Source organism: Diplocloster agilis, from assembly GCF_019042275.1.
Classification (GTDB): domain Bacteria; phylum Bacillota; class Clostridia; order Lachnospirales; family Lachnospiraceae; genus Diplocloster; species Diplocloster agilis.
In genome coordinates this window covers 1-48,195 of the sequence record NZ_JAHQCW010000043.1, presented here as the reverse complement: position 1 = coordinate 48,195, position 48,195 = coordinate 1, and the positions used below count along the sequence as shown (strand labels likewise).

Here is a 48,195-nt window from a genome sequence, read left to right as displayed (position 1 = left end):
TATTGCGTTCTTGCTGCATTCCTTTTGCCCTTCCTTTCAATTTTCCTCATGATCCGGATCATCTGGCGTGAAAAAACACCTGCCTCCCAAACTCTCCGGCATCGATCTGCTGCGTCCAGATCCCTGGACACTGGACAAAGCCCAGAACCCTGCCGTCGTTGATTACTACGGCCTTGCCAAGCTGGTCATACATCCTGTTACAATCATCAATAGTTACTTGCTGAAAATTCATACCACCCGCCTCCTGACCCGCGTTCGTTTCAGCCGGAACGCTTTGTATTTTGGAAGATCGATCCGCCAGTGTCCGCCAGGAGTCTGGGTGGCAAATGTCTGGCCCTCACTTCGGCAGTCACACATTAATTCCCAACGTCCGTATCCCATGGCAATCAGCTCTGATGGGCGGAAGATTGTTTTCTCCATATGATCACGCTCCCTTCTTACATCTTTACGCTACGCCCAAATGCATTTGGGCATTGGCCGCCTCAATCAACTCCACCAAATATGTCGGTGCCTCATAACAATCAATCAACTCATGGGCATCTGCGATATACTTCCGTTTCAAGGCTTTGTATGACTTTGGCCGCCCGCTGTCATCATAGATTCCAAACTCCCTTTTGATCTGGTCGTATATATCCCGGTAAACTTTTGCCCGGATTTCGGTGTCCCTATAAGCTTCGGATTGCTTGCCGCCAAGGACCGAAACGCCCTTCCGCTTTACGTGGCTTGACAGTTCGTCAGCCTCCGATCCATACATTGGGATATCGTATTCCAACTTATCCATCCGGGTATCGATCTGCTTGATCTCCCTATCATGGCGGTTAAGTACCTCAACAGATTGTTGGAGGATTTCAAGTTGCGTAAGCGGCTTCTTTGCTTCAAAATAATTGTCAACCAGGTGGTCATACACCTCCCAGGCCTTATCGGTGTTCAAGGATTTTGCGTGCAGAAAAGCTCCCTTTTCTGTCCAGAGATAAATTGCTTTTGCCTTCCAAAAGGAAGAAAAATCATTTTGATTTTTGTTAATAAAGTCTGCTTTTTCTTCCCCGATCAATGCAATAAAGTGTTTTCCTTCTTGGTATCTCTCCTTATTGCGGTTAAAGTTATTCGTTATGATCTGTGCATCAGCCTCATAGGCTTCTGCTAATTGCTGGGTGGTTAGTACCCGGATGTTTCGGTATTCTAATACTTTTATTTCGTCCATGGTTCCTCCTTATATTTACTTTTTATCTGTTATCTCCTATACTTTACTTACAGGCGGTGACGCGCCGAGTACGAAAGAAAGGAGATGTATTTAATGTCTAAAACCAGCAAAGAACTTGCTACTGAAATAGTTATTGCGCAGATTCAGGCCCAATCAGTACTTAAAATGAACCAATTACAAACAGGATCAGCAATCAAATCAGATTCTGTATGTAACCTTCTGGAAAAGTATTACAATACGCTCGAATCCTTGGGTTCCAAAACAGAATAGATATCCAACATACTGTTTGTAATTCCAGCAAGACAATCAGCTTCACAGGTATTAGATTTCTCCGCTAACAGCTCCATCTGCTGGCGGAGAATCTCTTTTTCCGTCATCTTACTAATTTTCTTTTTCATATGCTCACGCTCCTTTCTCCTGTTCCTTGCTGTCTTCTAAAAGTTCTGCTACAGAAATAGATAAGTCCGTTTTATAGGACACATCTTACGCCACCCCGTACTTGATTGCTAATTCTTTTACGATGGCCGTATACCCCTCAATGAGTTTCTTGTCATCTGCAATCACATCGAGGTAATTCAGCTTGTCCCTTTTGGATTTACAGATGCCTTCATCAGCCATCCTTCTACGCTTATTGGTCAATCTCTGCTTCACATTCACTCCCATGCGTTTTTCCAATAACTGGTAAGACTCTGACCTTACATCCTGATAGGACTTATTGTCTCCGCATTCCATTCCTATTTTCCTCAGGATTCTTCCGGTATCATCACGCCATGATGTTGTATCGATAGCTACGACCTCACGGATGCTTTCGATCCGGTTTTCCACATGCTCCAGTTTTTCTGCCTGCCGCCTCTGCTCAATCTCTAGGTTGATCATTACCTGCAACTGCGGGGATAGTTCCTGTGTGGCTAGAGAGGCGGTCTTATATTTCTTTTCCACCTGGATAAAATATCTGCGCACCTGTTTGCCTTTTTCATTGCGCTCAAGCATTGCCATTTCTTTGGCTGTGTCGAGTTTGATGATGTGCTCAGTTTTTGACTGTCCCGAAGGCGCTAAAATTTTAGCGGCTTCAAAATCCTCATTTTCTATAGCTTCGCAGTCTGATATCCGGTTTCTTATCCAATCCCTATATTGGCTTTTTACTCCCAGAACATCATGCAGTTCTGATCCGTATACAACTTTTTCTCCTGTGCTTGTCTCGTATACTGGGACAAGTTCGTTTTCAATTACTTTTAATTCGTTCATGCATCCTCCTTTCTTGAAACGCGTTTTTGTGAATTTAATTCACTATCAGGGGCAAAAAAAATTTTGTCTCTTTCAATTCTGCTAAGACCTAATACCCTCGATAATGCACAAATTTCTGAACCCTTAAAATCACCAGTTTTCATACGATTATAAAATGTTTCTCGTAGAATTCCAGCTTTTTCAGCAACAAAAGTCACTGAAAGTCCAGAGTCTTCTATGCATTTCTTTAAAGCAATTACATCGGTCATTTCGCACCTCCTTTGTTGATTTACATTCACTATAGCACTGCCGTGAATAATTGTCAACTGTTTTTAACAAAATTGTTGATTTTTTTTCACTTCTATGATATTATCACTTTATCGGAAGGTGGTGTCTGCATGCTTGAATTATATAAAAATATTAAACGGTTGCGAGAAGAAAAAGGAATGTCACAAGATGCGCTAGCTAAACTCACGGGATATACTGATCGTTCCTCTATTACCAAGATAGAAAAGGGCCAAGTTGATTTGCAGCAATCAAAAATAGAATTGTTCGCAAAAGCACTAGGTACTAATCCAGGTGATTTAATGGGATGGACGGAAGAAACCCATTCTATACCCCATAAATCATATACGGACAGTATTTACACTTATGATAATCTCTACCCTATCGAATTGAAGAAATTCCCTCTTTTAGGCGAAATAGCATGTGGAGAACCTATCTTTGCTAGTGAGGACAGGGAGTCATACATATTAGCTGGAACAAACATTAAGGCTGACTTCTGCTTAAAGGCTAAGGGTGATAGCATGATTAACGCTCGAATCTTTGATGGCGATATTGTTTTTATTAGAGAACAGCCTTCCGTCAATGATGGAGAAATCGCCGCTGTCATTATAGAAGATGAGGCAACGTTAAAGAGAACATATTTTAATCGAGAAAATAATACATTGCAGCTTGTAGCGGAAAATCCCGCCTACAGACCATTAATATACACTGGAGAAACTTTAAACACTATTCGGATTTTAGGGAAAGCTGTTGCCTTCCAGAGCGATGTCCGATAATAAAGGAGACAATGCAAATGTTCCAAATCATATATTCCAAAAAGGCAGAAAAGTTTTTAAAGAAACAAGATACGCCCACAAGAAGAAGATTAGTAATAGCCATTGGAAAACTTCCGTTTGAGGGCGATATAAAAAAATTGCAGGGGACAAACGGATACCGACTCCGTGTTGGAAATTTTAGAGTATTATTTGATGTAAACGGAATTATTATAGATATTATAGAAATCGGAAACCGTGGACAAATTTATAAAGGAGTGTGATCACATGTCTAATGTAAAAGAAAGAATTTTAGGTGCCGTCACTGTCATGAGCGAAGAAGACGCAAAAAAGGTTTGGGAACTGATCTGTGCTACCTTCATTCTTAATAATGCAGAAGAGGAAATTCCCGATCCCGAGGAGTTGGAGGCTATGAATGCATACAAGGCCGGAAATCCTGATTATCAACCTTCTATATCTCAATCTGAACTGATAAAAAAACTCGGCTTATAAGTAACACCAATGATGTATTAATTCGTCACTGGCGGTTTGATAAAATTATACCTAAGTAATAAAAGATATCTTACCAAGAGGGCAGGCATATAAACGATTATAGGAGGTATTGATATGAGTAAAGAAATGTTACACGGACTAATTGATATGATTCCAGAATCTGACGCTGAAACAATTTATCATGTACTGCTCAAATTTATTCCTACAGACATTCCGGAAAATGATGAGTTAAAGGCAATTGCATTTGCCGACAGATGCATCCAATCTGAAGGCACTGTATCCATGGATTCCATCAATTGGGACTAGATGGGACACAATTAAATACAAAAATTTTCGCGGAGGCGACGTAATATGTTATTCCCATTAATCAAAATTAAAGACCTAGCGGTTTTGAAAAATCGGCCAGAGCGTGTCGTAGGCACGAATACACATGATTCATTATACATTGACAAGGAGTCCGGGGGGATACAGTATTTAAATCTCCAATGTTGTGAAGGCACGAAAAAATATGGAAATTCTCCGGTCAGTTACCAATTCTCTGGTGAAAACAATGAGTACTCTCCTTATTGTGAAATAACATTTGTTACTTTTGAGCAATTATGTGAGGTATATCTGGAGGAAACCCGTAAAGGCTGTGAAGCAGAAAAAGCTATCCGTAATCTTATTAAGGAAACCATTGCCAAGCATGAACAAATCATAGAAGAATATAATTTTGATGATGACGATAGGTTTAATCACACAGCCGGAATACTTTTATAAAAGAAATCCATATATGTAGTATTATTTTCTTGACAATCGAATATAATATGGGTACAATGAATACGAAAACAAAGCCGTTTACCGGCCGTATAAAAGACAATGTTTTCAGTCAACTGAAAACCGTATTCATTAAGACCCTGCAGAAATGTGGGGTCTTTTACGTTACACAACAAAACCAAGAATATGTTGACAAGACTCGTACATGCCATTATAATGTGGTTAATTAGCGAATGACTGCTGTGCGGTCACAAAAGGGTCTTGGGATTGTGTTCCAGGGCTCTTTTTGTATATTGGTAACCATTTTGCCGAGGTCGGTAATATGGTAAACATAGGTTGTGGGGCAGAAAAAACTTAATGAAAAGAAACAGGAAAAAAGCTTAAATAATAAAAACGGCCTCTGCACCAGCAGAGACCGTTCCCGCAACTCGGACTTTCGCTATTTCGCGATAACCTACTTTACGGATTTTAGCTCGTCCGGTGTTACCAGCACCGAACGGCTTAACATAGATACTACTGCCGGACGCATCCGGGATGTAATATCGCTCCAATCAAGCATATTATACCATCCGACGGGTGCGCCTGGCAAGGGCGTATTTTTTGCGCCCAATTTTAAGGAGGATATTAGTATGCCAAAAAACAAATACAAGCAGCGCCCGGACGGTCGCTATGAAGCAAAAGTGCAGGTAGGGTATAAACCAGATGGCCGGCCAGATCGGATCACAGTATATGCCGATACCAGCGCTGAGCTGGAAAAGAAAGTTCGAAACATGAAATACGAGATCGAACATGGTACATATATTAGTCGGAAAGAAACCACCATGGCGGACTACTCCCGGAAATGGTATCGAACCTACAAAGCCGTAAAAGGCCTAAATACGCGAAAAATGTACGAGAACATAATAGATAAGCATATCGTCCCTGACGTCGGTTATCTCAAGGTATACGAGGTGCAGAAGAGCGATATACAGGGTATGATCAATGATCGGGCAGATCACCGGCGCACATGTGAGCAAATAGTGATGACGGTGAAGCAGATCCTTGACTCGGCAGTCGAGGACCAGCTTATCCTCTCCAACCCATGTGCCAAAATACAGCTGCCAGAACAACAAAAATCGCAGAAACGGGCACTTACTGAAGCTGAAAAGGAAGCCTTGAAAAAAGCAGATTTTACCGATCAGGAACGGGCCTATGTGATGATCGCATACGGGTGCGGACTCCGGAGGGAAGAGATCATTGCCTTGTCTCGCGCGGATATCAATCTGCGGACACGGCTCATAGATATCAACAATGTCGTGGTATTTGATGGGAATAATCCACAATTGGAAAACAGGGCGAAGTCAAAAAGTGGAATCAGATCTGTGGATATACCCACCCTGCTGATACCAACTTTAAAAAATTATCTTAAGACCTGCGGTTTCCAGCTATTTACGAAACGCGATGGCCAGCTCATGACAAAATCCAGCTACGATAAAATGTGGGCATCCATTGTTAAAAAAATGAATGCTGCCGCCGGCGGTGATAATAATCATCAGGTTATATTCGGGCTGACATCACACACATTCCGGCATAACTATTGCACGATGCTATACTATTCTGGTATCAGCATCAAAAAAGCAGTGCAACTCATGGGCCACGCGGACGAAAAGATGATCATGCGGATATACGCTCACCTGGATGAGGAAAAAGAGCGAACAAAAGAAAAAATTGACATGGGTATAGCGCTCTGAAAGGGGCGCTTTTTTGACGACATTTTGACGACAATGGAGGCTCTGACGACAATTTGACGACAATGATTTTATCGAATATATGTTCTATTTGTATGGTATTAAAAAAGCTGTGAACCCGCATACTTACTGTGTTCACAGCCATTTTTCATAAGTGAGGCATCGGGGATTCGAACCCCGGACAACTTGATTAAAAGTCAAGTGCTCTACCAACTGAGCTAATACCCCATATCAATTATCAAATTCAGACAGGCTTACCAGCGAAGGCACAGACCACACACAACTTACAATCTGTAAGCGGCAACCCTGCAAACTGGGCTAGCTGGATTCGAACCAGCGAATGCAGGAGTCAAAGTCCTGTGCCTTACCGCTTGGCGATAGCCCATTAAGGTGGATACAGGGATTCGAACCCTGGGCCTCCAGAGCCACAATCTGGCGCGCTAACCAACTGCGCTATACCCACCACATAGTATATACCATTTGCCAAGTTTGATACTTAACAAAAACGTGCCTGAAGGGATTCGAACCCCCGACCCACGGCTTAGAAGGCCGTTGCTCTATCCAACTGAGCTACAGACACTTATGCAATTTTCGGAAATCTCTTTCCGCGCTGACGAGTCAGCGAAGCAGGTGATGGGAATCGAACCCACGTATCTAGCTTGGAAGGCTAGTGTTCTACCATTGAACTACACCTGCATGTCCTGTTATCGGGGTGACAGGATTCGAACCTGCGACCTCCTGGTCCCAAACCAGGCGCTCTAGCCAAGCTGAGCCACACCCCGCAATGATCATACCTGCGCCCGACCGTGACGCAAGATATATTATATTATATGGTTTTTTATCTGTCAACCATATTTTACAAATTTTTTATTTTAAATAATTTATGGTAAAATGTGCTTCCCCATGGGCATCCAGATCCATGATGACGTAACTGGGACGCCTGCCTTCCTGCCTGGGATAAGACAGGCTTCCGGGATTGACCGCTATGATATCTTTGTCGATATCCACCAACGGCCGGTGGGTATGTCCGAACATCACAATATCCATCCCCCGTCCCCTGGCTTCCTTTTTAATTCCTTCCGCGTCCACCGACACATAATAATAGTGTCCGTGAGTCAGAAGGACCTTATACCGGCCGATCTCGATCTCTTTTTCTTTTTCCAGGTCTGAGAAGAAATCATTGTTCCCGGCGATAATCTCCACCGGGCACCCGGCCTGTTCCGTGATATACTCTTCGCTTCCTTCCGCATCCCCCAGATGGATCAGCAGGTCGATGGGACTCACCTTTTTAATTACCTCCAGTAAATTTCCATTCTGTCTGTGCGTATCGCTTACGATCAGGATCTTTTTCACGCACGATTCCCCCTTATTTTAACAGATCTTTTAATTTTTCTTTCATTTGACGCAATGCTTTTCCCCGGTGACTGCACTCATTCTTCTGTTCCATCGTAAGCTCGCTGCTGGTACAGCCATATTCCGGCAGATAGAAAATAGGATCGTAGCCAAATCCATTGGCCCCCTTTTCCTCATAGCCGATTCTTCCCTCCATGGCCGCCCGGGTGGTAAGGATTGTCCCATCCGGGAACGCCGCCGCAATGACGCAGACAAAACGCGCGGTGCGCTTTTCATCCGGGACGCCGTTCAGACGATCCACGATCATCCTGTTTTTTATATGGTAGGAGGTGTGTTCCCCGGCGTATCTGGCCGAGTAGACCCCGGGCTCTTTGTTCAGATAATCTACTTCCAGGCCGGAATCGTCCGCCAGCACCAGCTGGCCGGTCAGCTGCATAATCGTCCTGGCCTTGATCACCGCGTTTTCCTCGAACGTATCTCCGTCCTCCACGATATCCACATGAATTCCTGCGTCTTTCATGGAAAGAACCGGAATGTTCAGATCTTTCAGTATCTCCCGTATCTCTTTCATTTTTCCTTCATTACCGGTAGCAAAAATAATTTTCTCCATCTTACAGCCCTCGTGCTTTCTTATTCCATGTTGTCCGTATATGCTTTTAAACAAAAATTACATTGATAATTCTCTTCCAGTGAATCCCAGGTACTTCCATATAAACTAATATAGCCTTCTCCGTCCGTCAAGTCAACGTCCATTGTCACATCATCCGCCGGATATTCGATGGCTATGGGGTGAACGGAGTTGGGCGTCTTGATCTTGACCACAACAGCAAACCGTTCGCCGGGGACCAGATCCGCGGGGGCGTCTAACGGAATCGTATAAAATCCCGCGTTGCTGATATACCCGGACTGGATGTATTCCCTTTGGTTCAGGGAATCCGGCCCCTGAAAATCCCGCACTACGGAAATCTCATATTCCGTATCCTTCCCGGTCGCGTAAAATCCCACCGCCTGCAGCCGTTCCGCTCCCTCCGCCTGATAGACATTGGCGAAATAAGCCGTATCGGACCCGTAACCTACCTGTCCGACCCAGCCGCACAGATCGGACTGGTACAGATGGTCATAATTATCCGGCTCTTCCACGGACGTATAGACCACATTGTGCATCCCGATATTAGTATCATAATACGAGACATAAAACACACCGTCGTCTCCAAATTCCTCTCCCCAGCTGTTCTGGCAGATAAACGCGCCGTCGCCTTCCAGCTCGGTGTTAAAATTCTCCTTCGGATAATTGTCGTCCCACCCGATAATCACGATATCGTGGTTCGGTTTCTCTGTCCCTATATAACAGTAAGCGTATTTCTTCTGATTATAATACATGGAACGGCTGGCGGACCCTGTCAGCGAGGTGTAGAGGGACGACTGGACCCCTCCGTATTTGTAGACCGCTTCCTTGATCCGCTGAAAATCCTTTCCCTCTATGATCTGGATCTCCTGTACGTGCTTCACCGCCTTAAGCCCATCCGGCGAGTAGCCGTCCCCATAGGGGTCATCCTCTTCCAATACCGGCCCCTGCCAGGAGCTTAAATAAGCCATCGCCATCGTGTATTCCCCGCCGGAATTCTGATCTGTACAGAAGCTGTTCTTCAGGCTCATATGATCCGGCGAAAACTGCAGATTCTCTTCCGGCAGAATAGAGGAAGCCAGCGCCGTCAGGGACGCAAACGCCCAACAGGTCCCGTATTTTCCCTGATCGATCACCGCGGGCTTGCGCCCTTTATCGCGATAGTCGTAAGTATATGGAATCGAAGGCTCATCCGGCTTCTGATTCACCAGCAGAGCCTGATTGTCCTCTATATCCCACTGATAAGAATAATTCAGTCCGTCGGCCACCTGTTGAAGCGGAACATAATAACTGCCGTTTTGCTCCACCATGGAAGTGGTGACCGGAACCTCGTTCTGATTCCGGTACATGATATCCCCGTTCAGCAAAAACTCCAGCTCTACCGCGTTCTTTTCCACCACCAGCCTATTCCGGTCATAGAGATTCACGGCACAATTAAAGCTGTTGGTAATGGCAGTAACCGGCAGCATCAGATTCTTATCCTGATCCATATACAGTTGTTCATCCCGCAGTTTCATTTCCTTGCTGTCCACGATCAGCGCGATCGGCCTGCTATTGACGCTTCCGGCGATCAGGGGATTCCAGGTTTTCTCGTCCAGATCCGCCTGCCGGTTCGGTTCCACCGCTTCCACGCCCGTAGAAGGTACTGTCTGTACATAGAGCAGCAGCGCGATTATGATCATGAAAAACAGATACGCTTTTTTATGTCTCAATTGATCCCCGCTTCTCTCCTTGGGGGCTTAGGCCCCAGAAACTGGTAATAATATGTTTTTAACATTCCATTATAAATCTTCCGGTTCTTGTCAGCCTTCCTGCCCATATATTTCTCAATGTCTTCGTAGCTGGTGATAATATAGGCAGACCAGGAGTCCAGCCGCTTATATGCCTCTCCGATCTGGGAGTACAGAGCGGGGAGATTCTCTCTGTCTTCAAGTCTTTCCCCATAGGGAGGATTGGTAATCAGAAAACCGTATTTTTTTGGATGGTTCAAAGCGCCGACAGGCCGTTCCTGAAAATGGATCAGATGATCCACTCCGGCTTCCCTGGCGTTCTCCCTGGCTGATTTTACCACCGCCCCGTCGATATCGTAGCCCTGGATATCCACATCGATATCATCTTCGATCAGATCGTTGGCCTCATTTACCGCCTCATACCAGGACTTCTTCGGAATCAGGTTCGTCCAGGCCTCCGCCGTAAAGTTCCGGTTCATCCCGGGAGCGATATTCGCCGCCATCATAGCCGCTTCGATGGGAAATGTCCCGCTTCCACAGAATGGATCCACCAGTATCCTGCTCTTATTCCACGGGGTTAGCATGATCAGCGCGGCAGCCAGGGTTTCTGTCAGAGGCGCCTTACTGGTCAGCTGCCGGTATCCCCGCTTGTGCAGGGAGGTTCCCGAGGTGTCGATTCCCACGCATACCTCATCCTTATATAAAAATACCCGCACCGGATACTCCGCCTGATCTTCCGGGAACCATTCCACATGGTAGGACTGCTTCATCCGCTCTACCATCGCCTTTTTCATGATTGACTGGATATCCGAAGGACTGAACAGCTTACTTTTGATCGAAGACGCCTTCGTAACCCAGAACTTTCCATCCTTGGGAATATAGTTTTCCCATGGGATATTTTTGGTTCCCTGGAACAGCTCTTCAAAGGTTGTAGCCCGAAAGCTGCCGACTTTTAACAGGATCCGCTCCGCTGTTCTGAGAAAGATATTCGCCCTGGGTATAGCGGCCATATCCCCGTAAAATGTAATCCGTCCGTCTTCCACGCAGCTGATCTCATAACCCAGATCCTGCAGTTCCCGTTTTAAAACTGCCTCCAGGCCAAAATGGCAGGGGGCAATCAATTCTATTTTTTCCATATATTCCTCCAAAGGTTCTTCTTTTATACCGCCTTTATCCCATCACACCTTAAGACTCTTTACAATCTCTCCCCCGAACCCTCTGACCGTAAACAAACCGTCTTCCAAAATGCCATAGGTTTGGATATTGCCCTCTTTCGGCAAAGATACGGAGCCGGGGTTTAACAGAACATAATGTTCTCTTTTCTTGGCTTTCCAAACATGCGTATGGCCATGAATAAAGATATCGCCTTCCTTAAGCGGCGGAAGATTGTCCTTATTAAAAATATGTCCATGGCTTGCGTAGATCGTACGGTTTCCCTCCAATATAATACAGTAATCGGCCATAATCGGGAATTCCAGTACCATCTGGTCTACTTCCGCGTCACAGTTTCCTCTGACCGCGCATATGTCGACTTTTACTTCGTTCAGCAGGGAAATGACCTGCTTTGGCGCATAATCCTTCGGCAAATCATTTCTCGGCCCATGATAAAGCAGGTCGCCCAACAGGATCAGGCGATCTGCCTCTTCTTTTTGATAGGCTTCCAGCATCTTTTCGCAAAAATATGCCGAGCCGTGAATATCGGATGCGAACATCAATTTCATCTGTATTTCCTCCAAACTGCTTATCTCTATATTAAAGGTACTTCAAAAACATGTCAATGTTTTCATGCAGTTTCCAGATACCTGCCCCGGTAGGCCAGAATGCCTCCGACCACCGTTTTCACATGATATCCTTCATCCCCCAGATGTTTGGCAGCCATCAGGCTGATCCCGCCTCTTTCGCAGTACAGAATCAGCGTATGGCTGCCGAAGGACCCCTTGTAACGATCCAGTTCTTCATATGGTATGTTATAGGCGCCCCGAATATGCTGACTTCGGAACTCTTCCCTCTCTCGTAAATCTATAATGAAAACTCCGGGCTGGCCGACATAGCGGTCGATATCCTTAGCCGGAATTGTTTCAAAGCCCATACAATCACCTTTCTTCCTTATTATAACATATCATATTCATGGGGACGAACAGCAGTGAATGTTTCTAAATGAGAAAAAGACCTGCCGCAGTATGCTGACCTCTGCGGCAGATCTTTTATCTTTTTTCCTTGTAAGCCTTACAAAAAGCCGCTAATCAATATTAGCAGTTATTGGACTTATCCTGATAGTTGTTTTTGTTCTGGTTCTTATTCTGGTTTTTGTTTTTCTGATTATTTTTGTTCGCATTGGAGCTGCTGTTGTTATAATCATCAGAAACGTTATTGTAGTTGTTGGAGTTGCTGTAGTTGGAGCTGTTGTTGGAGTTGCTGTAGTTGGAGCTGTTGTTGTTGGAGTTGCTGTAGTTAGAGCTGTTGTTGTTGGAATTGCTGTAGTTGGAGCTGTTGTTTGAGTTGTTGTTGGAGTTGTTGGAGCTGGTGTTGTTGTAGTTATTGCTGTTGCTGTTAGAGTAGTTTGAGCTGTTCTTGGAATTGTTCTGATTATTATTTCTTTCCATGATATCTGCCTCCTAAGGGATTAATATATTTACAAACTCTATTATCCCACGGATAAACAGAATTATACGAATTGAACAGAGCTTCCAGAATACGGTATAACCGGATAATTTCGGGAATTTTCGATTTTTTATTGCAAATTGAAAAAGAATATATTATAATCGAATAGTAAAAAAATTTACCCTTCAAAGATTTTTTTACATTTATAACCCCTTATTTAATTATTTATACTCCCCTCATCGAACGGCCTGGTGGCTCCCCCACCAGGCCGTTCACTTTTTCGGATTTCTTCCGTTCTTTCTTACCCCATTCCGGTTTTCAAAGTTTCAGCAGCCGTTCCGCTACGTTAAAATAGATGACCAGAGAACAAGCGTCCACAATGGTGGTAATCAGCGGAGCCGCCATAATGGCGGGATCTGCTTTGACCGACTTCGCTATAATCGGGAGAATGCCGCCGATCGTCTTGGCTACGACAACGGTGGCCAGCAGCGCAAACGCGACGGTTAACGCGATCAGTTCATTACCCGGATACATGATAACCAGCCTTATAAAATTGACCACACTTAAGGCCACCCCCACGATGAAGCTCACCCGCAGCTCTTTCCAGAGCACCTTCAAAAAGTCCGCGGGACGAATCTCTCCGACTGCCATACCACGGATCACCAGCGTACTGCTCTGGCTGCCTGCATTGCCGCCGGTGTCCGTCAGCATGGGAATGAATGTCACCAGAAGGGGCAGGGCGGCAAAAGACGCCTCGTATTTACCCAGAATACCGCCGGTAATCATCCCGGAGACCATCAGAACCAGCAGCCAGACGATCCGGTTCTTCGCCAGTTCAAACACATTGGTCTTCAGGTAAGGCCGCTCCGAAGGCGCCATGGCCGCCATTTTTTCAAAGTCCTCCGTGGCCTCCTCTTCCATAACATCCATGACATCATCCACGGTGACGATACCCACCAGACGGTTTTCATGATCGACCACAGGCATAGATATAAAGTCATAGCGCATCATACGCTGCACGGCCTCTTCCTGATCCTCCGTAGTCCGGGCCGTGATCACATCCCTTTCCATCAGATCGCCAATCACCGTCTCATCCGGGGACAGCAGCAGTTCTTTGACCGTCACCACCCCTTCCAGGCAGCGTCTGCTGTCCGTGACATAGCAGGTATAGATGGATTCCCGGTCCTCTCCGATCCTGCGTATACGGTTGATGGCGTCGCTGACCGTCATGGTTTTCTTCAGATCGATAAACTCGGCTGTCATTATGCTGCCGACGGAATTTTCCGGATAATTCAGAAACTGATTGATCAGGTTCCTGGTCTCCGGCTGGGCGTTTTTCAGCACCCGTTTGACTACATTGGCCGGAAGCTCTTCTAACATATCCACAGCGTCATCCACAAACAGATCTTCCACAATGGCTCCCAGCTCTTCATCCGTGATCGATCTGATGATGATCTGCTGCGTTTCCGGCGGAAGATTGGAGAACACCTCGGCCGCCAGCTCCTTGGGCAGCGTCCGGAAAACGACTGTCGCCTTATCCTGGGGCAGGTTTTCCATAAAGTCGGCGATATCCACTTCGTTCTCTTTTGCCAGCGCCTCTTTTAAGCTCCGGTAATCCCTCATTTCCAGATACCGGTTCAGCAGTTCAAAATCATATTCTTTTTCCATTGGTTCATCCTCCTGTCTTAAGTTTACAGCGAGGAAGCATCCAAACAGACAAAAACCGTATGAAAATACTGCCGCAAAGCAACACTTTCATACGGTGACATTCCTTGCAGGGCAAACTTTCAGCCCGGTTTGGGAAATTCTCTATGCACGCAGAAAAATAAGCGGCATAACGGTATTTCTCTTATCCCACAAGTGTATGTCACTGTCCATTTCGCAACTTCGTCCGCATATGTCCACTTATTTTTCCTCCCTTTTTTATTTTACTAGACTTTTATAGTATGCCAGAATACCGGAGTTGTCAACTCCCTTTCCGCAATTTACCCGATCGGGCGCGGCATCTTTGGCACTCCTTCTCACAGCAGCTCCGGGGTGATTTCGAGTATGTCCGTTACGATTTTATCAGCCGCACGGACATCCTGGCCGAACCTTGCGTCGGCCTTACCTATTACATGCATCCCCGCTCTCTTAGCGGCTGTGATGCCATTGTGGGAATCCTCAATTACGGTGCATTCGCCGGGTGAAACATGAAGTGCTTCGGCGGCTTTCAGAAAGATCTCCGGATCGGGCTTTCCATTTACCACTTCATCCCCGCAGACCAGCGCATAAAAATAAGAAAGGATCTTACATTCGCGAAGCACCTGCACAACAATCTCCCTCCTGGTGGAGGAAGCCAGACCGATCTGATAACCGGACGTCTTCAGATACTCCAGCAGCTCCGGTATTCCTTTGTTCAGGATTTCTTTGTAAGAAAAGGTTACCTTATTTCTGTACAATTGATAAGCCGCCATTAATTCATCCGGTGAAGTCCCGGGATTGAGTTCGGACACTTTGGCCCACATATTTTTCATTGATCCGCCAACGAAGGTCTTCCGGACCTGCGCCGGTACATACAGGCCCTGTTCCTCAAAAAAACCGCCCTCCAGTTCCGCGTAAATCGGTTCGCTGTCTATGATTACTCCGTCCATATCAAATATAACCGCTTTCATATACCGCATTCTCCTTTGCTCTCTTCGAAAAATAGAATAAAAACCAGCCGCCGTAGTCTCGAACTGGTTTTTATTATACTATGCTTATGCAGGCAATAGCCATATTTTTTCATGTTTTTGTTTATCTTTTGTTATGGTACCCACCGTGCTGACACATTCCGTACGGCTGATCCGCTCATGGAGCAGAAGCCTTGGCCTTTCCCGGTAACCGGTGCAGATTTCGAAGATATAACCGCAGACCCAGATAACCGGCAGAGGAATCAGAACGAAATAGAGCAGGCCGTAGCGCAGCGCATATTGATACAGGGCGGGCTTTCTTTCATTTTTTCCGGTAATCCGGATCCGGCAGATCCATTTGCCGGGGGTATAACCGTCCGTTGCCCACGGAATCAGAATAAAGTAACCGGCAATCACGAGCGCATAGATGATACCGGGAACGACAATCAGGGCCGGGAGCAGGAACGGAACCGCGATCATGCACATAATCAGGAGAATCCCGATCAGCAGCCAGTCCAGAAGAAATGCCGCGAATCTCCGGCAGAAGGTTACGGCCCTGCCCTTGAGGTAAGCTCTCTGATCCAATTGCTCCCTGGACGGCAGTAATTTCGCCAGCAGGGGAGCCGCCGCGTAGCCAAGCATACCGCCCCATGTGTTCAGCATCAGATCATCCACATCAAAGAGCCGGTACCCGCGGGGATATATTCCGTACAGCCCACTGAGCTGGGTAAATTCAAAAAACAGGCTCACCAGAAAGCTGATCACTGCCGTTTTTCCCCATCCGCACCGGAAATAATACCGCAGATACATCCCAAGCGGAAGGAACATAACCATATTGCAGATCACCTGCAAAAAACAGTTCTGTGTAAGGGCAGGCAGGTACGTCTTCGGATTCATAACGTCAAGTTTCGTCTCTCTTATAAAATCTCTGACAAACTGAAACGGCAGAAGCTGGACCGTCGGACCGGTCTGTCCGGCAACCGCCTCTATAGACGGCAGGGGCAGGATTACCAGGAAATACATACAGAGCAGATATAACAGGAAAGAATATAAAATAACTGTCCTTAAGAAAGGAATCGCACCATATCTGCGGTATTGATATATCATATAGGGAAATGTCAGGAAAGCGGCCAGCAGCGGGAACACCGCCAGAGCCGTCCGAATCGGAATCCAATAAGCATCCATCAATCACACCACCTTTTCTTGATACCAGAATCATATCAAAAAGGAGAAATGCAATGCCATAATTATGGCTTACATTTCTCCCGTTAAGCTTACACTTTTGTAAGCTGATATCTCATATTCACCGGCCGCCGCTGCCGCGGATAATCCGATAAATAATATAGATAATCAGCAGCGGAACCAGAATCGGAAACAAGAAAGAGATCAGGCCGGTGATCATGGAAATCACCAGAAAAACGGCCAGGATGATGACCACCGCGATCAAGGCTTTTTCAAACCACGGCCGCTTCGGCTTATCATAACGCATATTAAAGCCGTTCCCGTTGAACTCTGCCCGGAACCCTCTGCTGCTATCATCGCCGGTACCGCCGCCGGCTCCCGCAGATTCTTCCTCGTAATAGCCGCTCTGCCGGCCGGCCTGCTGGTAGGAACTCTGTCCTCCCCCGGATGTGTCGATAATCGTGCGGGCAATCAATCTGGGATCTCCCAGTTCTCCCATCACATCCTCTTCGCTTCTGCCTTTTTGTATCTCACCCGAAATATATCCCTCATAATAATTCAAGTTATCTCGTATCACCGCCGGTGATACTTCACCGCTCAACGCGGTCCGCAATCCGTCTAAAAATTCCTGTCTGCCCATGTATTTCCTCCGTGAATTTACATTCGTCTGTTCCTTCACATGCACGGTTTTCTTTTGTAACAAATTCCCTCATACACCCAAATCTCGTGCATCCGTAAAAGGTTTGCATTTCAGGAACATTCTAACATATTATCTGCCGCTTCGTAAATAAAAATCCGCAACCCGGCGCATTTTTCCAATCCAGCGCATTTTTCCAACCCGGCGGATTTTTCTTCCGCGAAGAAAATTTTTACTTGGTAGATAAAACTACTCTTGGCCGTTCCGCCTCTTCCTGATCCCAGGGCAGCACGTCGCCGTCCTCCCTCAAATACTCCAGAATCTGCCAGATTCCCTCGCCGGTATACGCGCTGACCCGGAACACCTCTTCACATCCGGACAGCCTAAGCCAGCTCTCCGCCCGATCCGGATTCGCGTCAGGATGGTCAATCTGCGTAACGATACCGATCACCGGCCTGGCGGAAGAAGCAGTCACGCAGGGCGGAAATAAGGAATACGGTTCCTGTGCCCCGATCAGCAGGCCCACCACATCCGCTTCATACGAATACAGAGCCAGAGCCCTGCCCAGCCGGTTGGTCTCCGCATATTCACCCGGCGTATCGATCACTACATCATAATGATTAATATACTGTGTTTTATGGTAATGAATTTTATCCCCTTTTAAAGCCTGACGCAGCGTTGTCTTTCCACACTCGCTGCGCCCCATAAGAATTATTTTTTTCATATCAAATCATCATTCCTCATTCTTTACGATCACCCTTCGCATACCATCCCCAAACATCAGGTACGCGTAACTTCACAGATAGTAAATCCCAAAGTCTCTTTCAAATAATCAGTAATCGCATGAATCGCCGTCTCTACCTCAGCCACCCTGCCGGTAAAAATAAGCGTTCCGCTGAACCGGTCAATAAACCCCAGATCGATATTCGCCTTTTTCACGGCCAGATCCCCTGCTATCACCGAAATCTCCGCCGGGCTCATGCTCAGAATACCGATAGCGGCTTTCCCATAATCTATACTGGGATCCAGCCCCAGTTTTTTATACACGATCGGATCCGGACTGGCAATCACATGGGCCAGTGTAACCTGTTTTCCCGGAACCAGTTCCTGGACAATCCTTAATTTTTCTTCCCCTGCTATCCGATTCATAAAATCCATACGATCACCTCAAAATTAGATACCTTTATAATACAACATAACCCAACAAAATACAATAAGAATCCAACATTTTTTTGTAAGTTTTAGACGTCTTTTCCATACCGCTTAATTGGCGAACTGGCTCTCATAAAGCTGTGCGTAGAACCCTTTCCTGGCAATCAATTCTTCATGGGTTCCGGTCTCCAGGATGCGGCCGTCTTTCATGACCAGGATGACATCGGCTTCCCGGATCGTAGACAGCCGGTGGGCCACAATAAAGCTGGTGCGGCCTTCCATCATTTGAGCAAAGGCCTGCTGGATTTTAATCTCAGTCCGGGTGTCGATGGATGAGGTTGCTTCGTCCAGGATCAACATGGGCGGCAGGCACAGCATGACTCTGGCGATGCACAGAAGCTGTTTCTGGCCCTGGGACAGGTTGCCGCCGTCCTCTGTGATGACCGTGTCGTAGCCTTCCGGCATGCGCTTGATAAAACTATGCGCATGGGCGGATCTGGCAGCCCGGATGACTTCTTCCCTGGACGCCTGGGGACGCCCGTAGGCGATATTGTCGTGTACGGTGCCGGTTTTCAGCCAGGTCTCCTGCAGGACCATTCCGAAACTTCTTCTCAGGCTGTCACGGGTAATCTGCCGGGCCGGATGTCCGCTTATGAGGATTTCCCCCCGGTCCACATCATAGAAGCGCATGAGAAGATTAATCATGGTGGTTTTACCGCAGCCGGTGGGCCCCACGATAGCGATCCGCTGTCCGGGTTTTACCGACAGATTCAGATTCTCTATGAGCTTCACCTCAGGATTGTAGGAGAAGGATACGTCTCTTAGCTCCACACCGCCGTCCACCTGCCGCAGGGTGAGCGCGCCGGGCGCGTCCGGCTCCTGCGGCGTCTCGTCGATCAGATCGAACACCCTCCGGGCGGAGGCGAACGCATTCTGCAGCTCCGTTACCACGGAGGAGATCTCGTTAAAGGGTTTCGTATATTGATTGGCGTAGCTTAAGAAGCAGGACAGCTGCCCCACCGAGATAAGGCCCCGCATGGCGGTAAACGCGCCAATGATTCCCACTCCCGCATAAACCAGTCCGTTTACAAACCTTGTAGCCGGATTGGTAATGGAGGAGAAAAAGGTGGCCTTTGTACTGCATTCGCGCAGTCTTTCGTTGATTCCGTCAAATGTTTCTCTGGCCCTGTCTTCATATCCGAAGGCCTGAACCACCTTCTGATTGCCAACCATCTCTTCTACCAAAGAAGTGATTTCCCCTCTTGTTTCCGACTGGGCTTTGAACATGCGGTAGGTCCGTTTGGCGATAAAGCTGGCCACAAACAGGGATACCGGCGTGATCAGGACAACCGCCAGGGTAATGGTAATATTGATGGACAGCATGAATCCCAGCGTCCCCAGTATTGTTATCACGCCTGTGAACAGCTGATTAAAGCCCATAAGCAGGCCGTCGGACAGCTGGTCCACATCCGTAATAACACGGCTGATGGTGTCGCCGTAGGGGTGGGAATCCAGATATTTTAGCGGCAGGATCTCCAGCTGATGGAAGGCTCTGGTCCGGATATCTTTTGCCACATAATAGGTCAGCTTATTATTACACAGGTTCATCAGCCATTGGGCGGCGGATGTCAGCAGGACCACGGCCAGAATCTGAATAAGAATGGGCATGATACCGGCAAACCGCACCTGCCCCGGGCCTGCGATCAGGTCCACCACATTTCCGATCAGAATCGGCGCATACAGGGTCAGGGCCACGCTGATCACGGCAAATACGAGGGAGAGAACCAATTGAAACCGATAAGGTCTGATGTGCTGTAAAATCCGCCGGATCGTGTCTTTGCTGTTTGACCGGCTGTTTTTTATTATGCTGTTTTTTATCTTGCTGTTCTTTGCCTTGTTTTTATTTGTCATGCCCCTGCCACCTCCTCTTTCGATAGCTGTGACAGGCAGATTTCCTTATAAACCGGACAGTTGTCCAACAATTCCGCGTGTGTTCCCGCGCCGACCAGTCTGCCGTCGTCCAGGACCAGTATTTGATCCGCCTGGCGCACGGTTGCCACCCGCTGGGATACCAGGAAAACCGTGATTCCGCTGGTCTTTGTGCGGATAGCCTTGCGAAGCTTTGCGTCCGTGGCGTAGTCCAGCGCAGACGCGCTGTCGTCCAGTATTAATATCTCCGGTTTCTTAGCCAGGGCCCGGGCGATGGTCAGGCGCTGCCTCTGCCCGCCGGAGAGGTTCTTTCCTCCCTGGGAGATCCTGGTGTCAAGTCCTTCCGGTTTTGCATCCACGAATTCTCTGGCTTGGGCGATATCCAGCGCCTCGCAGATCTCCTCGTCGGTGGCATCCTCCCTGCCCCAGCGTATATTTTCCCGTATCGTCCCCTTAAAAAGGACAGCCTGCTGAGGTACGATTCCGACCTTGCCGCGCAGGGCGGAGTAGGTATACTCTCTGACATCAATACCGTCTACCAGCACGGTTCCGGCAGCCGCGTCATAGAACCGCGGAATCAGGTTCACCAGCGTGCTCTTACCGGAACCTGTGCCGCCGATAATGCCGATAGTCTCCCCGGCCTTTGCGGAAAAACTGACGCCGCTTAAGGCTTCTTCCTTTGCCCCCTGATAAACTGCCGATACGTTCCGAAACGTTACCTTTCTGTCATCCTTTCTCTCAAATGCCGGATGCACGCTCTCTTCTTTGGTTCCCTCCTGCATAGAAGAGGTCACCGCGAACACCTCGTTTATCCGGATAGCGGATGCGCTGGCCTTCGTCGCCGAGATGATCAGATTCGCCAGAGCCACCAGGGCCAGCAGAATCTGCGTCATATAATTTACAAGCGCGATCACCTCTCCCTGCGTAATCATCCCTTCCTCTACCTGTTTACCGCCAAACCAGAGGATCGCGATAATGGCTAAGTTTACAATCGTATAGGTAAGCGGGTTTTCAAACGCGGAGATCTTACCGGCCAGAAGTTGTATTTTTTGCAGCTGCCGGGTGGTCTCATCAAAATCTTCTATCTCGTCATCTTGCCTTGCAAAGGCGCGCACTACCCTGGCCCCTGTAAGATTTTCTCTGGTCATACGCAGTACCCGGTCCAATTTGTTCTGAACCCGCCGGTATACCGGAATCCCGGCTGCCATCACCGCGTAGATCACGAGCGCCAGCAACGGTACCGCAACGAGGAAAATAACGGTTAAACGCACACTGATGGTAAACGCCATGATTACCGCTCCCACCACAATAAACGGGGAACGCAGAAACAGCCGGAGCAGCAGGTTCACCCCCGCCTGGGCCTGATTGATATCACTGGTTATTCTGGTCACCAGAGTGGAGGTCCCGATCTTATCCAGTTCCGTGTAGGAGAGCCCGTTAATATGGTCGAACATATCCCGGCGCAGTTCGGTGCCAAATCCCATCGCCGCTTTGGCCGCAAAATACTGGGCCGTCAGGGAACAGGTAAGCCCCAGCACACCGAAAAACACAAGCAGACCCCCCATTTTCCAGATATACGGGACGTCTGCGTTCTTAATTCCGATGTCGATCATGCTGGCCATCACTAACGGCACGATCAATTCAAAACAAGCCTCCAACAATTTGAACAGAGGACCGATGATACTCTCCTTTTTATAATTTCTTAAATAGCCTGCAAGTTTAAACATAGCTGTTCATTCCATTTCTTTTCATTTGCAGACGGTCCGTATCACAATCCCACGATCTCGTAACCGTCCCTGCCTCTTTCTTTTACCACATATAATGCGTTATCCGCCGCTTTGTATACTCTGTCGTAATGCATGCCGGAGGATACACACGCGGCGCCGATGCTGACGCTGATCTTTTCATTATGTTCCCGTTCTGTGTACTCCTTAACCTTTTTACACAGAAGGCGGCACTTTTTCTCCACGATTTTCCGGTCCCGCACCCCGGTCAGGAATACCAGGAATTCATCTCCTCCCAGACGGCCTATAATATCGTCTTTTCGGAATATCTGCTGCAGGATTTGGGTGATTCCCATGAGGACCTGGTCGCCGGCAAGATGGCCGAGCCGGTCATTGACGCCCTTAAAATGATCGATATCTATAATCAAAAATGCCCCTTTATTTCCTCTGCCATCCAAATAGTTCTGAATAAAATCACGGCTGGCGGTGGGATGGTACAGCCCGGTCAGTCCGTCTTTTCTGGCTTTGTCCGCCCAACGTTCCTTCTCCTCCATCAGCTGCTGGATATCCGTAATTTTTCCAACCACATAGACCGGCCGGTTCTTTTCATCGACCACCAGCTTCTTCGTAATCTGATACCAGCGGGTTTCGCCCCTTAAAAGCCTGGCCCTCAGTTCCTGGCTGTCTTCTTTGACCTCGGTCAGATACCGGATCATCCCCGTCTCCGGCGTCTTATCCCATTCCGCCTGTTCCAATAAGGACGACGCGTGGTCGATCCTGGGTTCATATCCAAGCTTTTGCGCGCCATACCCGGAAAAACAGATCCGGTCCTTTTTTATGTCATATTGAAAAAAACATTCATTACTCAGTTCACAAAGCTGGATACAGCGTTCATGCTCCAGCGCAGCCGCTCTCTTCTGCCATTTTCCCACGCAGGCGCACCAGGCCAGAAAAGCCACTGCAAAAATAAGCACTATTATGATCCCCAGCAGGATACCCTGATCCGGATTCTCCCTCAGGAATTCCGCCAAAGAACCTCCCTGCATCGTGGCCACCGCTTTTGTAACATCCATATACTCACCTGTCTTTATCCTCATCGTCTTGTGTCTTGTGTTATTTTTTTCACTATTTCAGCATGAATGTATTCTACCATATTTTATAATAGAAATACACCCGTTTTTCTCCGGCCTTCGGAACCGGCTTATGCCGTCCTCTCCTGTTCCTCCACCTGAGCGTTTAATTCCCGGAAAAATGGAACCAGAAAGAAAAAGCAGGCGGCAAACGTTAACAGATCCGCCAATGGCTGTGTCAACTGGACTCCGTATAACCCGATCAACGGAGGCAGCAGCAGAATCAGCGGGAGGAAGAAGATTCCCTGTCTGGCGGCGGAAAGCAGCGTGGCCCATAGGGATTTTCCGATCACCTGGAATGTCATATTGCTGATGACCCCCAGCGGGAACAGGGGCAGTACCAGACACTGCGCCCGGACTGCAAATGTGCCGATGGCTATCACCTGCGCGTCTTCCTTCCGAAAAAGCGCCATCAGCGACGGCGCGGTGAACCATCCCGCCACTGCCAGAATCGTCATCAGCAAAATCCCTGTTTTCAATGAAAAGAAAAACGCCTCCTTCACTCTCCGGTAATTCTTCGCCCCGTAATTAAAACCGGCCACCGGCTGGAAGCCCTGGCCAAATCCGATCATAGCCGCCAACACCAGCATAAAGATCCTTCCCACGATGGACATCGCCGCCACCGCCGGATCTCCATAGGCCGCCGCCTGGACATTCAGGACCGCTGTGGCGATACTGGCCAGCCCCTGCCGGCAAAAGGACGCAAAGCCGGTCGTCACGATATCCAGATAAGTAGCTCCCTTGCGGGATATATTCCGGATATGCAGCCGCACCGTGCTTTTCTTCGTAAGAAAGCACGCCAGCAGGATGCAAAAGCTCACGCACTGGCTTAAAACCGTGGCAATAGCCGCTCCGGAGATCCCAAGCCCCATGCCGAAGATAAAGATGGGATCCAGAATGATATTCAGGATTCCGCCCAGTGAGATCCCTACCATGGACAGCGTAGCTTTTCCCTCCGAGCGCAGAACATTATTTAATACGAAGGAACCTCCCATCACCGGCGCTCCCAGTAAAATATATCTGGCATAATCACTGGCGTAAGGCAGAATGGTCGGTGTAGATCCTAAAAGCTTCATGAGCGGTTTTAGAAATATCAGGCCAAGGGCCGTCACCGCCAGGCCAAACACCAGCGCCATAAAGAAACCGGTGGAGCCTACCTGATCCGCCTCTTCCTTTCTCTTTTGTCCCAGCAGTCTGGATATCAGGCTTCCCGAACCGATCCCAAGCATAAAACCCACTGCCTGGATCAATGCCATAAGGGAAAAAACGATGCCTACCGCTCCCGCCGCGCTGGTGCCCAGTTGGGATACAAAAAACGTATCCGCCATATTATAAATGGCGGTTACCATCATACTGATAATCGTAGGAACAGCCAATGTAGTAATCAGCTTATGAATGGGCGTCTGCGTCATCCTTGTGTACTGTTTTTGTTCCTCCGTCTCTTCCTCGTAATCCATTGATATGTCTCCCAATTCCCCTCATCCTTTCCCTCGTTCTTGCCGCAATTTTTATTCAAGGGCCCGCTAAAAGGACCGCATATAGTTATCATAACCGATTCGGCCGCTGCTTACAATCCGGTTGTAGATCTTTTTAAAATGTGTATAATAAGTCTCAGGAGGTGTACCGCTATGTCATCCGAACTGACCAAACGTATTTACCAAATTGTACAGGATATCCCTTACGGTAAGGTGGCCACCTATGGGCAGATCGCCCGTCTGGCCGGAAATCCCCGCGCTGCCCGGGCCGTCGGCTTTGCTATGCGCCGTGCTCCCGACAGCCTGTGCCTCCCCTGTCACCGGGTCATCTTCCAGGATGGTTCCCTGTGCACCGGCTTTGCCTTTGGGGACCCCCAGATTCAGCGTCAAATGCTGAAAAAGGAGGGCGTCACTTTCGACGACCAGGATCGCGTAAGGCTCGACCGGCACCGCTATATCCCGGAGCCAGGCGGTATGCCGGACGGAAATCCCAGCTTATAAAAAGCACATTCCGACAGACGAAAAACTGCGCCCGTGATCGGCGCAGTTTACTATTTTTTGTCTTTTAAATAATCAAGAGTATCACAGATTAGTTCCTTTTCCGCCATACTATATAATTTCATTATCCTTAACAGCCGACGATCGTAAAAATCCAGATCTTTCAGCTCTTCTCTTCCATAATTTAATTCGTCTCCCATAATTTGACCGATCGAAACACCAAAAAAGTTCTTGATATCTACCAATATCTTCAAACTTGGATATCGTCTACCTGTTTCAATGGTGCTCATATAGGTAGGGCTAATCCCAATCGCTTCAGCCAGTTTCTCCTGGGTCAAACCACGTTCCAAACGTATTCTCTGGATATTCGCGCCCACAGTTTTACTGGTCATTTGACCATCTTTTGCACCCACAGTACTGTCCGTCTGACCATCTTCCGCGCTCATAGAATCAGCTCCTTTCTTTTTCATATTGTATATTCAATTTTTTTACTTTATAATTAAATATAGAAGTAGTTTAAACTACGTCTATATTTAAAGTTCACTGTTGGGATTCCGGTTTTTCCGTTTATCAGTTCCTTGTAGTTACTTTAAATGATCGGAAGGATGTGGAGGTAAAAAATTGAACAATAGCTACGATACGAATCCATCACTGCCGGGAATATCAGAGGATTACATCAACTTTGTGATACAGCGCGAAAATAAAATCCGGCAGGTAATGGGGAACCATTGGATGCTGGACTATGAAATGCTTACCTTTTATTTTGGTGAACACAAGGGAGATCCCTGGCGGCAGGCCGATATTTTGGATTTGATATACGACAAGATAGATAAAGCGCTGAACGAAAGCGCTTCCGATGAGGAACAGAGATTTCTGAAGACCCTGTATTGCTTTGATTTTTAATATGAAAAACGGAGATTTTGATTTACAAACCAAAATCTCCGTTTGTATGATCCTTTACCAACAGATACTGCTGCGCCTCCTGAACGCTGGTAAATGACAAGGTCCGTCTGGTTATATAGCTTACCGCTTCCGTCCATTGCTGTACACCGAACCGATCCTCCGCAATCCTGCTGACGGGGGCCGATAATTGTCCCTTCAGATATAAGGAATGCAGATCTGACAGATAGTCACAGTGCGCCTCTTTCGCTATAAGATCCAGCAGACTCTCGCTGCGCTTAGTAGCAGAACCCGATCCTTCGGGCTGCACATCCCTGGTCTTTTTCATTTGTATCCTCCTGCTTTCTTTTAAGAATGCTGAACGGCACACTGACATAAAGTACACCATTTGTCAGTTACGCGTTTGAATATGTTTCTGAATCAGAAGTTTAGATTATAAACGAAATTTTACATATATTTTAGCATTTCACAATAGAATTGTCTATACTAACACTCATCCATTCTGTAAAATATACACTGACATAAAGTGTACTTTATGTCTGATCGCAAATTCCCCCCGCTTCTGTAATCTTTATCTTTCTGTAGAATGTCCGTTCGCAGATTCCCAGCAGATCCGCCGCCTGTTTTGAAGTCAGTTCTTTTTCCCGCCACCGTTCTGCAATGATTTCAAAATTCATCGTGAGCTCCTTCGGCGGCCTCCCGAACCGTACTCCTCTTTTTCTGGCTACTTCAATCCCCTCTGCCTGACGCTGCTTAATATTTTCCCGCTCGCTCTGCGCTACGAAGGACAGGAGCTGAAGGACAATATCACTAATCAGCGTTCCGATCAGATCTTTGCCCTGTCTGGTATCCAGAAGGGGCATATCCATAACAACAATATCTACCTGCTTCTCTCTCGTCAAAACCCTCCACTGCTCGATGATTTCCTGATAGTCTCTTCCCAACCGGTCGATACTTTTCACCACCAGCACATCCTTGGCCTGAAGCTTTTTTAATAGCCTCTGGTATGCGGGCCTGTTAAAATCTTTTCCGCTCTGTTTGTCCACCAGGATTGCCGACCTGGGAATTCCGTAATGGATCAGAGCCTCCAGCTGCCGGTCCGCATGCTGATCCTTTGCGGAAACCCGGGCATAACCATAAGTTTTTTCCGTCATAAATACCTCCTTGTGTGTCAATATCCCTTATGTTGTCGTTACCATATCATTATGCACAATTTTCCTGCCTTCTTTCAAAGGTTTCCTGAAATTTATGTAACGGATTCGAATTATTTATCTGGTAAAGCGTCGAAAACGGCAGAAAAAGGATGCGTCTTCCCATTTCTTTTGTTATAATTGAATGCAGACGTCACGATTTGTAATACAAGGGGGACTTATGAAAAAACAAGGACGGATTTCTTTGTATAATATAATCTTTCCTATATGGATGCTGTGGCTTTTCCCATTGACCTGGCTGTTTATATTGCCTGCCAATTTTATCATTGATTCCGTGGTAGTACTGCTGGCGCTTAAATTCCTGAAGGTTGGGGAATGGAAACAGATATATAAAAGAAGTGTCGTTAAAATTTGGATCTTCGGATTTCTCGCCGATATTGCCGGCGCTGTTATGATGCTGACCGTTATCCTCACGGACTCACTGCTTGCATCTGAAAGTCCAATGGGACAATGGTGGCATCAGCATCTGACAAATACCGTAACTTCAAATCCGTTTTCGAATATTTACTCTTTTCTATGGACCACTATTTGCGTGGCCGTGTCGGTATTTTTGATTTACTTGTTCAATGTGAAAATCAGTTTTCGCAAGCTGCCGCTTAAGCAGGCTTTGAAGCGGAAATTAGCTCTTGTGTTAGCTATATTTACCGCTCCTTATCTTTTTTACCTGCCTACTCTTTGGTTATATTAGTTCACCTATGAAAGATGTATTGCCGACTGCACCGGCTCTTATCTCTCTGCTTAGATTTTCACCACCGGAAATAAAATTCCTGTTTCCAGCTCCTCCGGCGTCCGTGCCATTCGTTCATCCTTCAGATATCTCTCAATGGTGGGACCCGCCATATGATATTCCGGATGTTCCTGAAGCCAGCGGCAAATGGCGCCGTAAGCATCCTGTACCTCTTCCAGCGGTCCGGTATGAATCGCTGCCGCGCAGGTACAGCCCGGTATGTTTTTCACATCCGGATGCTCCTCATTTACCTGCATCTGGATCTCCACCGCAGTGTTCTCATGGCTGAATTCTTCATCCAAATAGACCATCTGCAGCGGGCCCGCTTGCTTGAGTCCTCTTTTTTCCGCTTCTTTTTTCATATCCTGAATAAGCCCGTGAATTTCCTGTCCATTCATTGAAATATTTCTTCTAAGACCGAACACCTTCTGTGCCGGATTTTCCATAACGATGACATCATATTCTCTCTGCATTTGTGTTCCCTCCATGAACCGTATTTCGTTTTCCATACGGCGAAGGTTCCTTTGTAAATCCCGTATCTGATCGTCCAGTCTGCTTCTCTGTACCTGAAGCCACCGCAGCTGTTCTTCCGGCACCAGCCTGCACAGATCGCTGATCTGCGCCAGGGTAAAACCATAGCCTTTCCAGGTCTCAATCTGCTTCAAGGTATTCAGCTGTGAAGCCTCGTAATAACGGTACCCGTTCTCTTCGCCCACATTGGCGGGGTTTAGCAGCCCGATGCGGTCATAGTGCCGCAGCATTCTGGCAGATACCCGGCTTAACTTGGAAAATTCACCGATGGTAAACATAGTTTTCAGTCTCCTTTTAAATCATTTTGAACCGGTTCTGATATCATCTTACACCTTTGCATTGTGGCAAGGTCAAGAGATTATTTGATATCTTTTGATATCTTCAATAATCAAATTGACTTTATCTACAGGACGTATTAAACTGAAAAAACTAACACATTCCGACTATCTATACCGAAATTTAGATTGCCGCATACCGCGGCTGGAGGGGGATTTCTATGGATATCACACTTAAAATCAACGGTTTTCCGGTAACGGCTGCTTTTCCCGATTCGGACATCCGTCTCATCTGGCTTCCGCTGCTTAAGACTCTCAGTCAGCTTTATCATACTAGGAAGAGGCGTATTGCAGTATTTCTGGCAGGCCCTCCCGCGGCCGGCAAATCCACGGCCGCCAGTTTTCTGGAATACCTGTCCTTGAATACTCCGGACCTGGAACCTGTTCAGGCGCTTTGCATGGATGGTTTTCATTTTCCGCAGAAATATTTATTATCCCATACGCTGCTTCGGGATAACCGGACCGTATCCATGGCAAGTGTAAAAGGCTGCCCCCAGACCTATGACACCGATGAGTTCAAAAGGTATCTGTGTATGCTGAAAGAAACCAAATGCCGCTGGCCGGATTACGACCGCACGCTTCACGACGTCATCGCGGACCGCCTGGAGGTGGAACAAAATATCGTTCTGATAGACGGTAACTGGCTGCTTCTGCCGTTTGAACCATGGCGTTCCATTGCAGATGAGTTCTGTGATTATTCTATCTTCTTTTCTACAGACGAACAGCTTTTAAGAGACCGCCTCATAAAGCGGAAAATTTCCGGCGGCCTGACTCCACAGGAAGCCGCGGACTTTTATCGGGACAGCGATGAACCGAATGTAAAGCTCGCTCTGGCCGGACACCGGAAGGCGGATCTGGAATTGCTCTGGGATCCGGCGGATAACAGCGCAAAAAGGCTTACATAAAATCGGAGGGCTTTTTTATTCCGTAGGAGCACTTTTCCTATGGAATAAAAAAAGAACCCTAGCGGACACTAGGGCTTTCCAATGGAGACAACGGGGCTCGAACCCGTGACCTCTCGCGTGTGAGGCGAACGCTCTCCCGGCTGAGCTATATCTCCAAAGTTCATGTTACTATTGTATCACGTTTTTCTGAAGATACAAGCATAAAATTATAAAAAAGTCACCGTTTCATTCATATAATTCAAAAGGTAAATCATCCCTGTTCCTCTTCCCATTTATGTATTCCAAATTTTACATAATTTCTTGTAATACAGCCAAAACTGATTCTATATGTAAAGCCCATAACACACTTCGCCAATAAAATTTTTTTCACTAATCTTGACAATAGAAGAAAATAAGTTTATGCTTATATCGTAATTACCACACCCCCGGTGGGGTGTATATAAATAAAATAGAACGCGCATATCTTTCATCACTATTTGTGCCGCCGGCCAACGGCGGCGGAATGGAGACTGCTATGAAACAAAAATTTGATGTCACCGGGATGACCTGTTCGGCCTGCCAGGCCCACGTGGAGAAGGCGGCCGCCAAGGTCCCCGGCGTAAAGCAGGCCACGGTTAACCTGCTGCAAAACAATATGACGGTAGAATATGACGATGCTTCGGTCACGCCTCAGAGCATCATTCAGGCCGTGGAGGATGCCGGATATGGGGCTGTCCTTCACGCGAAAGACACGGGAAAGGTTCAGGCCGAACCTGTGAATCCCGCCCAGGAAGAATTAAAGAATATGAAGCATCGGCTGATCCTGTCTATTATCTTCTTCCTGCCCCTTTTCTATCTGTCCATGGGGCATATGATCGGGCTTCCGCTTCCGGGCTTTTTAGCCGGCCTGGAAAATGGGATCGCCTACGCCATGACCCAGTTCCTGCTGACCCTGCCGATTATGTATGTGAACCGAAAATATTACCGGGTTGGTTTTAAGACCCTGTTCCACGGAGCGCCAAATATGGATTCCCTCATTGCGATCGGTTCCACCGCTGCGGTGATTTACGGGATCGTGGCCATCTATCAGATGGGCTGGGGCCTTGCCTATCAGGACTTTGAGCTGGTCGGGCGTTATCATATGGATCTGTATTTTGAATCTGCCGGAACGATCCTGACGCTGATCACTCTCGGAAAATATCTGGAAACCCGTTCCAAAGGCAAGACCAGCGCCGCGATCGAAAAACTGATTAATTTGGCGCCGAAAACGGCCACCGTCATCCGAGACGGCCAGGAGGAGGAGATTCTTACCTCGGATGTCAAAATCGGCGATATTGTGGCGGTACGGCCAGGAGGCAGCATACCGGTAGACGGCGTAATCACAAAGGGCGCTTCTTCGGTGGATCAGTCCGCCCTGACAGGAGAGAGTATTCCGGTTGAAAAAAAGGAAGGCGACTCCGTCATCGCCGCCACAATCAATAAATCCGGTTATTTTGAATTTGAAGCCAGAAAGGTGGGGGACGATACCACTTTGGCGCAGATCATACAGCTGGTTGAAGAAGCCGCCGGTTCCAAAGCGCCGATCGCCAAACTGGCGGATAAGATCAGCGGTGTATTCGTACCCGTCGTCATCCTAATAGCAGTTCTGGCCGCCGGAATCTGGCTTCTTTCCGGACAGAGCATCGAGTTCGCCTTATCCGTGGGAATCGGAGTGCTGGTTATCTCCTGCCCCTGCGCGCTGGGACTGGCGACGCCGGTGGCGATCATGGTGGGAACCGGGAAAGGGGCGGAGAACGGCATCCTGTTCAAGTCCGCGGAAGCCCTGGAAACTGCCCATCTGGTCAAAACTGTTGTACTGGACAAGACAGGTACCATAACAGAAGGAAAACCTAAGGTTACGGACCTGCTTGCGGCTCCCGGCGCCGGCAAGGACCGCCTGGCCCTGCTGGCCGCATCCCTGGAAGCTCCCAGTGAGCATCCTCTGTCCGAGGCAGTCGTGGGCTACGCCGCGGAACAAGGCTTTGAACTTCTGCCTGTGGAAAAATTCCAGGCCCTCTCGGGGCTTGGTATCAAAGGAGAGATCGGCCACACCTCCTGCCTGGCCGGCAACCTGAAACTCATGGAGCAGAACGGAATCGATTTTTCATCCCTCAAAAAAGACGGCGAGCGTTTCTCCGAAGACGGAAAAACCCCTTTGTATTTTGCGCAAAATCAAAAGCCGCTGGGAATTATAGCCGTGGCGGACACGGTGAAGCCCACCAGCCGGCAGGCCATTGAAGAGTTCAAGAAGATGGGCATCGATGTGGTAATGCTGACCGGAGACAATCGCAGAACCGCCGAGGCCATCCGCCGCCAGCTGGGAATCGACCGGGTCGTGGCCGAAGTCATGCCCCAGGATAAGGAGCGCGAAGTGCGCGCCCTGCAGGAAAAGGGCCAGAAAGTCGCTATGATCGGCGATGGAATCAACGATGCCCCGGCGCTGGCCCGGGCCGACGTCGGAGTAGCCATTGGGGCCGGAACCGATGTGGCCATAGAATCCGCGGACGTAGTCCTGATGAAAAGCGACCTGTTGGACGCAGCCGCCGCGGTTCAGCTATCCCGATCCGTCATCCGCAACATTAAAATGAATCTGTTCTGGGCATTCCTGTACAACACTATTGGAATCCCCCTAGCCGCCGGCTTGTTTTACCTGCCTTTCGGCCTAAAGCTCAACCCCATGTTCGGAGCCGCCGCCATGAGCTTAAGCTCCTTCTGTGTAGTAACCAACGCCCTGCGGCTGCGCTTCTTCAAACCCAGCTTTACACGGCCCGAGCCCGTTTTACAAGACAACCTGCAAGCCGCGCCCGACACCTGTCCACTCAATATGGAAAATGAAAATAAAACGCAAAAAGGAGACGATGAAATGAAAAAAGTATTAACGGTAAACGGAATGATGTGTGCCCACTGCAAGGCAAACGTAGAAAAAGCCCTGAACGCCCTGGAGGGTGTAGCATCCGCCGAGGTGAATCTGGAGGAAAAAACCGCAACGGTCGAGTTAACCTCCGAACTCTCCAATGAGACTTTGAGCCAGGCCGTTACCGACGCGGGCTATGAAGTGGTATCGGTTCTATGAAAGCCGACAAAGCAACCGTTACCCGTCTGTTAAAAACTGCCCGGGGACAGCTGGACGGTCTTTTAAAAATGGTGGAGGAAGACCGCTACTGTATCGACATTTCCACCCAGCTGTTAGCCACACAGGCCATTCTGCGCCGGGTAAACCGGGAGATTCTCAAAGAACACATGAAAGGCTGTGTCAAAGAAGCTTTCGCCTCCGGCGACGCGGATGAAAAGATCGACGAAATCCTCTCCCTGCTGGATAAGATGGAAAAATAAGCTCCTGCCGGGGAATCGCATGAAAAGTAAAGCGGCATAACAAAAATCAATACGAACGAAAACAGATACCCGCTGGCTGAGTCCGCCAAAACTCAGTTTGCGGATATCTGTTTTTCTATCTGTTTTAATATCTGTTTTTCTTTACATTTATCTTTATATTTTAACTTATACCGGTTCGCCGGCCGGCGATGCAGCGTCAAGAGAGGCGATCCATGTTTCGATTGCTTGTGCCAAAATAAGCTGCTGTTGTAAAACGGCCATTCCTGTCCTGGGAATCTCCGGTATATTTTCCTTTTCCCTTATGTTTTCTTCCAAATAGGCTTTTAACGTTTTTACATTTTCCTCAATACTTTTCAGGCAAGATTTTTGTTCTTCCGCAGAGAGGCTGTCCAGATTTACGATGACCGCGTTAAAATCCAGGAAAAACCGGATAGGCTGGGCGGCAATCTTTGTCATCAGGTTTTCAAATTCTTTTTCCCCTGAATCCGTTAAGGAATAGACTGCTTTCTCCGGCATCTTTCCCTCTTTTACCGTATTACTTTTGATATATCCCTTTTCTTCAAGCTGAATCACTTTTTTATAGATCGAAGGCGTGCTGATTTTCACCCACCTGGATATGTTGCGATATTCTACTAATTTTTGGATATCGTAGGCACTCAGCGCTTCTTTTTTTAACATGCCCAATACGATTAAATCTATCGTTGCCATATTTCCTCCTTTTCCGTTGACAAATACTATAATTTATAGTAGTATAAACACCATGTCGTTTTTACTATATTTTATAGTACTATACTTTACATTTCATGTCAAGAGAAAGGAGCGTTACATACATATGAACACAGGCAGCAAGAAAATTGAACTACTGGGGAGCGCCGCAGTGCCAAAGGCGCTGTTGGCTTTGGGATTACCGACTATGATCGGTATGATGATCAACGCGCTATATAATCTGGCGGATGCCTATTTTGTGGGGGGGCTGGGTACCAGCCAAATGGGCGCAATCACGGTGGCCTTCCCCCTCGGGCAGGTGGTCGTGGGCATCGGCTTATTATTCGGAAATGGAGCAGCCTCCTATCTTTCCAGACTATTGGGGCGCGGGAATACAGAAACCGCAGACAAAGCCGCCAGTACCGCGATTTACAGCAGCCTTTTGGCGGGAGCGGCAGTCGTACTCTTCTCCGTTATTTTTCTGAGACCAATTCTGCACCGGTTAGGCGCATCAGAGACTGTAATGCCCTATGCCCTTACATATACCCGCATCTACGTGACATTCTCCATCTTCAACGTCTTCAATGTCACAATGAATAACATCGTATCCAGCGAGGGCGCGGCTAAGACAACTATGTGCGTATTAATGACAGGCGCGGTGCTAAATGTTATTTTAGACCCGCTCTTCATCTACCGCCTGAATCTTGGGGTAGCCGGCGCCGCGGCTGCCACAGCCGTCTCGCAGTGTGTATCTTCCCTGATGTATCTTGGCTACATCCTGAGTAAAAAAAGTTTATTCCGTTTTCGTATTCGCGATTACTGTTTATCGAAAGAGATCCTGTCTGAAATATTAAAAATCGGTATTCCCACACTGGCGTTTCAGCTGCTGACCAGCCTTTCCATAACCATGATCATCGACGGGGTTAAGCCATATGGGGATTCCGCGCTGGCTGCCATGGGGGCGGTAACGAAAATAATGTCTCTGGGAACTCTGATGGTATTTGGATTTTTAAAAGGGCTGCAGCCTGTTGCCGGCTATAGCTACGGCGCAAAAAAATATGACCGCTTACATGAGGCGGTCAAAACTTCTATCATCTGGTCAACAATATTTTGTGCGATCTTTGGTCTGGTCACCGCAGCCTTTTCCACTGCCATTATCTCAGGATTTACGAAAAATGATGCGGAAATGATACGTGTCGGCGGAACCGCTTTAAGGGCAAATGCTTTATCCTTCCTGCTTTTTGGCTTTTACACCGTATATTCCTCCCTTTTCCTCGCGATGGGAAAAGCAAAAGAAGGCTGTTTCCTGGGGGCCTTAAGACAGGGGATTTGCTTTGTTCCCGCTATCCTGATTTTGCCCCGGTTCTGGGGCTTAAAGGGGATTCTGTATTCACAGCCGGCTGCGGATGTTCTCTCCGCCTTTATAACAATATTTATGGCCGTGCGGCTTCACAAAGAGTTAGCTTCTGAAAGAAAGCAGTTTGTTCCGACCCTAAAGTAGCCTCATAAAAGGACGGGCCTTCCTGCACCGGCAGGGAGGTCCGTCCGATCCGTCTTTTAAATCCGACGGTATTCTATTCTTTATTTCAGCATAGAGACTACTTCGTCCGAAATACCAAAAGCCCGGGCCGCCATCTGGATTCCGTCCTCAATTTCTTCCCTCGAGTAATCGTGCTCCTCCAGATATGCGTCATCCAGCTGGTTCAGCCGGGTATAAAAATCCATAGCCATCTCAAAGTAACTCAGATCATCCGTGTGCATCCCCTCAAACAGCATATTTTCCGCCTCATTAATCCGGCCCGCCTCCAGAAGCTGCAAAATCCGTTTATACAGAAAATCTCCTTCCGTAAACTCCGCTTCATCCGGGAACTCATACATTACCGTATCCTTTCCCAGCAATAGTTTTGCCAGCATCCGCACCAGATCATGGATCATGCGCATAATATAATCCTGTTCAAACATACGCTTCTCATCTCCTTTACTATTATGGCAAATGTCCGGCAGGCATATAGTCCCGTCACCCGGCATCTGCAAAAACATTCCCTAAAAAGATTTCCTAAAATTCCCAAAAGGCGGCTGTAACCCCGCTGAATGATAAGCTATAATATACCACTTTGCACCGCAAATTTCCAGCCCCAGGACCTTAGAAATAAGAGTTTCGCTTGCGAAACTCTCCGCCTACGGCGGGCCGCGTAAGCGGCATCTTCCTTCCCGCCGCAGTGCGATCCCCCGGAGGGCTTTTTATTCCATAGGCGCATTTTTCTGTGGAATAAAAAAAGCCTGCCAAAAGAACGTCAAAAAGGAACGACAAAGTTAAAAGAAAACCTGTAAAATTTTTTCTGGACAGTTTCCCCTATGTCGTGTACAATAATAAATGCAAACTGTAACTTATAATTTTACATTATACATAAGGAGGTTTCTATGTCCGCTCAATGGAAGAAACGTCTGCCAGGCCTGTGCATGCTGGCCGTCGGTATCGCATTTATCTGCCTGGGAATCCTGCGCGAAGAGAATCTGGTCGTGTTTAAGAAGGCGGCCGCAATCTGCCTGGAATGCATCGGCATAGGATAGGAGGGCGCACGATTGATACAGTCCATAAAAAAACACCTGCGCCTGTGGATTCAGCTGGGTTTTACCGCTCTGTCCAACGGGTATATCGCAGGATTTATCAAAGGAAAAATTTATACCGGGCCTTCCAAGCAGCTCTGCCTTCCGGGGCTTAACTGTTATTCCTGCCCCGGCGCGCTTGGTGCCTGTCCGATCGGTTCCCTTCAGGCGGTCCTGGGAAGCCGTGATTATAAAATGTCTTACTACGTGGTCGGTTTTCTCATCGCCGTAGGCGCCCTGGTAGGGCGTCTGGTCTGCGGATTCCTGTGTCCCTTCGGGCTGGTGCAGGACCTGTTACATAAGATCCCTTTTCCGGTCAAGAGAAAGAATCTGCCGGGAGATAAGGTGCTCCGCTATCTGAAATACGTCATTCTGGTGGTATTCGTCATCTGGCTGCCGCTGTTCGTGGTCAATGTGGTAGGCCAGGGTTCCCCCTGGTTCTGTAAATGGATCTGTCCCTCAGGGACTCTCCTGGGTGGAATCCCGCTGGTATCGGCCAACCCGGGCCTGCAGGAAAGCATCGGCTTTTTGTTCAGCTGGAAAATGTTTCTGCTGTTTATGATCCTGCTGCTATCGGTCATCAGCTACCGGCCGTTCTGCAAGTATATCTGCCCGCTGGGCGCCATATACGGCCTGTGTAATCCATGGTCCCTCTATCATTACGAGGTGGACGCGTCCAAATGTACCGGGTGCAATGTATGTAAGCACACCTGCCAGATGGATATCGCCATCTATCAAAAGCCCAACAGTCCCGAATGCATCCGGTGCGGGGAATGCAAGAAAGCCTGCCCCCATCACGCGATCCGCAGTGGCTTTGCCGTCCGTAAGCAACAGGAAAAAACAGCCGCACAGGATCAGACCTTCTGAACCCCGGAAGGACTTTAAGTTCAGCTGTGGGTTGATTATTTTTACAAAGTAGCATACAATGAACAAATAGTATCGCTGAACAGCCATGCTGTCTATTTATCCAATAGATCATATCAACACAAGAGGAGAATGTTATGCATTATAAATTATTTTCAATCGGTCCCATCACGATTTACAGCTACGGTTTCATGATTGCCCTTGGCTTCCTGGCGGCGATTCTGCTGGCCATGTACCGTTCCAAAAAATATGAAGTGGACGGCAATACGGTGATCGATCTGGCCCTCTGCTGTATCGTCGGCGGGCTTCTGGGCGCCAAACTGCTCTATCTGATTACCGATCTGCCCAATCTGATCCACTCCAAAAACGTGCTGTCTGATATCACTAACGGCTTCGTGGTATACGGTGGTATTCTGGGCGGTGTGCTGGCCTGCTTTATCTACACCCGGCGTAAAAAAGTCAATTTTCTGAAATGTCTGGATCTGATCGCGCCTTCCGTGGCCATTGGCCAGTGCCTGGGCCGCATCGGCTGCCTGATGGCCGGCTGCTGTTATGGCCGGGAGACCACCTGTTCCATCGGCATCGTTTTTCAGAATTCCCCAATGGCTCCCAACGGAATCCGGCTTCTGCCCACCCAGATCTTCTCCAGTGTCGGGGATCTGCTGCTGGCCATTGTCCTGATTCTGTATGCACGCCGCAAGCCTACGGACGGCAGAGTGATCAATCTGTATCTGATCCTGTATGGGGTCGGACGCTTTATTATCGAGATCTTCCGGAACGATCCCCGCGGGAATGTCGGATTCCTGTCGACTTCGCAGTTTATCTCCATCTTCATCGTAATCTTCGGAATGATACAGTTATTCTGCCTCAACAAACGGGACAAGCTTAATAAAGAGACACAAAAAACCGAGGAATCATAAATCATCTTCGGAGGAAGCGCTCCTATTTTAGCGCTTCCACAAGCCCAATTAGCTTTGTCTTTCCTGACAGTAGAAAATTCACCCCCGCTGAGACCAGTAAGGTCCCCGCGGCCGACAAAAGCATCGACGCTTTGGACACATAGGGGATCATGTCCTGCGACTCTGATATACTGCCGCACAGCGCGGCCAGTAATCCATATCCCAGGGGGATCCCCAGCAATATTCCGGCTGCGGTAATCCAAAGATTCTGTTTCTGCAATATGCCGCGGATTCTTCGGGTTCGAAATCCCAGAACCTTCAGTGTGGCGATTTCTCTGGTCTTCTCTATAAAAGACAGCGCTCCCAGGTTGTATAAGACCACGGTTCCCAGGATTATGGCCGCCAGAATCAGGATTCCCACCATCAGGTACATCATTTCCATCGTCTCATTCATGGAGTTTTTCATATCGTCCAGGCTTTGAATCCCCTGAATTCCCTCCTGATCTCCCAGGCCGGCTTCCGGGATCTGATTCGTCAAAACCGCTGTGGGACGAAAGGAAAGATCTAATTTTTCATAAGTCTTACGCGTCATAGCGATCCCCTGTCCGGTAGGCACCCGGTAAATTTGCGAAATCCTGGATCTATGCCAGGTGCTGTCGCCGATGGGATGCCAATTTACAAATTCCCCTTCCTCCACGTCCAGGGCTTGTGCCATCTTATAGGAGAGGGCGATTCCCCCTTCCGTAAGCTGCACCTCCTGCTGTTTCGGATTCTGGAAATGATAATAGCTACCGTCATCCACCGCGGTCAGCTGACCGGTCTTCGTAACGCCGTCCGATTCAAACTCCGCAGCTTTCTCCACAATCATCTGGCCGTCATACTGGTCAGCCAGCTCCTGTCCCAGGTGAACCCCTCCCTGTTCATCCAGTAATATCTTCGTACGGTTGGTCATCAGTTCCTCAAAGGACCAGTCCGCCAGTGACCGGAATGAGTCATAACATCCAAAGGCACAGATTAAAAGCATGGTACAGCCGGCCACCCCGATGACTCCCATAAGCGACCGGATCTTATTTCTGAGAATATCCCGAAGATTCCACTGTGAAGAAAAATTCATCCGCAGCCACAATTTACTTTTTTCCAGCACCGTATGTCTGATATGCTTAGGAGCCGGAGGTTTCAGCGTGTCCGCCGGAGATTCTCTTAACTGCCTTTGGCAGGCCAGGAAACTGACCAGGGCGGATATCACCGCCACAAGCACGAGGCCGGCCGCGGACAGTGCGGAGAGCGAACGATCCCAGGACGGTAGAAGATACATTTGTGAGAAATTGGAGAAGATCAGTTCCGGTATCAGCCAGTATCCCAGGACAGATCCCAACACCGCCCCCAGCACACTGATCAGTATCCCGTAGGATACATAATGCCGTGTTATTTTCTTTCTTGTAAATCCCAATGCCTTCAGCGTACCGATCTGCATTCTCTGGTTTGCAGTCATCCGGGTCATAGTCGTTATAATCCCCAGAACCGCTATAAACAGAAAAACGGAGGGGAATAATAAGCCCATCATTTTGTGCTGTTCTATTTCCGAATCCAGCGTCTGATAACTGCTCTGCTGATTCCGCCCGGTAATCACCAGATTTTCCGAGGCAAAAGACTGTACCAGCGCCTTTTTAACCGCAGAGATACCGGCTTCCTCCTGAATGTCGACCAATATCGTATCATAACCCGGAAAATCCCCCGGGAATTCCTCCGGGTCCAGGAAGCCATACCCATAATTTCCGTAATCCGGCATCATCTCTGCCTGGTCCCCGGTATAATATACATATTCCGGGTTCTTTATTATCCCTCTGACCGGTTCCTGAAAATCCACAGACTCGTAACGCAGTGTCAGTATATCCCCTATCTCCACTCCCTGCCGGAGCGCGAACATGTCATCAACCCATATTCCAGCGGTCCCAGGCTGCCAGGGCGTTCCTTCCAGCAGCAGCATCCCCGACACTTCCTGATCCGAGATAAAATTCAACTTCATCGATGGTTCGCCCGACGGCATCTGTGCTTTTGCATCAACCGTTAGTCTCAGAGACGCCCGCTTCACATTCCTGGTCCGAAGGGCTCTGTCCTGGTCCCTGTCTGTAAAGAGACTCCCCTGCAGCCACAGATCTGCCAGATTCGTCTGCTCATAATAGGTGTCCGAAGATTTCCGAAGACCGGTAGCCTCTGCGTCCAGACCGACAAACACCAGCATTCCCAGCAGAGACATCAGGAAAATCGATAAAAACTGTGTGCGGTTTTTCAGAAAATCTCTCCAAAGCTTACGTTTCAGCATTACCAGCTTACCTCATCCGCCGATTTAGGCTCAGCATTGACGATTATTTCCTGTATCTGTCCATTTCTCACCCGGATCACTTTATCCGCGATCCCTGCGAATGAACTGTTATGGGTCACCATCACGACTGTGCGTTTCTTCACGCGGCTCATCCATATCAGCAGTTTCAGGACTTCCCTCCCAGTCTCAGTATCCAACGCCCCGGTCGGCTCGTCGCATAACAAAAGCTTCGGTTTCTTCGCCAGAGCACGGGCAATCGAGGTGCGCTGCTGTTCTCCGCCGGACATCTGCGAGGGAAACTGATGGATATGCTCCGATAGTCCTACAGCCCCCAGCGCTTCCAGCGGGTCCATGGTATCCTCTTCCAGCTCCCGCATAAGGGCTACATTTTCATAAGCGGTCAGTGTGGGAATCAGATTATAAAACTGGAATACAACCCCCACATTCCTGGCCCGGTAATCCGTCAGCGCGTCATCCGTATACCCTGTGATATCCTCACCCTCGAACAGAATAGACCCGGAGGTAACCGTATCCATTCCCCCCAGCAGATTCAGCAGGGTGCTTTTACCAGCTCCGCTGGGCCCCAGTATCACCACCAGCTCTCCTTCACATATGTTTAGATTCGCATCCTTCAGTGCATAGAAACTGCGTTCCCCGCTTTGATACTCCTTCGTGACATGTTCGAATTCAATCAGCGTTTTGTCCATAGGCCCGGTCTCCTTCCTGACTGGCTTTCACAGGGTCTGTTATCACCTGCTCTCCTGCCTCAAGGCCTTCCAAGATCTGCACGTACTCCTCACCTGTAAGGCCTGTCACCAGATTCCGCCGTTTAATCCGGCCCTCCGATACCACATAACAATAAGAGCCGTCGTCCGTGTACAAAGCCTCGGCCGGTATCCGAAGGGTATCCTTATCCTCATCGATCAGAATACTGACGTCCGCCTCCAGCCCAATGTATACCTTATCATCCGGCTGGTCCATATGGATATCCACACAGATCTGCGGTTTATCCGCATCTTTTTCCGCGGTACGGCTGATCCGCTCCACGCTGCCCCCGTACTCCCTGTCCGCCAGATAAACCGTTGCCTTCTGGCCGGCCGCCAGCTTTCCAACCACATACTTTGAGACATCCAGCTGCACTTTACAGTCGGAAGGATCCTGCAGGGTAAACAGCCGTGTCCCCTTCATGACCATCGCGCCTTCCTCCACTGCGATATCCGTCAGTATCCCGTTAAATTCCGCGATGACACCGTATGTTCCCTTCTGAAGATCTTCCTCGGCCAATTGAAGCTGAAGCTTGGCCGCGCCGCTGGCCGCCTGCAGTTGATCCTTACCGCCGCTGTTCAGCCTGTTCGCATCCGCGGCAGAATGTTCTGACTGATACTGGGTCCAGGAAGCCATATAAAGGGACAGCTGAGTCTGGTGACTGCTCATCTGCGCACTGGTTCCCGGGACATCCAGACTGTCATAGCCGCTCTGAAGTCCCGCTAACTTTTCATTAAGCGCCGCCCTCGTCTGGTCATCCGCTGCCATGCTCAGAGCCGACTGCACGCTGCTGATCTCGGCAGCTTTTTCTTCCGCCTGTGCCAGCGTTTCCTGCAGACCTGCGATAAAATTCTTTTCATCCTGGATCTGCTGCTCCAGCACATCCAGGGATGTCTCAGAATTTTTCACAATTACAGAACTTCTGGAATCAGACTGCACAGCATTTTTATATGCCCCCTCATTCGCCTCCACTGCCAGTGCCGCCTGCCCCGCCGCATTGGCCAGATCAGAAATATCATATGTGACCAGTTTCTCTCCCTCCTGGACAGAAGCTCCTTCCACTCCCGTAAACTCCTGAACGGCTGCGGATACCTGCGCATAATATGCCTTCGTCCGGCCGCTCTTGATGGTTCCTGTGCCTTCCACCATTTCCCGGACCTCTCCGCTGCCCGCCGTTTCCGTATGTACCGTTACAGCAGAAAATCGATATCCCACCGTACCCACCGCTGCACTGATCACAACCGCCGCGCAGATCCACATTCCTGCCTTCCGCTTTTTCGTCATTTCTCCCACCTCCCTAGAAATATGAAATTCATTTCACATTTATAATATATTTCTTTCGGGTCACTGTCAACAAAAACATGAAATTAATTTCATATTTTGTCAATTCTTCTTTCCCTCATTAAAAACCCGCTGGGCGTCTGTCACCTTACCTCATAAAAGTATAACCGGATTTGACAACCATCCGCGAATTGTCTAAACTACAACTAAGCCTCATTGGAAAGGGGGCATATCCAATTATGATCATAAGCCCAAAATCCAACTGCCAAAAACAGCCATAAACAATCTCATAGATACCTAGAAAGGAGCCGTATGGAAAAGCAAAAAATTCGGGAGCCAAGACAGCAGCGTTCCATTGAAAAAAAGCAGAAAATCGCAGAAGCCGGCCTGGAATTAATCTGCCGGAAAGGCTATTATCACACCAACACCGCTGAAATCGCCAAGCTGGCAGGAGTATCCACCGGCATCGTCTACAGCTACTTCCGCGACAAAAAAGACATCCTTCTGGCCGCGCTCCAGCTATACTCAGATCAGATCACCGGTCCGATGTTTCAAAGCCTCAAAGAAATCAAGACAATCGAAAACCTGCCCGAGCTTCTTAGCCGGATCATAGATTCCTTTGCCGACAGCCATCGGGAAACCAGGTCGGCTCATGAAGAACTGGGCGGCCTGGCTCACACAGATCCCGATGTCTATGCCCTCTTCCTGGAAGTAGAAAATAAAATCACCGCACAATTAACCGACATCATCACCAGCCTGTCCCTGGTATCCACGAACATCCAGGAAAAAGTCCACATGTCCTACCATCTCGTGGAAGACTACTGCCACGAGATCGCCTTCCATAAACACGATTACCTCAATGTCCAGGCACTAAAGCAGGAACTGATCCGGACCCTTTTATTCCTGCTCTCCGACCATCCACTGCTCCCCTAGGCACTATATTATTCTTCTGTTCTAAGAATCCTGGTGGCATTCAGTATCGCGATAACAGACACACCGACATCTGCGAATACCGCCTCCCACATAGTGGCCACTCCGAAGGCTCCCAGGAGTAGGAAAAATGCCTTGACTCCCAGCGCAAACACGATATTTTGGCGCACGATCCGCAGGGTTTTTCTGGCTATCCGCACAGCCACCGCGATCTTGGACGGTTCATCATCCATTAGTACGATATCCGCCGCTTCGATGGCCGCGTCTGACCCCATAGCCCCCATGGCGATACCGATATCTGCCCGGGACAGTACAGGCGCGTCATTGATCCCGTCTCCCACAAAGGCCAGCTGTTCCCTGCCGTTCATGTTCTGCAGCAGTTCTTCCACTTTATCGACTTTATCTCCCGGCAGGAGTTCCGTATAAACCTGATCCAGCCCCAGTTTGGAGGCTACTTCCTCCCCGACTTCCCGCCGGTCGCCGGTCAGCATCACGGTCTTTCTCACTCCCGCTTCATTGAGAGCGGCTATGGCTGCTTTGGCATCCTCTTTGACCTCATCCGCTATGACGATACTGCCTGCGAATTTGTCATCCACAGCCACATAGACCACCGTGCCGGACACTGAATTTTCCTCATAAGGGATATCCATACGTTTCATGAGTTTCAAATTTCCGGCTAAGACCCTGTGTCCGTCGACGACGGCAGATACTCCGTGCCCGGGGATCTCTTCCACCTCCCCGATCCTTTCCGCATCCATTTTCCTTCCATAAGCTTCTTTTAGGGACAGGGATATCGGGTGATCCGAATAAGACTCGGCCAAAGCAGCGTACTGAAGCAGCTCCTCCTTCTTCATCCCCGCCGGATACAGATTTGTGACTTTAAATACACCCTTTGTCAATGTTCCGGTTTTATCAAATACGATCGTAGTCATGTCGGCCAGCGCTTCCAGATAGTTGCTTCCTTTTACCAGAATGCCGCATTTGGACGCGCCGCCGATTCCTCCGAAAAAGCTTAAGGGAATCGAGATCACCAGGGCACACGGACAGGAAATAACCAGGAACATTAATGCTCTGTTCACCCAGTCCCCCCAAGCCAATCCCAGAAACAGGGGCGGGATAACCGCCAGTAATAGGGCCGCTGTTACAACCACCGGCGTATAATATCCGGCGAATTTGGTAATAAAATTTTCTGCCTTCGCTTTTTTGCTGCTGGCATTTTCCACCAGATCTAATATCTTGGCAACCGTCGATTCCTGAAACTCTCTGGTGACTTCGATCCGCAAAAGGCCGCTGGTGTTGATACATCCGCTGATCACATCGCTGCCGGGAACCACTTCTCTTGGCACTGATTCCCCGGTCAGAGCCGAGGTGTCCAGCAGCGATGTCCCCGACGCAACCTTGCCGTCCAGCGGAATCCGCTCCCCGGCTTTCACAACGATGATATCGCCTATCCGGACTTCTTCCGGGTCCACTTGTCTTAGCCCGCCGTCCTCTTCGATATTCGCGTAATCCGGCCGTATATCCATAAGCTCGGTAATGGACTGCCTGGATCGGTTCACCGCGTAACTCTGGAATAATTCTCCAACCTGATAAAACAGCATTACCGCCACGCCTTCTGAATACTTGCCGATTACCATAGCTCCCACGGTGGCTATTGACATTAGAAAGTTTTCATCAAACACTTTCCCGTGCAGGATATTTCTCACAGCCTTCCACACCACATCTTTGCCTATGAGAAGATAAGGGATCAACATGATTCCTAACTGCCACCACATCTGCCATTTCTCAGGAATCACGGCCGTCGTTGGCATCAGCATAAAGGCTCCAAGGAGTATTGCGCTTATGATGATTCGGGTCAACGTTTTTTTCTGTTTCTTCGTCATCTTTATTTTTACCTCCTATACCGCAGTTCCTGCGGTGTATCATCTATGAAACGGTTGAAAGCAAGCTTTACATTTGAATGGTACAGTCCGGTTCCACTTTTTTGCAGACTCTGACGACTTCCTTCATAATTTCCTGAAAATGTCCTTCCTCTGCATCAATTACCAGTTTCTGTGTCATAAAGCTTACCGTCGCTTTATTTACCCCACTTATTTTATTGATCGCATTCTCCATCTTTGCCTCGCAGTTGGCACAATCCAGATCCTTTAGCTGGTATCTTTTCATCATTACTTTCTCCTCCTTATAATATGTTTGTTTTAAGCATTCATACGCTCTTTCTTTTATGCAAATTCATCTTTTCATATGAACGATTGTTCATATATTATATTATACGACGCCACTCGAAATGTCAATAGGAAAAATAAATTTTTCATCAAAAAAGCCCCGAACACCTGCCGGTTCTTATACCGGGGTATTCAGGGCTATACTTACATTAAAAACTGTACTTACATTACGGCCTCTTGGACATCTCTATGTAGTCGGTGGGAGGAATCACGCTCTTGTATCCGGGGCGTATGATCTTATCCTGATTAATCAGCTCCTCCATTCTGTGTGCGCTCCAGCCTACGATTCTGGCGATGGCGAACATGGGGGTAAAGAGTTCCACCGGAATATCCAGCATGCTGTATATGAATCCGCTGTAGAAGTCCACATTGGCGCTGACGCCCTTGTAGATATGGCGTTCCTCGGCGATAATCTGGGGAGCCATCCCCTCTACCATCTTATACAACTGATACTCTTCTTCCCGGCCTTTTTCCTTGGCCAGCTTTTCCACGAAGCTCTTCAGCAGCTGCGCACGGGGATCAGACATGGAATATACCGCGTGTCCCATACCATAGATCAGACCCGCCTTGTCAAAGGCCTCCTTGTGCAGAAGCTTTCTTAAGTAAGCGGCCACCTCATCCTGATCCGTCAGATCCTTCACGTTGCTCTCCATATCATCGAACATCCGCACTACTTTGATATTCGCGCCGCCGTGTTTCGGTCCTTTCAGGGAGCCTAAAGCCGCGGCGATTACGGAATACGTATCGGAGCCGGAGGAAGTAACCACATGGGTGGTGAAACTGGAGTTGTTCCCGCCGCCATGCTCCATATGCAGAATCAGCGCCAGATCCAGCACCATTGCCTCCAGCGCGCTGTATTTCTGATCCGGGCGGAGCATTTTCAATATATTCTCCGCGGTGGACAGCTCCGGCGACGGATTGTGAATATAGAAACTGTTATTGCAGTCATAATATCCATACGCGTGATAACCGTAGATCGCCAGCATCGGGAACACGCTGATCAACTTGATGCACTGCTTTAATACATTGGGCAGGCTTAAGTCGTCCGTATTGTCGTCATAGGAGGCTAACGTCAGGATGCTCTTGGACAGTGTGATCATCATATCCGCGCTGGATGCTTTCATGATGACATCCCTGACAAAATTCTTCGGCAGCGTCCTGCTCTCGGCCAGAAGGTTCTGGAAGCCCTTCAGTTCCGCCTCATCCGGAAGCTTTCCGAACAAAAGCAGATATGCGGTCTCCTCATATCCCAGACGTTTCTGCCCGATGAATCCTTTACACATCTCGGTTACATCGATTCCCCGGTAGCGTAAGACTCCTTCGCAGGGTACCATCTCTCCGTTGACATTCTCCTTGGATTTGATGGTGGAGATCCTGGTCAGGCCCGCCACCACGCCTTCGCCGTTGATATCGCGAAGCCCTCTTTTGACGTTATACTTCGTATACAATTCACTGTCTATCTTGCCGTTTTCCCTGCATACATCCGCCAGTTTGGCAAACTCCGAGTTATACTGTTCCATTCTGTAATCACCCATTCATATCACCTCTCGTAGAATTATTTATCTTAAAGTCGCCTCTGATAAAACTGCCGGTCAGCAGCCCATAGGCAACTTCAGAAATCTCATTCAGATTCAGATCCCTGTTATTCCGAATCCACGTAATCAACAGCTCATAGGTTACTCCCGCCGCATAGGACTGGATATAGGGAATCACCCTCCCGTCCGTATAGGTACTCCGCGGCCGGACGATCACTTCCTGATAATAAGCCCGGCTCTGCCGCAAAAACAAATAACTCAGATTATTCTCCAGGAGCAGCCGCAAAAACGGAGCATACGTCTCCCAAAAGCCAAAATATCCACGAAGGAACTCCATCAGCCTCGAGCTGTCAAACTTCATGTTCCGGGAACATTGATTAAAGATCTCCCGGAGAAAATGCTCCAGAATTTCTTCCTTCGTATCAAAATTCGTATAAAAAGTCTGACGGGATAATTCTGCTCGAACTGCAATATCCGATATGGAGATTTTGTCGAATGGTTTTTCTTCCATCAAAGAAATGAGTGCCTTCCGCAGACTGTTTCTGGAACGGATCTGTATCGGATTCTCTCCCATACGTCTCTTCCTTTCTTGTGCGCGCGGCGCTGCTTTTACTGTCGCTATTTATGTATTATATCATAAAAACAGAACTTTTACAATTGTAAAACTACTGACAATTGTAAAAGTTCTATGAACAAATCCTGATATTTTTCTAAACTGGGATCATATAAATGGGGATCAACGGGAAGCAAATGGGTTCTTCCCCGGGTTTGGGTATGCCCGCTGCTTAAAGGCAGGGGTGCGTGCCGGTGTCCCGGGATGCTCCGGGCAGCCGGATTCCTTTGTGTCTCCCTTGGAGCGCATAGGGCGGCTGAGCTCCCGCTTAGTGGAATCGGAAAGCCGGGTTCAGGATGACCGGCGGACTTCACGTCCGACGGGCAAGAGCCTCTGAACCGGG

The 48,195-nt window shown here is 48.3% G+C and carries 53 protein-coding genes and 7 tRNA genes; 17 read left to right on the top strand and 43 right to left on the bottom strand.

The window, feature by feature from the left end; genetic code table 11:
* Nucleotides 1–58: 58 nt before the first annotated feature.
* From KTH89_RS20240 to KTH89_RS20215, 6 genes are all read right to left on the bottom strand, one after another.
* Nucleotides 59–232: a hypothetical protein gene (locus tag KTH89_RS20240; protein WP_238722897.1), complete on the bottom strand. Its 174-nt coding sequence runs from the start codon at nt 230–232 to the stop codon at nt 59–61.
* On the bottom strand, nt 229–420 hold the full coding sequence (locus tag KTH89_RS20235; RefSeq protein WP_238722896.1) for a hypothetical protein: 192 nt from the start codon (nt 418–420) through the stop codon (nt 229–231). The genes KTH89_RS20240 and KTH89_RS20235 overlap by 4 nt, the downstream gene beginning before the upstream one ends.
* A 25-nt stretch (nt 421–445) precedes the next feature.
* A complete protein-coding gene (locus tag KTH89_RS20230; protein ID WP_238722895.1) occupies nt 446–1,201 on the bottom strand; it encodes an ORF6C domain-containing protein in 756 nt (251 codons plus the stop codon).
* A 230-nt stretch (nt 1,202–1,431) separates the two neighbouring features.
* A complete protein-coding gene (locus tag KTH89_RS20225) occupies nt 1,432–1,599 on the bottom strand; it encodes a hypothetical protein (RefSeq protein WP_238722894.1) in 168 nt (55 codons plus the stop codon).
* 85 nt (nt 1,600–1,684) lie between these two features.
* Nucleotides 1,685–2,446 carry an antA/AntB antirepressor family protein gene (locus KTH89_RS20220; protein ID WP_238722893.1) on the bottom strand — a complete coding sequence of 254 codons (762 nt, stop codon included), beginning with the start codon at nt 2,444–2,446 and terminating at the stop codon, nt 1,685–1,687.
* Complete coding sequence (locus KTH89_RS20215; protein ID WP_158345706.1) at nt 2,443–2,694, bottom strand: hypothetical protein; 252 nt, start codon at nt 2,692–2,694, stop codon at nt 2,443–2,445. Before KTH89_RS20215 ends, KTH89_RS20220 begins: the two co-directional genes overlap by 4 nt.
* 129 nt (nt 2,695–2,823) lie before the next feature.
* On the opposite strand from KTH89_RS20215, the gene KTH89_RS20210 reads away from it, so the two are divergent.
* The 6 genes from KTH89_RS20210 (at nt 2,824) to KTH89_RS20185 (ending at nt 6,461) form a co-directional block, all read left to right on the top strand.
* A complete protein-coding gene (locus tag KTH89_RS20210) occupies nt 2,824–3,486 on the top strand; it encodes a LexA family protein (protein ID WP_158345705.1) in 663 nt (220 codons plus the stop codon).
* 17 nt (nt 3,487–3,503) lie between these two features.
* Nucleotides 3,504–3,746 (top strand): type II toxin-antitoxin system RelE family toxin, encoded by a 243-nt coding sequence (locus KTH89_RS20205; protein ID WP_158345704.1) that lies wholly within the window; start codon nt 3,504–3,506, stop codon nt 3,744–3,746.
* 4 nt (nt 3,747–3,750) lie between these two features.
* Complete coding sequence (locus KTH89_RS20200; protein ID WP_158345703.1) at nt 3,751–3,975, top strand: hypothetical protein; 225 nt, start codon at nt 3,751–3,753, stop codon at nt 3,973–3,975.
* A gap of 114 nt (nt 3,976–4,089) precedes the next feature.
* Nucleotides 4,090–4,281: a hypothetical protein gene (locus KTH89_RS20195; RefSeq protein ID WP_158345702.1), complete on the top strand. Its 192-nt coding sequence runs from the start codon at nt 4,090–4,092 to the stop codon at nt 4,279–4,281.
* A 45-nt stretch (nt 4,282–4,326) separates the two neighbouring features.
* A complete protein-coding gene (locus KTH89_RS20190) occupies nt 4,327–4,734 on the top strand; it encodes a hypothetical protein (RefSeq protein WP_158345701.1) in 408 nt (135 codons plus the stop codon).
* A 626-nt stretch (nt 4,735–5,360) separates the two neighbouring features.
* On the top strand, nt 5,361–6,461 hold the full coding sequence (locus KTH89_RS20185; RefSeq protein ID WP_238722892.1) for a tyrosine-type recombinase/integrase: 1,101 nt from the start codon (nt 5,361–5,363) through the stop codon (nt 6,459–6,461).
* Between the two features lie 152 nt (nt 6,462–6,613).
* Here the strand turns inward: KTH89_RS20185 and KTH89_RS20180 are convergent.
* The 23 genes from KTH89_RS20180 to KTH89_RS20070 form a co-directional block, all read right to left on the bottom strand.
* Nucleotides 6,614–6,686, bottom strand: a tRNA-Lys gene (locus tag KTH89_RS20180).
* 85 nt (nt 6,687–6,771) lie between these two features.
* A tRNA-Gln gene (locus tag KTH89_RS20175) sits at nt 6,772–6,843 on the bottom strand.
* 4 nt (nt 6,844–6,847) lie between these two features.
* Nucleotides 6,848–6,921, bottom strand: a tRNA-His gene (locus tag KTH89_RS20170).
* Nucleotides 6,922–6,964: 43 nt separating this feature from the next.
* Nucleotides 6,965–7,038, bottom strand: a tRNA-Arg gene (locus tag KTH89_RS20165).
* A 45-nt stretch (nt 7,039–7,083) separates the two neighbouring features.
* Nucleotides 7,084–7,154: transfer RNA gene (locus KTH89_RS20160), tRNA-Gly, on the bottom strand.
* 11 nt (nt 7,155–7,165) lie between these two features.
* A tRNA-Pro gene (locus tag KTH89_RS20155) sits at nt 7,166–7,240 on the bottom strand.
* Between the two features lie 85 nt (nt 7,241–7,325).
* Nucleotides 7,326–7,811, bottom strand: a complete 486-nt coding sequence (locus KTH89_RS20150) for a metallophosphoesterase family protein (RefSeq protein WP_158345699.1) — start codon at nt 7,809–7,811, stop codon at nt 7,326–7,328.
* A 13-nt stretch (nt 7,812–7,824) separates the two neighbouring features.
* On the bottom strand, nt 7,825–8,421 hold the full coding sequence (locus KTH89_RS20145; protein WP_238722891.1) for an XTP/dITP diphosphatase: 597 nt from the start codon (nt 8,419–8,421) through the stop codon (nt 7,825–7,827).
* Nucleotides 8,422–8,441: 20 nt separating this feature from the next.
* Entirely contained in the window at nt 8,442–10,148 is a 1,707-nt protein-coding gene (locus KTH89_RS20140; protein ID WP_238722890.1) for a lectin like domain-containing protein, read from the bottom strand.
* Nucleotides 10,145–11,302: a THUMP domain-containing class I SAM-dependent RNA methyltransferase gene (locus KTH89_RS20135; RefSeq protein ID WP_238722889.1), complete on the bottom strand. Its 1,158-nt coding sequence runs from the start codon at nt 11,300–11,302 to the stop codon at nt 10,145–10,147. The genes KTH89_RS20140 and KTH89_RS20135 overlap by 4 nt, the downstream gene beginning before the upstream one ends.
* 42 nt (nt 11,303–11,344) lie before the next feature.
* Nucleotides 11,345–11,887 (bottom strand): phosphodiesterase, encoded by a 543-nt coding sequence (gene yfcE, locus KTH89_RS20130; RefSeq protein ID WP_238722888.1) that lies wholly within the window; start codon nt 11,885–11,887, stop codon nt 11,345–11,347.
* Between the two features lie 62 nt (nt 11,888–11,949).
* On the bottom strand, nt 11,950–12,255 hold the full coding sequence (locus KTH89_RS20125) for a rhodanese-like domain-containing protein (RefSeq protein ID WP_238722887.1): 306 nt from the start codon (nt 12,253–12,255) through the stop codon (nt 11,950–11,952).
* Nucleotides 12,256–12,415: 160 nt separating this feature from the next.
* Nucleotides 12,416–12,769: a hypothetical protein gene (locus KTH89_RS20120; protein WP_238722886.1), complete on the bottom strand. Its 354-nt coding sequence runs from the start codon at nt 12,767–12,769 to the stop codon at nt 12,416–12,418.
* A gap of 316 nt (nt 12,770–13,085) precedes the next feature.
* Nucleotides 13,086–14,435 carry a magnesium transporter gene (gene mgtE / locus KTH89_RS20115; RefSeq protein WP_238722885.1) on the bottom strand — a complete coding sequence of 450 codons (1,350 nt, stop codon included), beginning with the start codon at nt 14,433–14,435 and terminating at the stop codon, nt 13,086–13,088.
* A 353-nt stretch (nt 14,436–14,788) separates the two neighbouring features.
* Complete coding sequence (locus KTH89_RS20110) at nt 14,789–15,421, bottom strand: HAD family hydrolase (RefSeq protein ID WP_238722884.1); 633 nt, start codon at nt 15,419–15,421, stop codon at nt 14,789–14,791.
* A gap of 84 nt (nt 15,422–15,505) precedes the next feature.
* On the bottom strand, nt 15,506–16,603 hold the full coding sequence (locus KTH89_RS20105; protein WP_238722883.1) for a VanZ family protein: 1,098 nt from the start codon (nt 16,601–16,603) through the stop codon (nt 15,506–15,508).
* A 118-nt stretch (nt 16,604–16,721) separates the two neighbouring features.
* Nucleotides 16,722–17,240 carry a DUF1700 domain-containing protein gene (locus tag KTH89_RS20100; RefSeq protein WP_238722882.1) on the bottom strand — a complete coding sequence of 173 codons (519 nt, stop codon included), beginning with the start codon at nt 17,238–17,240 and terminating at the stop codon, nt 16,722–16,724.
* Nucleotides 17,241–17,469: 229 nt separating this feature from the next.
* A complete protein-coding gene (locus KTH89_RS20095; protein ID WP_158345689.1) occupies nt 17,470–17,961 on the bottom strand; it encodes a EutP/PduV family microcompartment system protein in 492 nt (163 codons plus the stop codon).
* Nucleotides 17,962–18,017: 56 nt separating this feature from the next.
* Nucleotides 18,018–18,395, bottom strand: coding sequence for a BMC domain-containing protein (locus KTH89_RS20090; RefSeq protein WP_158345688.1), 378 nt, complete (start codon nt 18,393–18,395; stop codon nt 18,018–18,020).
* A gap of 105 nt (nt 18,396–18,500) precedes the next feature.
* The gene (locus KTH89_RS20085; RefSeq protein WP_238722881.1) at nt 18,501–20,300 is read right to left on the bottom strand and encodes an ABC transporter ATP-binding protein; all 1,800 of its coding nucleotides are present in this window, start codon (nt 20,298–20,300) and stop codon (nt 18,501–18,503) included.
* On the bottom strand, nt 20,297–22,045 hold the full coding sequence (locus tag KTH89_RS20080) for an ABC transporter ATP-binding protein (RefSeq protein WP_238722880.1): 1,749 nt from the start codon (nt 22,043–22,045) through the stop codon (nt 20,297–20,299). Before KTH89_RS20080 ends, KTH89_RS20085 begins: the two co-directional genes overlap by 4 nt.
* A gap of 41 nt (nt 22,046–22,086) precedes the next feature.
* Nucleotides 22,087–23,115: a GGDEF domain-containing protein gene (locus tag KTH89_RS20075; protein WP_238722879.1), complete on the bottom strand. Its 1,029-nt coding sequence runs from the start codon at nt 23,113–23,115 to the stop codon at nt 22,087–22,089.
* A gap of 128 nt (nt 23,116–23,243) precedes the next feature.
* Nucleotides 23,244–24,629, bottom strand: coding sequence for an MATE family efflux transporter (locus KTH89_RS20070; RefSeq protein WP_238722878.1), 1,386 nt, complete (start codon nt 24,627–24,629; stop codon nt 23,244–23,246).
* 171 nt (nt 24,630–24,800) lie between these two features.
* On the opposite strand from KTH89_RS20070, the gene KTH89_RS20065 reads away from it, so the two are divergent.
* Nucleotides 24,801–25,148: an MGMT family protein gene (locus KTH89_RS20065; protein WP_158345683.1), complete on the top strand. Its 348-nt coding sequence runs from the start codon at nt 24,801–24,803 to the stop codon at nt 25,146–25,148.
* Between the two features lie 50 nt (nt 25,149–25,198).
* Here KTH89_RS20065 and KTH89_RS20060 read toward each other — a convergent pair whose 3' ends face one another.
* The gene (locus tag KTH89_RS20060; RefSeq protein ID WP_238722877.1) at nt 25,199–25,591 is read right to left on the bottom strand and encodes a helix-turn-helix domain-containing protein; all 393 of its coding nucleotides are present in this window, start codon (nt 25,589–25,591) and stop codon (nt 25,199–25,201) included.
* Nucleotides 25,592–25,766: 175 nt separating this feature from the next.
* Here KTH89_RS20060 and KTH89_RS20055 point away from each other — a divergent pair, with 175 nt between their 5' ends.
* Complete coding sequence (locus KTH89_RS20055; protein ID WP_238722876.1) at nt 25,767–26,048, top strand: hypothetical protein; 282 nt, start codon at nt 25,767–25,769, stop codon at nt 26,046–26,048.
* Nucleotides 26,049–26,070: 22 nt separating this feature from the next.
* On the opposite strand, the gene KTH89_RS20050 is transcribed toward KTH89_RS20055, so the two are convergent.
* Nucleotides 26,071–26,373 (bottom strand): hypothetical protein, encoded by a 303-nt coding sequence (locus KTH89_RS20050; RefSeq protein ID WP_238722875.1) that lies wholly within the window; start codon nt 26,371–26,373, stop codon nt 26,071–26,073.
* Nucleotides 26,374–26,578: 205 nt separating this feature from the next.
* Nucleotides 26,579–27,199, bottom strand: coding sequence for a recombinase family protein (locus tag KTH89_RS20045; RefSeq protein WP_158345680.1), 621 nt, complete (start codon nt 27,197–27,199; stop codon nt 26,579–26,581).
* Between the two features lie 217 nt (nt 27,200–27,416).
* Between KTH89_RS20045 and KTH89_RS20040 the strand changes: the two genes are divergently transcribed.
* A complete protein-coding gene (locus KTH89_RS20040) occupies nt 27,417–27,944 on the top strand; it encodes a hypothetical protein (protein WP_238722874.1) in 528 nt (175 codons plus the stop codon).
* 50 nt (nt 27,945–27,994) lie between these two features.
* Here KTH89_RS20040 and KTH89_RS20035 read toward each other — a convergent pair whose 3' ends face one another.
* A complete protein-coding gene (locus tag KTH89_RS20035) occupies nt 27,995–28,792 on the bottom strand; it encodes a MerR family transcriptional regulator (RefSeq protein ID WP_238722873.1) in 798 nt (265 codons plus the stop codon).
* Between the two features lie 218 nt (nt 28,793–29,010).
* Between KTH89_RS20035 and KTH89_RS20030 the strand changes: the two genes are divergently transcribed.
* Entirely contained in the window at nt 29,011–29,754 is a 744-nt protein-coding gene (locus KTH89_RS20030) for a nucleoside/nucleotide kinase family protein (protein WP_238722872.1), read from the top strand.
* 82 nt (nt 29,755–29,836) lie between these two features.
* Here KTH89_RS20030 and KTH89_RS20025 read toward each other — a convergent pair.
* Nucleotides 29,837–29,909: transfer RNA gene (locus tag KTH89_RS20025), tRNA-Val, on the bottom strand.
* Between the two features lie 359 nt (nt 29,910–30,268).
* Here KTH89_RS20025 and KTH89_RS20020 point away from each other — a divergent pair.
* The gene (locus KTH89_RS20020; RefSeq protein ID WP_238722871.1) at nt 30,269–32,845 is read left to right on the top strand and encodes a heavy metal translocating P-type ATPase; all 2,577 of its coding nucleotides are present in this window, start codon (nt 30,269–30,271) and stop codon (nt 32,843–32,845) included.
* Nucleotides 32,842–33,105 (top strand): metal-sensing transcriptional repressor, encoded by a 264-nt coding sequence (locus tag KTH89_RS20015; RefSeq protein ID WP_158348088.1) that lies wholly within the window; start codon nt 32,842–32,844, stop codon nt 33,103–33,105. The genes KTH89_RS20020 and KTH89_RS20015 overlap by 4 nt, the downstream gene beginning before the upstream one ends.
* 165 nt (nt 33,106–33,270) lie before the next feature.
* Here KTH89_RS20015 and KTH89_RS20010 read toward each other — a convergent pair whose 3' ends face one another.
* The gene (locus tag KTH89_RS20010; protein ID WP_238722870.1) at nt 33,271–33,813 is read right to left on the bottom strand and encodes a PadR family transcriptional regulator; all 543 of its coding nucleotides are present in this window, start codon (nt 33,811–33,813) and stop codon (nt 33,271–33,273) included.
* A 124-nt stretch (nt 33,814–33,937) separates the two neighbouring features.
* Here KTH89_RS20010 and KTH89_RS20005 point away from each other — a divergent pair, with 124 nt between their 5' ends.
* Nucleotides 33,938–35,311, top strand: a complete 1,374-nt coding sequence (locus tag KTH89_RS20005; protein ID WP_238722869.1) for an MATE family efflux transporter — start codon at nt 33,938–33,940, stop codon at nt 35,309–35,311.
* An 80-nt stretch (nt 35,312–35,391) separates the two neighbouring features.
* Here the strand turns inward: KTH89_RS20005 and KTH89_RS20000 are convergent, their stop codons facing one another.
* Entirely contained in the window at nt 35,392–35,772 is a 381-nt protein-coding gene (locus KTH89_RS20000) for a DUF6483 family protein (RefSeq protein WP_158348082.1), read from the bottom strand.
* 459 nt (nt 35,773–36,231) lie between these two features.
* On the opposite strand from KTH89_RS20000, the gene KTH89_RS19995 reads away from it, so the two are divergent.
* From KTH89_RS19995 to KTH89_RS19985, 3 genes are all read left to right on the top strand, one after another.
* Nucleotides 36,232–36,381, top strand: coding sequence for a CD1871A family CXXC motif-containing protein (locus tag KTH89_RS19995; RefSeq protein WP_238722868.1), 150 nt, complete (start codon nt 36,232–36,234; stop codon nt 36,379–36,381).
* Nucleotides 36,382–36,393: 12 nt separating this feature from the next.
* Complete coding sequence (locus KTH89_RS19990; RefSeq protein ID WP_238722867.1) at nt 36,394–37,284, top strand: 4Fe-4S binding protein; 891 nt, start codon at nt 36,394–36,396, stop codon at nt 37,282–37,284.
* A 134-nt stretch (nt 37,285–37,418) separates the two neighbouring features.
* Nucleotides 37,419–38,201, top strand: a complete 783-nt coding sequence (locus KTH89_RS19985) for a prolipoprotein diacylglyceryl transferase (RefSeq protein ID WP_158348078.1) — start codon at nt 37,419–37,421, stop codon at nt 38,199–38,201.
* 22 nt (nt 38,202–38,223) lie between these two features.
* On the opposite strand, the gene KTH89_RS19980 is transcribed toward KTH89_RS19985, so the two are convergent.
* From KTH89_RS19980 to KTH89_RS19970, 3 genes are read right to left on the bottom strand one after another with little or no spacing between them, the layout of a single operon-like run.
* On the bottom strand, nt 38,224–40,503 hold the full coding sequence (locus KTH89_RS19980; RefSeq protein ID WP_238722866.1) for an ABC transporter permease: 2,280 nt from the start codon (nt 40,501–40,503) through the stop codon (nt 38,224–38,226).
* Nucleotides 40,503–41,210: an ABC transporter ATP-binding protein gene (locus KTH89_RS19975; protein WP_158348074.1), complete on the bottom strand. Its 708-nt coding sequence runs from the start codon at nt 41,208–41,210 to the stop codon at nt 40,503–40,505. Before KTH89_RS19975 ends, KTH89_RS19980 begins: the two co-directional genes overlap by 1 nt.
* Nucleotides 41,191–42,552: an efflux RND transporter periplasmic adaptor subunit gene (locus KTH89_RS19970; RefSeq protein WP_238722865.1), complete on the bottom strand. Its 1,362-nt coding sequence runs from the start codon at nt 42,550–42,552 to the stop codon at nt 41,191–41,193. Before KTH89_RS19970 ends, KTH89_RS19975 begins: the two co-directional genes overlap by 20 nt.
* 309 nt (nt 42,553–42,861) lie before the next feature.
* On the opposite strand from KTH89_RS19970, the gene KTH89_RS19965 reads away from it, so the two are divergent.
* Entirely contained in the window at nt 42,862–43,482 is a 621-nt protein-coding gene (locus tag KTH89_RS19965; RefSeq protein WP_158348070.1) for a TetR/AcrR family transcriptional regulator, read from the top strand.
* Nucleotides 43,483–43,490: 8 nt separating this feature from the next.
* On the opposite strand, the gene KTH89_RS19960 is transcribed toward KTH89_RS19965, so the two are convergent.
* The 4 genes from KTH89_RS19960 to KTH89_RS19945 form a co-directional block, all read right to left on the bottom strand.
* Complete coding sequence (locus tag KTH89_RS19960; protein WP_238722864.1) at nt 43,491–45,362, bottom strand: heavy metal translocating P-type ATPase; 1,872 nt, start codon at nt 45,360–45,362, stop codon at nt 43,491–43,493.
* A gap of 67 nt (nt 45,363–45,429) precedes the next feature.
* Nucleotides 45,430–45,648 (bottom strand): cation transporter, encoded by a 219-nt coding sequence (locus tag KTH89_RS19955; RefSeq protein ID WP_238722863.1) that lies wholly within the window; start codon nt 45,646–45,648, stop codon nt 45,430–45,432.
* 223 nt (nt 45,649–45,871) lie between these two features.
* The gene (locus KTH89_RS19950) at nt 45,872–47,239 is read right to left on the bottom strand and encodes a citrate/2-methylcitrate synthase (protein WP_158348064.1); all 1,368 of its coding nucleotides are present in this window, start codon (nt 47,237–47,239) and stop codon (nt 45,872–45,874) included.
* A complete protein-coding gene (locus tag KTH89_RS19945; RefSeq protein ID WP_158348062.1) occupies nt 47,232–47,813 on the bottom strand; it encodes a TetR/AcrR family transcriptional regulator in 582 nt (193 codons plus the stop codon). Before KTH89_RS19945 ends, KTH89_RS19950 begins: the two co-directional genes overlap by 8 nt.
* Nucleotides 47,814–48,195: the final 382 nt, after the last annotated feature.

What these genes read in the sequence shown, in the direction of transcription:
- KTH89_RS20095 (WP_158345689.1), bottom strand. Translation starts at nt 17,961, where the DNA reads ATGAAAAAAATAATTCTTATGGGGCGCAGCGAGTGTGGAAAGACAACG.
- KTH89_RS20010 (WP_238722870.1), bottom strand. Translation starts at nt 33,813, where the DNA reads ATGGCAACGATAGATTTAATCGTATTGGGCATGTTAAAAAAAGAAGCG.
- KTH89_RS20060 (WP_238722877.1), bottom strand. Translation starts at nt 25,591, where the DNA reads ATGAGCGCGGAAGATGGTCAGACGGACAGTACTGTGGGTGCAAAAGAT.
- KTH89_RS20100 (WP_238722882.1), bottom strand. Translation starts at nt 17,240, where the DNA reads ATGGGCAGACAGGAATTTTTAGACGGATTGCGGACCGCGTTGAGCGGT.
- KTH89_RS19945 (WP_158348062.1), bottom strand. Translation starts at nt 47,813, where the DNA reads ATGGGAGAGAATCCGATACAGATCCGTTCCAGAAACAGTCTGCGGAAG.
- KTH89_RS19960 (WP_238722864.1), bottom strand. Translation starts at nt 45,362, where the DNA reads ATGACGAAGAAACAGAAAAAAACGTTGACCCGAATCATCATAAGCGCA.
- KTH89_RS20195 (WP_158345702.1), top strand. Translation starts at nt 4,090, where the DNA reads ATGAGTAAAGAAATGTTACACGGACTAATTGATATGATTCCAGAATCT.
- mgtE (WP_238722885.1), bottom strand. Translation starts at nt 14,435, where the DNA reads ATGGAAAAAGAATATGATTTTGAACTGCTGAACCGGTATCTGGAAATG.
- KTH89_RS20080 (WP_238722880.1), bottom strand. Translation starts at nt 22,045, where the DNA reads ATGTTTAAACTTGCAGGCTATTTAAGAAATTATAAAAAGGAGAGTATC.
- KTH89_RS19955 (WP_238722863.1), bottom strand. Translation starts at nt 45,648, where the DNA reads ATGATGAAAAGATACCAGCTAAAGGATCTGGATTGTGCCAACTGCGAG.
- KTH89_RS20050 (WP_238722875.1), bottom strand. Translation starts at nt 26,373, where the DNA reads ATGAAAAAGACCAGGGATGTGCAGCCCGAAGGATCGGGTTCTGCTACT.
- KTH89_RS19970 (WP_238722865.1), bottom strand. Translation starts at nt 42,552, where the DNA reads ATGACGAAAAAGCGGAAGGCAGGAATGTGGATCTGCGCGGCGGTTGTG.
- KTH89_RS20210 (WP_158345705.1), top strand. Translation starts at nt 2,824, where the DNA reads ATGCTTGAATTATATAAAAATATTAAACGGTTGCGAGAAGAAAAAGGA.
- KTH89_RS20070 (WP_238722878.1), bottom strand. Translation starts at nt 24,629, where the DNA reads ATGGATTACGAGGAAGAGACGGAGGAACAAAAACAGTACACAAGGATG.
- KTH89_RS20035 (WP_238722873.1), bottom strand. Translation starts at nt 28,792, where the DNA reads ATGTTTACCATCGGTGAATTTTCCAAGTTAAGCCGGGTATCTGCCAGA.
- KTH89_RS20005 (WP_238722869.1), top strand. Translation starts at nt 33,938, where the DNA reads ATGAACACAGGCAGCAAGAAAATTGAACTACTGGGGAGCGCCGCAGTG.
- KTH89_RS20110 (WP_238722884.1), bottom strand. Translation starts at nt 15,421, where the DNA reads ATGAAAGCGGTTATATTTGATATGGACGGAGTAATCATAGACAGCGAA.
- KTH89_RS19995 (WP_238722868.1), top strand. Translation starts at nt 36,232, where the DNA reads ATGTCCGCTCAATGGAAGAAACGTCTGCCAGGCCTGTGCATGCTGGCC.
- KTH89_RS20030 (WP_238722872.1), top strand. Translation starts at nt 29,011, where the DNA reads ATGGATATCACACTTAAAATCAACGGTTTTCCGGTAACGGCTGCTTTT.
- KTH89_RS20215 (WP_158345706.1), bottom strand. Translation starts at nt 2,694, where the DNA reads ATGACCGATGTAATTGCTTTAAAGAAATGCATAGAAGACTCTGGACTT.
- KTH89_RS20200 (WP_158345703.1), top strand. Translation starts at nt 3,751, where the DNA reads ATGTCTAATGTAAAAGAAAGAATTTTAGGTGCCGTCACTGTCATGAGC.
- KTH89_RS20225 (WP_238722894.1), bottom strand. Translation starts at nt 1,599, where the DNA reads ATGAAAAAGAAAATTAGTAAGATGACGGAAAAAGAGATTCTCCGCCAG.
- KTH89_RS20040 (WP_238722874.1), top strand. Translation starts at nt 27,417, where the DNA reads ATGAAAAAACAAGGACGGATTTCTTTGTATAATATAATCTTTCCTATA.
- KTH89_RS20085 (WP_238722881.1), bottom strand. Translation starts at nt 20,300, where the DNA reads ATGACAAATAAAAACAAGGCAAAGAACAGCAAGATAAAAAACAGCATA.
- KTH89_RS20185 (WP_238722892.1), top strand. Translation starts at nt 5,361, where the DNA reads ATGCCAAAAAACAAATACAAGCAGCGCCCGGACGGTCGCTATGAAGCA.
- KTH89_RS19985 (WP_158348078.1), top strand. Translation starts at nt 37,419, where the DNA reads ATGCATTATAAATTATTTTCAATCGGTCCCATCACGATTTACAGCTAC.
- KTH89_RS20075 (WP_238722879.1), bottom strand. Translation starts at nt 23,115, where the DNA reads ATGGATGTTACAAAAGCGGTGGCCACGATGCAGGGAGGTTCTTTGGCG.
- KTH89_RS20220 (WP_238722893.1), bottom strand. Translation starts at nt 2,446, where the DNA reads ATGAACGAATTAAAAGTAATTGAAAACGAACTTGTCCCAGTATACGAG.
- KTH89_RS20000 (WP_158348082.1), bottom strand. Translation starts at nt 35,772, where the DNA reads ATGTTTGAACAGGATTATATTATGCGCATGATCCATGATCTGGTGCGG.
- KTH89_RS20120 (WP_238722886.1), bottom strand. Translation starts at nt 12,769, where the DNA reads ATGGAAAGAAATAATAATCAGAACAATTCCAAGAACAGCTCAAACTAC.
- KTH89_RS20145 (WP_238722891.1), bottom strand. Translation starts at nt 8,421, where the DNA reads ATGGAGAAAATTATTTTTGCTACCGGTAATGAAGGAAAAATGAAAGAG.
- KTH89_RS19950 (WP_158348064.1), bottom strand. Translation starts at nt 47,239, where the DNA reads ATGGGTGATTACAGAATGGAACAGTATAACTCGGAGTTTGCCAAACTG.
- KTH89_RS20045 (WP_158345680.1), bottom strand. Translation starts at nt 27,199, where the DNA reads ATGACGGAAAAAACTTATGGTTATGCCCGGGTTTCCGCAAAGGATCAG.
- KTH89_RS20135 (WP_238722889.1), bottom strand. Translation starts at nt 11,302, where the DNA reads ATGGAAAAAATAGAATTGATTGCCCCCTGCCATTTTGGCCTGGAGGCA.
- KTH89_RS19980 (WP_238722866.1), bottom strand. Translation starts at nt 40,503, where the DNA reads ATGCTGAAACGTAAGCTTTGGAGAGATTTTCTGAAAAACCGCACACAG.
- KTH89_RS20190 (WP_158345701.1), top strand. Translation starts at nt 4,327, where the DNA reads ATGTTATTCCCATTAATCAAAATTAAAGACCTAGCGGTTTTGAAAAAT.
- KTH89_RS19975 (WP_158348074.1), bottom strand. Translation starts at nt 41,210, where the DNA reads ATGGACAAAACGCTGATTGAATTCGAACATGTCACGAAGGAGTATCAA.
- KTH89_RS20020 (WP_238722871.1), top strand. Translation starts at nt 30,269, where the DNA reads ATGAAACAAAAATTTGATGTCACCGGGATGACCTGTTCGGCCTGCCAG.
- KTH89_RS20205 (WP_158345704.1), top strand. Translation starts at nt 3,504, where the DNA reads ATGTTCCAAATCATATATTCCAAAAAGGCAGAAAAGTTTTTAAAGAAA.
- KTH89_RS20065 (WP_158345683.1), top strand. Translation starts at nt 24,801, where the DNA reads ATGTCATCCGAACTGACCAAACGTATTTACCAAATTGTACAGGATATC.
- KTH89_RS20240 (WP_238722897.1), bottom strand. Translation starts at nt 232, where the DNA reads ATGAATTTTCAGCAAGTAACTATTGATGATTGTAACAGGATGTATGAC.
- KTH89_RS20105 (WP_238722883.1), bottom strand. Translation starts at nt 16,603, where the DNA reads ATGGATGCTTATTGGATTCCGATTCGGACGGCTCTGGCGGTGTTCCCG.
- KTH89_RS20015 (WP_158348088.1), top strand. Translation starts at nt 32,842, where the DNA reads ATGAAAGCCGACAAAGCAACCGTTACCCGTCTGTTAAAAACTGCCCGG.
- KTH89_RS20125 (WP_238722887.1), bottom strand. Translation starts at nt 12,255, where the DNA reads ATGGGCTTTGAAACAATTCCGGCTAAGGATATCGACCGCTATGTCGGC.
- yfcE (WP_238722888.1), bottom strand. Translation starts at nt 11,887, where the DNA reads ATGAAATTGATGTTCGCATCCGATATTCACGGCTCGGCATATTTTTGC.
- KTH89_RS19965 (WP_158348070.1), top strand. Translation starts at nt 42,862, where the DNA reads ATGGAAAAGCAAAAAATTCGGGAGCCAAGACAGCAGCGTTCCATTGAA.
- KTH89_RS20235 (WP_238722896.1), bottom strand. Translation starts at nt 420, where the DNA reads ATGGAGAAAACAATCTTCCGCCCATCAGAGCTGATTGCCATGGGATAC.
- KTH89_RS20230 (WP_238722895.1), bottom strand. Translation starts at nt 1,201, where the DNA reads ATGGACGAAATAAAAGTATTAGAATACCGAAACATCCGGGTACTAACC.
- KTH89_RS20090 (WP_158345688.1), bottom strand. Translation starts at nt 18,395, where the DNA reads ATGGATTTTATGAATCGGATAGCAGGGGAAGAAAAATTAAGGATTGTC.